We start from the raw sequence: 57,363 nt of genomic DNA, 5'->3' as shown, positions 1-57,363 counted from the left end.
TATTAGGTTGCTGGAATTCAGAGTCTGGCTCTCACAGTGTTTGAAGTCGGAATGGTTTTAAGTTTCTTGTTTTAGGTTTATTGCCTGACGGCCAAAGGTGGGAACTTGGCATTTGTTCTTCTGCCACTAGCTACTGGAACTTGGGATTTGTTGTTCTTGAACCTGAAACTTGAGTTTGAACGCAAATACAGCAAACTGCCGTTTCAAACTGACCGCGATTTTCAACTATATTTTGTCCAAGTTTTTGGAAAGGGTCTCCATGAAATTGGTGATGGGCGATTTGATCATCATGGCCATCATGGCATTGAACTGACCTTCGAAACTCAATCCCACTTCGCTTTCATTTTCCCCTAAGGCGATAATATCTGCGGTCAACGTAAAGGGCAGCTTGTCACTGGCAGCGCCCAGGACCACTTTGTCGTTGGGGTTTTGTTCCTTCAACCTGAGCACGATTTCCGGCATGCCCTTTAGGGCAAATTTGAAGGTCTTTTCATCCAGCACCTCAAACTTGTCAATGTTTTCGGGCATCAGGGTCTCAAAATTTTTGATGTCCGTGAGGAAGTCAAATACGGCCTTATCGCTCTTGGATACTTTCTTTTTGGAGGTTTCTATGTGCATGATGTTCGTTTATTTCCATTCCTGTGGATTGGATCTCCACTCCAGCAGGGTCTTCAATTGTGATTCTTTGATGTAATGGGTCTCGGAGGCCTGTTCCACCAAGTGTTCGTAGTCGGAGAGGGTGTGCAGTTCCACACCTTCCTGCTCAAAATTGGTGGTGGCCACGGGGAAACCGTAGGTAAAGATGGCCAGCATGCCCTTTACTTTGGCATTTTGGTCCTTTAGGGCCTTAACGGCATTAAGACTGCTTTTTCCGGTGCTGATGAGGTCTTCGATGACCACAACGGATTGGCCGGATTCAAATTGGCCTTCAATCTGGTTCTGTCGCCCATGGGATTTGGGTTCGGGCCTCACATAGATGAAGGGAAGTCCCAGTGCCTCTGCCACCAAAATGCCTATGCCTATGGCACCTGTGGCCACACCGGCGATGACATCGGGCTTTCCGTAGAGGTTTTCCACTTGTTTGGCCATTTCCTCTCTCACAAAGTTCCGGATTTCCGGATAGGAGAGCATAATCCTGTTGTCGCAATAAATTGGCGATTTCCACCCAGATGCCCATGTAAAGGGATTTTCGGGTTCCAACTTTATTGCATTAATTTGTAAAAGCAGCTCCGCTGTCTTTTTAGCAATTCCCTTATCTAAAACCATTGCGCAAATGTATGAAGTTTTTGTTAATGAGTCCCCACTGATCTTAACAAACGAGCGCCCAGAAAAGTCCAACGGCAACCTGTTCCCCATGGACGGGAATTCCATTATGGAGGCCATTGAACTGTTGTCCAAGAAGAAATTGAAGAAGGCCTATCTGTACCATCCGGATGGGAACAAAATACTCAAACTTTTTATGCACAAGATCCCCGTGGTGGTGGCAGGGGGCGGTTTTGTGGTGAACCCAAAGGGAAAGGTGCTCTTCATCCATCGAAATGGAAAATGGGACCTGCCGAAGGGAAAGGTGGACAAAGGCGAATCCATTGAAAATGCCGCTATTCGCGAAGTGGAGGAAGAGACCGGGGTGAAGGGCCTGGTGATCGAAAAGTTTCTGCGTACCACCTATCATGTTTTCAAGCGCAACGGGGAATACCAGTTGAAGCAGACCCATTGGTTTTTGATGTCCACCGACTACGACGGGAAATTGGTCGCCGAAAAGGCCGAAGGCATCAAAAAGGTGAAATGGAAAGGCCCTGAAAAAGCCGCGAAGGCCTTGAAAAATTCATACAAAAATATCAAGATATTGTTTGCCGACCCCTTTATTTCCTAGCCAATATTCCAGAGGCCTCACTGCCCTTTGCCACCCTGTAAACGGGGTAGGAGAGATAGGTTTCCTCCAGATGCACGGAACGTTGGAAAATCCAATCCAGTTGTGCATACCAATTGTTCGCAAAATTGAGGTCCAGTTTCTTTTTGGCTTCAAAATTTTGACGCAGAATGGAATCTTTTTGTAGCATATCCAAGGCCACATCTTCAAAAACATAGGGCGAAAAGCCTTCTTTTTGCTGAAGGAAGGTGTCAAAGAAGTTCCAGTTAAAAAAGGAGTCCACGGCATGGGGTTCCAAGGTTTCCAGAAGGTACCGTATGCCCGGTTGACGGGTGGGGACCACAAGATCCCCAGGTTTAAAGGTAATTTTTTTGGTGCTTTTTTCCACCTTGGTATTGTAGTGCAGATAATGGCCTTCGTATGGTGCGTTTCGGGTATCGTATTCCAATATGGAGTAGGTCTCCACGGTGAGCGTAGTGTCCTTGTCCAGTTTGAAATATTGGATCTTGTTGGCATCCAATCTCTCTATGACTTTCTGTTGGCTTTGCCTTATGATGTAGGCATCGGGAACGGAAACTGTATCGGTGGGGTAATATTGGTCCTGATAGACGACCTCTTTGGTGAAAGGTTTTGTCCTGTCATATTTTAACCGTGGAAGTCCGGTCACTTCGCTGGTAAACCGTTCCGCTTCAAAACCTTTAAAATGGAGCGTGGAGCTTTGTGTGGTGTCCACCTGCCAGTTCAGGTAATATTCGGTAAGATCGAGGTTTTTCTCCAAGGTCTCCCTGCGCAGGTTCTTTATGGTTTCATGTTCTTTTTCCACCACGGCGATCAGGCTTTCCATGATCTCGTATGTGCCTTCGACCCTTTGTTTGTAAGGTTTCAGCATGTGGGTCTCCACCATCAGTCCCAAGGTGCTCCAAAGGGTGGTATAACCTGTGGAATATCTAGGGTGGTCTATGAATTGGCTGAACCCGAACTCTGGGGGCATATTGAAAACGTTGACATAGGGCGTGATGTCCCAATCTTTTTCCGCCAACGACTTTTCGATATCGGGCATGAAGGAACTGTACAGGTATTTTCCAAGATCACCTCCCAATTTATTGTGCTGGGTGAACAAATGTGTCAACGTGTATTGATAATCGGCACCATTGCTGACATGGTTGTCAATGAACACATCGGGCTTTACCAAATGGAAGATGTCCGCAAAGGTCTTGGCATTCTTGGAATCCATTTTGATGAAGTCCCTGTTCAGGTCGTAGTTCAGGGCATTTCCCCGAAAGCCGTATTCCAATGGACCATTTTGGTTGGCCCTGGTGGTCGAGTTCCTGTTGAGGGCACCTCCAATGTTGTAGATGGGTATGGTGACCAAGACCGTTTTTTCGGGTGCAGGCACATTTTTGGTGGCCAGGTCCCTATAGAGCATCATTGTGGCATCGATGCCGTCGCTTTCACCGGGATGTATGCCGTTGTTGATGAGGATGATCGTTTTTTCCTTTCTGATGTTCTCAAAATTGAAATCCCCATCCGGATTGAAGGTCACCATGTGCAAAGGTTGGCCGCTATCCGTCTTCCCAATGGTGTGTATGTTGATCTGGGGAAAGTCACGGGCCAGTTTGATGTAAAAATCTATGGTCTCGGCATAGGTGGCGGTCTCTTTCTCCCCAGATGCTTCGTAAACGGTCTGGTAGGAAGTTTGCTTGTCCTCCTTCTTGGTTTCGCAGGATATGAACAGGATCAGGGCTGAAAAAATCAGGGTGTATTTTGAAAAAGTACGTATGTGTTTAAAGACCAGCATAAAAGGGAACAATTATTTGCAGCCCAAAAATAAAGAATATTATGATCACGAGGCCATATCGATGCTGTCCAAATCGCTGGTCTCGATTTTAAAGATAGGTTTGTTCTTGAAATTGAGCGTGTGGGGGCATCTGTCCTTATATTCGTTCCACTTTTGGTAATCCAGCGGATCTATGGAAGATGTGATCATGTTGATGATGATACGTTCCTTGATGTCCAATCCAATCAGTTCTTCCAAAAAGTCCCAACCGTCCATGATGGGCATGTTGATGTCCAAAAAGATCACTTCGGGGATGCATTGGTCGTTCTCGGTCCGTTCCTTGAGGGCGTCAAAGGCTTCCTTACCGTTTTGGAAAATCTGCACATCGTCGCAGATTGCCACAGGTTTAAGCACCTTTTTGATGCCGAACACGGTAATAGGGTCATCGTCCACAATAAAAATACTACTTACTTTCTTCATTGAAATATACATTGAAAGTAGCGCCTTTGTCCACTTCACTGTTTACTGTTATACTTCCGCCCATGGCCTCTATCTGGTTCTTGATGATGTAGAGCCCGATGCCTTTGGCGTCCTTCCTATTATGGAACGTTTTGTACATGCCAAATATTTTATCGCCGTATCGCTCCAGATCTATTCCCAGACCATTGTCCGATATGCTGAAAATTAATGTTTTGTCCCTCTTTTTTGCGTCCATAGTGATGATGGGGCTCCTTTCCGGACTACGATATTTTACGGCATTGGTCACCAAGTTCAGTATAATGCTGTCCAAGTAGGCGGGAACGCTCCACACAACCATATCCTGTGGGATGTTGTTGATGATCTTCACTTTGTTCTTTTCCAAGAAAGCGGAAAGGTTTTGCCGCACTTTGTCAATGCTGTCATTCAGGTTGAGCGGTTTTTTGCTGAGGGTCACATTCGTATTGATGTCCACCACTTGGTTGAGGTTCTCCAAAGTCTCCAACAGACTATCGGATGCCCGGTTGAGCATGTCCAGGATATGGGCCTTTTCCGCTTCGTTCTCTTCTTCCGATAAAAATTTCAGCAACATGGAAAAGTTTGCCGAGTGGGAGCGTAGGTTATGCGATACGATGTGGGCAAAATTGATGAGCTTTTTATTTTGGATGGAGGTGATGTTGATCAAATTCCTCAACTGGTCCTCCTTTTTCTTCATGGCGGTGATGTCCATGCTGATCCCTATAAGACCACTTATTTTCCCTTCCAGATCAAATAGCGGTATCTTGGAGGTGAGGAAATTGGTGATTTCCCCATCTTTCTTGATGCCGATGGTCTCCTTGCCCAGCATGGGTTTCAACGTCCTGATCACCTCAAGGTCCTCCTCCCTTGATATTTTTGCCACTTCCTTGTCTAAAGGTCAAAATCCGTTTTTCCAATGACTTCCTTGGCGCTTTTGCCCAGATAGTCACACTCGGCCTTGTTCACCAGTATCTTTTTGGAATCCAGGTCCTTTACGAACACGTTCAAGGGGAGGTTGTCTATGAGGGCGGTGAGCAACTGTTGGTGCTGCTTTATCTTGCTTTCGTTCATAACCTGTTCGGTGATGTCCTGAATGGTTCCGAACAATTTTATGATTTTCCCATTTTCGCTAATGGGCCTTCCTGCAACGCTCACCCATTTTTCTTCACCGGTTTGGGTGAGGATTGTCAATTTTTTGTTGAAAGGCGTCCCTTCTTGTATAGCACTGTGGAAGAGCATTGCTATTTTGTTTCGACTGTATCCTTGTTTGTAAAAGGCGATGGCATCAGCTACATTGGGATGATAGGATGATGGTACCTTGTGGATTTTTTTGGTTTCCTCGCACCAAAAAAGATGCTCCGTGGCAATGTCGTATTCCCAACAACCCACTTGGGCCACTTCGGATTTGGTCTTTAGGATGTTGTTGATTTTTTCCAGTTCCCTTTCCTTTTCCACCTCACTGGAAATGTCATCGGTCTGGATAATGGACCCCACCACATTTTCCTTTTCATCGAACCAAGGGGCAAAGGTGCTCTCAAACCACCGTGCCGCTGTTCCGCTGCCTGTTTGGTGCCTAATGGAAAATGATTTGTTGCGTGGTAGTTTTTTCGGAAGACCCTCACTTTCCGGATAGAGATGGAAAATATTGGTTTCCGTACTATTTTTGGGATGGATGCCAAAAACATTCAACCAAGAATCGGAGGCATCCACTACCGAGCCATCCATCGCCACAAGGGCCGTGGCTTTGGGTAACTGTTTCAATAAGTAATGCTGCGCAATTCTTTCGACTGCTTTCAAAATTCGGGGGTATTAGGGAAACTTTACGCTATTAAGAAATTTCTGACCAATGTAAGCGTAATGTATCAGCCTGCTCATTTATTGTTGTGAAAGGCCCTAAAAATGTTGTTTTCTTGACAAATGTCAATATTCTGGCGGTTTTTTAGAGGTGACCTCTTCAAAAGAAAGAAAAGTATATGTGCAAAATATCAGAAATTAACCACAACGGTATCAGGAACCAACCCTGTATAGTCACCACCGTTGCGAATTACGTCCCGAACAATGGACGAACTGATGTAAGATTTTCCTGATGAAGTCAACAAAAAGACGGTCTCTATTTCGGAAAGTTTTCGGTTGGTGTGCGCTATAGCCTTTTCAAACTCAAAGTCGGCAGGGTTGCGAAGCCCCCTCAGAATAAAGGTCGCCCCTATTTTTTTACAGAAATCCACGGTCATTCCCTCATAGGTCATCACCTTGATCTTGGGTTCGTCCTTGAAGGCTTCCTCAATGAACTTCGTGCGCTCCTCCAGGGAGAACATATACTTTTTGTCGGCATTGATCCCGATGGCGATCACCAGTTCATCAAAGAGCGTGACGCCCCTCTTTATGATGTCGTAATGCCCTAGGGTAAGGGGGTCAAAAGAACCGGGGAACACTGCACGTCTCATGGTTGAAAGGTTTTATCCAAAAATACGGTTTTCTATCGTAAGGCCTCTTCAATGGCACTGTCAAACAAGGTTTCCAAGGAAATTCCTGCCACGCCGGCCTGTTGGGGCAGCAAGCTCTCTTCAGTAAGTCCCGGTGTGGTGTTGACTTCCAAAAGATGGGGCACATCCCCGATAAAGATGAATTCACTTCGCGTAAAGCCTTTCAATCCCAATGTCCTATAGATGAATTCTGCCATTTTCCTCACATTGGTCTCCTGCGCGGCCGATATGCGGGCTGGCGTGATTTCCTGTGATTTCCCCATATATTTGGCCTCAAAATCAAAAAAATCGTTCTCGGAGACTATTTCGGTAATGGGCAATACGGTCACTTCGCCCTTGTAGGTGATCACGCCCACGGATACTTCGGTACCGTCCAAAAAAGATTCAATGATCACTTGGCTGTCCTCTTTGAAAGCGGCGTCTATGGCACCGGCCAGTTCTTCCATTTGGTACACCTTCGAAATCCCGTAGCTGCTGCCGGACCGATTGGCCTTCACAAAACAAGGGAGTCCCACTTTTTCCACAATGGCCGACTCGTCCACGGGCTGCCCCTTGTTCAGGTAATAGGAAGTGGCGCAGGGCACACCGTAAGGTTTCAGCGTGCTCAGCAAATCCCTTTTGTTGAAGGTAAGGGCCGATTCGTAATGGTTGCAAGAGGTATGGGGAATGCCCAACAGTTCAAAATAGGCCTGCAACAACCCATCTTCGCCGGGCGTGCCATGGATGGCATTGAAAACACAATCGAAATGGATCTTGTTGCCATTGGGTTGGATGCTGAAATCTGCCTTGTCCACAGGAAATTCTTGGTTGGATGCATCAAGATAGATCCATTTTTCCCTACTGATGATGATGCGGTAGGTATTGTATTTTTGGGTATCCAAAAACTTGTGCACCACGTTGCCGCTCTTGATGGAAATGTTGTATTCGCTGGAGTGGCCGCCCATGATAATGGCAATGTTCTTTTTCATCTGCTTTTCAAAATATCGCTTTGCCAAAGTAAAGAAAAAAGGGAAGGCTTTCCTATATTTGTTCCGATAAGGTTTTCCGCATGAAAAATTTTTTGGAGTTCTTGAAAAGTAAAACGTTCCTCATCCAGTTGGGACTGGCCACGGTGGCCACGGTGGTGATTGTTATTGCCACCTTGCAATGGTTGAAAGGCACGACCAACCATGGTGAGTTTGTGGAAGTTCCGGATTTTTCAAAAATGTCGGTCCCGGATATGCGGAAAGCGGTTGAGGAAGCCGGCTTGCGCTATCAGGTGCTCGACTCGTCCGAATACAACCCCGATTATCCAAGATTTTCCATTTTGGACCAGAACCCTCCAGCGGGCAATAAGGTAAAATCCAACAGGAAGATTTATTTTACCGTGAACCCTTCTGGCTACAAAAAAGTGAGCGTTCCCGATATCATCCAAGTCACCCAACGCAACGCAACGGCTATGCTCAGGGCCGTGGGATTGGACGTGGAACGGGTGACCTACATAGACCAACTGGGCAAGGACATGGTCTATAATATGAAGTTCAAAGGGAAATACGTAAAGCCAGGCGACAAGCTGCCCAAGACCTCCAAGATCGAGCTGATCTGCGGGAACGGGACCATACCCGAAAGCGCACGCGTACAGGCAGATTCCCAATAGCCATGGATTTCGAGGACAACCAAGAACTCTCCCAGGACGAACTCTTTGAGCATTATAGGTTCGTGGCCTCCAAAGGGCAGGAACCGCTACGCGTGGACAAATTCTTGATGAACTTTATCGAGTATGCCACCCGAAACAAGATACAACAGGCGGCCAAGCAAGGACATATCTGGGTCAATGGCACTACAGTAAAACAGAACTACAAGGTAAAGGCCGGGGATGAGGTCAAGGTCATGTTCGAGCATCCTCCCTATGAATTTCTGCTGACCCCAGAGAACATTCCATTGGATATTGTCTATGAGGACGATTCCCTTCTGGTGGTGAACAAGCCAGCGGGAATGGTGGTCCATCCGGGCCATGGGAATTACTCTGGGACCCTCATCAATGCATTGGTGTATCATTTTGAAAACTTGCCCAACAACAGCTCGGAAAGACCGGGATTGGTGCACCGAATCGATAAGGACACCTCAGGATTGTTGGTCATCGCCAAGACCGAAGGGGCCATGACCCATTTGGCCCAACAATTTTTTGACAAGAGCAGTGAACGGGAATACGTGGCACTGGTCTGGGGCAATGTGGAAGAAGATGAAGGCACCGTTGAGGGGCACATTGGGCGAAATCCGAAGAACCGTTTGCAGATGATGGTCTATCCCAATGGCGAAGATGGCAAGGAAGCCGTGACCCATTACAAGGTGTTGGAGCGGTTTGGTTATGTTACCCTGATCTCGTGCCGACTGGAAACGGGCAGGACCCACCAGATTCGGGTACACATGAAATATATTGGGCATACGCTTTTCAATGATGAACGCTATGGTGGCGAAAAAATATTGAAGGGGACCACTTTCACCAAGTACAAACAGTTTGTGGAAAACGCCTTCAAGGTATTGCCCAGACAGGCATTGCACGCCAAGACCTTGGGCTTTGAACATCCCGTGACAGGAGAGTTCATGCGGTTCAATTCCGAGTTGCCGGAAGATATGGTGAACTGTATCGAAAAATGGCGCGGATATGCCAAGCACCACGAATCATAGTTTCTTTCAATCTTTAGATTGAAAACACCTTTTGCGTATCTTTCCATGAAACCAAATCCTTCGTTATTTTTACCAAATATTGAGGTAAATGGAATGAGCCATGACCATTCTTGGTGCCATCAAGATGGTTCAGGCAAGTTTTAAAACAATAAAATTAGAACACATGAAAATTGTTGTATCCCCGGCCAAGTCGCTCGATTTTGAAACGGCATTGCCCACATCGAAATATAGCCAGCCACAGTTTTTGGAAGAAGCCCAAAAGTTGAACGGGGTCCTGAAAAAGAAAAAGCCAAAGGCGCTCTCCAAGTTGATGTCCATTTCGGACAATCTGGCCCAACTGAACTGGGAGCGTAACCAAGAGTTCGAGCCCCCTTTTACCCCGGAAAATGCCAGACCGGCCGTGTATGCCTTCAATGGCGATGTGTACCAAGGCCTTGATGCCTACACCATCCCGGAGAAAAAATTGGATCAACTACAGGACACGCTCCGGATCTTGTCCGGTCTCTATGGTATTTTAAAGCCTTTGGACCTGATGCAGCCCTATCGGTTGGAAATGGGGACCCAATTGAAAGTGGGACGCAAAAAAAACCTGCACGAGTTTTGGAAAAAGCAGCTCACCGACCACCTGAACGCCGAGTTGGAAGATGGTGAACTGTTCATCAACCTGGCCAGCAACGAATATTTTGGGGCAGTCGATGAGAAAAAACTGAAGGTGCCCGTGATCACACCCATTTTTAAGGATTGGAAGGACGACAAGCTAAAGGTCATCAGTTTCTTCGCCAAGAAAGCCAGAGGGTCCATGGTGCGCTATATCTTGGACACCGATGCCAAGACCTTGGAGGACATCAAAGGTTTTGATCGTGATGGCTATACGTTCAGCCAGGAGCATACCCAAAAACCCAACGAGCCGGTTTTTGTGCGGTAAATTTTTGCGAAAAACGGCCAGATTCCCTATGTTTTGGAAAAAAGGGGCGTGCTGTTACGTTTATGGGACACATGCCCTAAATTGTGATACATTCAAATTTGCCCCAAAGGTTGCGCCATAATCACGATCTTTGGGGACATCGTTCAACATACAAACACTAACACCGAAAAATCCATGCAGCAGTCCAGACGGTTAGAAGAGTTCAAAAAGTCGGTCACCAACAAGTTCAATATATACAATAGCCTTTTCTTGAGCTTGCCGTATAAGAATATTGAAAATGTGGGGATCCTCATTCCCGTTTTGCTCGATCAGTGCGAAAGGGGACTAAGGGAAGGCAAGGACCCCAAAGAGATTTTGGAGGTTTTTTTCACCAACTTCGCCAACATCAAGGACGAAAGGGAACGTCTGGATTTCATGTTCCGCATCATACAGTATGTGGAGCGCCAAGTGGTACTTTACGACAGTGTGGAGGATTCTGCCTTTCCCCAACTCCAAAAATACAGTAACTCGCTCACCATCAAGGATTATTTTGAATTGGTGAACCGCACCAAGAATTGGGATAAGGTTTCCAAAAAACTGTCCACCTTCAGTGCGCGGATCGTTTTGACGGCGCACCCAACACAATTTTATACCCCCGCTGTTCTGGACATCATCGCCGAGTTGCGTTCGCTCATAGACGAGGACAGGATCTATGACATTGATGTGACCCTTCAGCAGTTGGGACTCACCTCATTGATCAATGCCAAAAAGCCGACCCCTTTGGACGAAGCCAAGAACATCATCTATATCCTCCGAAACACCTACTACAATGCCGTTGGGGAGTTGTACCAATATGTGAAGAGCAACATCAAGGATGAGGATTTTGAGAATTACAATATCATCAAACTGGGTTTTTGGCCCGGTGGTGACCGTGATGGAAATCCTTTTGTGACGGCGGACATTACCCGCAAAGTGGCCGATGAACTGAGGCTCACTTTAATGAAATGTTATTACAATGAGTTGAAGGAACTTCGAAAAAAACTCACCTTCAAGGGAATGCAGGACGACCTTACCGAGCTGAGCGACAAACTCTACAAGGCAATGTTCGACCCGACGGTTCCTATCACCTACGCGGAGATCATTGGGCATCTGGAGGTCATCAGGGAGAAATTAATCGCAGATTACCACGGTCTGTACTTGGACCTTTTGGATAGTTTCACTGACAAGGTGCACATCTTCAAGACCCATTTTGCCACTTTGGATATCCGTCAGGACCATAGCAAACACAAATTGGTGGTGGAAACGGTATTGAAGAAGGAAGGTGCCATCAAGGAGAACTTGGAAGAACTCAAGGAAAAGGATTTGGTAAAATGGTTGCTCCAAAAGAACCTGAAGTTGGATGCTGCGGATTTTGATGACGAAATCGTGAAGGATACCATTGCCAATATCCAACAGCTACGGGAAATACAGAAAACGAACGGGGAAGATGGATGCAATCGGTACATCATCAGTAACTCCGAGGATATTTTTGCGGTATTGTTCGTTTTTGGACTGTTCAGATGGTGTGGTTGGGACGAGAAGGACATTACCTTCGATATTGTTCCCCTTTTTGAGACCATGAAAGGGATGGAAGTGTCCGAAGAAGTCATGCAGACCCTTTTTGACATTCCACAGTATCGAAAGCATCTGGAGAAACGAAACGAAATGCACACCATCATGCTCGGATTTTCCGATGGTACCAAGGATGGGGGCTATTTGAAGGCCAACTGGTCCATATTGAAGACCAAGGAAACACTGAGCAAGGTCTGCAAGAAGAACGGGATCAAGGCTATTTTCTTTGACGGAAGGGGAGGACCACCGGCAAGGGGAGGGGGCAAGACCCACAGGTTCTATGCCGCCCAGACCAAGGATGTGGCCAATCATGAGATCCAATTGACCATACAAGGGCAGACCATAACCAGTACCTATGGTACCAAGGAACAGTTCAAGCACAACTCCGAACAGTTGCTCACCGCTGGGCTCAGCAACAATATCTTTGGGAAGGAGCTTGTCATAACCGCTGCGCAGCGAAAATTGATCGAGGAACTTTCGGATCTGAGCTTTGATAAATACGATGCCCTGAAGCAGCATGAAAAGTTCATTCCGTACTTGGAGCACCGCAGTACCTTGAAATATTACACCAAAGCGAACATTGGCAGTAGGCCGGGCAAGAGGGGCAACAAGGCAAAGCTGACCCTGTCGGACCTTAGGGCCATCTCCTTTGTGGGATCCTGGAGCCAGTTGAAACAGAATGTGCCCGGATATTTTGGTCTAGGGACGGCCATTCAGCAACTCAAGGACGAAGGAAGGCTCAATGAGGTCAAGAAGCTATACAAGGAAGTTCCCTTTTTCAGGGCACTGATGCACAACAGTATGATGTCCTTGGCCAAGACCAACTTCAACCTCACCAGTTACATGAAGGACGATCCTGAATTTGGGGAGTTTTGGCACATTCTCCATCAAGAGTTCCAACTTTCTAAGAAAATGCTCCTCCAGATTTCAGGACTCAAGATCTTGATGGAAGACGAGGAGGTATCCCGGGAATCCGTAAAGATCAGGGAAAAAATAGTGTTGCCGCTGTTGGTGATCCAGCAGAACGCCCTATACCACATCACCCAGGATTCGGAATTCAAGGAACTGTACGAAAAGATAGTGACGCGTTCTCTGTACGGGAACATCAACGCTAGTAGGAATTCGGCGTAGGACAAAAAAGGCTGGTGGATAAACCATTCAAACATACACACCCCTACGAACCTTTTTTATTCCCTGAGGCCACCAAATTGATTGTGGGAACCTTGCCACCACCCCGTTTCACTACGGGTGATCTCATGAAGGAAGATGTCGATTTTTGCTATGGGAGTTGCAATGGCATGCTCTGGCCCATTCTGGATCGCATCTTTGATCTGGGATTGAAGTACGAGACCACATTTGAGGCCATATCACAGCGGGAAACATTCCTCCGGAAGCACAAGATCGGGGTTTGTGATATTGTTGCCAGTGCCGAACGTACCAAAATCGATGCCTCCGATCTGGGGATGCAAAATGTGGAGCTTCGGGATTTGGTCGGGTATCTGAAAAATTATGGGAACATCCATACAGTTCTCTTTATGGGGGGCAACAGCAAGAACGGCCCGGAATATTTCTTTCGGAAACTGTTGAAGGAACATAACCTGAAATTGGATGTGGTGAATGATGAAGTACCACGGATCCATCAATTCGAGTTACCTGTCACTTCGAGCGGAGTCGAGAAGCATCGAACCATCAAAACCATATCCCTGACCGCCCCTTCGGGTGCTGCCAACCGCGCTGTGGGGAGTTTACAGGCCTACAAAGATCTCAAGGCTATAAATCCGGAATTCAATACGTTGGATTTCAGGGTGATGCAGTACAGTGCTTTTTTTGAAAGTGACCAGTAAACTGGAATTTTTGGAACTTTTACGATTCGGTTAAGACAATTTTAAGTCTCTTTCTGCGTATATACTGAAATCACAAAACCTAAAATTCGAGAAAATGAAAGCAATCCATAAAATTATTGGAGTTCTTTTCGCAGTAGCACTTATGGCTTCATGTTCGGCGAACTATCATGCCAACAAAAATGGTGTTCCCCCAGGACAGGCGAAAAAAATCACTGGTGCAAAGAGTGCAAGGGCATATGCCCCTGGCCAGCAAAATAAAAATTAGTTCTTTTACAAGTTCCCATAAAAAGGCCCCTATTTATAGGGGCCTTTTTATCTTTTCAAGTATCTGATGTCAGCTTTTTGGAGTGGATAGAATACCATAGAACATCTTGATGCCATAGGCCAACTGGCCAATCTTTACATTTTCGTTCGGACTGTGTTGGTTGTTGTCGGGGTTGACCATCGGGACGATAAAGGCCGGAATCTTCAGTTCATTGATGAACGGGGCAATGGGCACCGTTCCTCCCATGGTGCGTATCTGTACCACATTGGAACCAAAGGTGTTTTTCAAGGTCTCAACCAAGAATTGGCCATAAGGGTTGTCCAGTTCCGTGCGGAACGCATCGGTGACGCTCCCTTCTTTGGCGGTGACTATTTTGTCAAACTGCATGCGTTCTTCTTTGGAGGGTTCGTGGTCCAATACTTTGAAACCTTGTTGGGCAATATGGTCCTTCACCAATTTTTTCAAGCGGTTTCCATCGCTTTCCACTACCAGACGAAGGTCCAGTTCGGCCGTGGCGCTCTCGGGAACAATGGTCCTGGCCTTTTCCCCAATCCATCCTGAGCCAAGCCCACGGATGTTCAAGGAGGGATATTGCAAAGCTTCTTGGTAAAAACCGCCCACTTTTTCCGCTGACTGGAATTGCAACTTTTCGGCAATCTCTTCATCGCTGTCCGGAACACTTTTCAATATTTCCTTGGTGGAATCGTCAAGGGTAATGCCATCATAATAACCAGGAATGGTCACTTTGCCATCGGTATCCTTCATGCTGGCCAGCAATTGGGCCAATTGGAAGCCGGGATTAGGGGCATAGTTTCCATAATGCCCACTGTGCTGTGGTTTGATGGGGCCATAAGTGGTCAGGGAAAGCGTGGTGATGCCCCTACAACCATAAACGATGGTCGGTGCGCCAGTGGCATGCACGGGGCCGTCCACGATCATCAGAAAATCGGCTTCCAACAGTTCACGGTACTGTTTCACGGCCTTGGGCAAAGGTTTGCTGCTCTTTTCCTCTTCGCTATCCAAAATCACCTTTACATTGAACGGGATTTCTTTTCCATCTTTCTTTAACAGGTCGAAGGTGTTCAACAAGGTCACGATGGGAGATTTGTCATCCGAAGTGGAGCGGCCGAACAAACGCCAATCGTAATTGATATCGTCCCCCAGTTCATCAAAGGAAACAGTTTTGAAACCATCCCCTTCGGGCATTTTCAGCACCATTTTGTAGGGGTCCGGCTGGTCCCATTTGCTAGGATCCACCGATTGCCCATCCAAGTGCATATAGATCAAGACCGTGGGTTTTTCGTTGTCCACCGGGGTGGCCGCAAAGAACAGGGGCAGGTTTTCCGTCTCCAAAACGGCCGTATTGAAATTGCGTTCACCGAACTTGCGTTTCAGCCACATGATATTTCTATCGATATCGTCCGGCTTTAGGGCGTCATTCGGGATGGCGATGAATTCTTGGAGCTCTTGTATGGTGTTGGCCACTTGGGATTTTATGGCCACATCGTCTTGGGCAAAAAGGGAAAACGTCAGGAACAGGGAAACTGCGGAAATTGTTTTTTTCATGAAATCGATCAGGGTTGATTTTCAGACCTGAAATTTAACGAATTTGACCCACAAAAGCATCGATTCCATCCACCCCATATTGTGTTAAATGTTTGATGAAGGCCGAACCGATGATGGCTCCCTTGGCTTTTGACGTTGTTTGTTGAAAAGTCTGTGCATTGCTGATCCCAAACCCGACAATCTGTGGATTTTTCAGGTTCATTGCTGCAATACGTTCAAAATAAGCAGATTGCTCCTTTCCAAAACCCTCCTTGGCCCCTGTGGTACTGGCAGAACTCACCATATAAATAAAGCCTTCGGAAGCATCATCAATGGCCTTGATGCGGGCATCACTGGTCTGGGGAGTGATCAAAAACACATTGATCAAGCCGTGTTTTTTGAAGATGGTTTCATATTCCTCCTGATACACATCAAGGGGTAGATCCGGAAGAATGAGCCCATCAATGCCAATGTCCTCACATTTTTGGCAAAACGCTTCCACGCCATATTGCAAAACAGGATTGAAATAGCCCATCAAGATCAAGGGAATGGAAACCGTTTTACGGATATCTTTCAATTGCTCAAACAGCAGGGTGGTGGTCATCCCATTTTTAAGGGCGGCCGTGGAGCTTTCCTGGATGGTAGGTCCATCAGCCAAGGGATCACTGAACGGCAATCCGATCTCGATGAGGTCCACCCCACTTTTTTCCAAATCTTGGATGATTTTTACCGTGTCGTTCAATGAAGGGTAACCGGCTGTAAAATATATGGAGAGGATTTTTTTGTCCTCCTGAAGTTTTTGTTTGATTCTGTTCATCATGATATGTTGTGTCTAATCCCCCTTTGAAGGGGGTACGGGGGATGTGAAAACACCCCTGAAGTCCCCTCAAGGGGACAGTTATAAATTAAAATAATCAATATAATTCTGAAGATCCTTGTCCCCTCGACCAGAAAGGTTCACTACCACCACGTCATCTTCTTTAAACTTCCGGCCCTTAAAAATGGCCAAAGCATGGGAGGATTCGATGGCAGGAATGATGCCTTCCAATTTGCAAAGGTCCAATCCGGCTTTCATGGCCTCATCATCGGTGATGGAAATGAATTCGCCCCGACCCGAAGTGTACAAATGCGCATGTAAGGGTCCCACACCAGGGTAATCCAACCCAGCGGAAATGGAGTAGGGTTCCGTAATCTGTCCGTCGGGGGTCTGCATCAACAAGGTTTTGCTTCCATGAATGATCCCTACCTTGCCCAAAGCGGAAGTTGCGGCACTTTCCCCGGAATGGATACCTTTTCCTGCTGCTTCCACAGCAATAATCCCCACTTCGGGAGTGTTCAGAAAATGATGGAAAGCCCCAGCAGCGTTACTGCCGCCACCTACGCAGGCTACGACAAAATCTGGATTTTCGCGACCTTCTTTTTCCAATAACTGGGATTTTACTTCTTCTGAAATGACCGATTGAAATCGGGCCACCATATCAGGGTAGGGGTGTGGACCAACTACCGAACCGATAATGTAATGCGTGTCCACAGGGTTGTTGATCCAATCACGGATGGCCTCGTTAGTGGCATCCTTAAGGGTTTTACTGCCCGAAGTGGCGGGTCGAACCTCTGCACCCAACATTTTCATACGGGCCACATTGGGCGCTTGGCGGGCAATGTCGATTTCGCCCATATACACCACGCACTCAATTCCCATCAGGGCACAAACGGTGGCCGTGGCCACACCATGCTGACCGGCACCGGTCTCTGCAATGATGCGGTGTTTACCCAATCGTTTGGCCATCAAAATCTGACCAATCGTATTGTTGACCTTGTGCGCCCCGGTGTGGCAAAGATCTTCACGTTTGAGGTAAATTTTGGTGTTGTACTTTTTGGATAGGCGTTCGGCAAAATACAAAGGTGTGGGTCGGCCCACATAATCTTTCAGCAATTGATGGAATTCTTCCTGAAAGGAAGGTTCCGCCATGATCTGGAGGTAATTCTGCCGAAGCTCCTCACAATTGGGATACAGCATTTCGGGGATGAAAGCCCCTCCAAATTCCCCGTAATAGCCTCGTTCATCAGCGTGATAACTCATCATCAGTTGTCAGTTTTAAGTTGTAAATCGTCAGTGAGTTCATTGATAAATGTTTTCAATGACGTTATATTTTTTAGCCCCGGTTCAATCTCGAATTTGCTGTTCACATCTAGAGCGAAGCAATATCGTGAAGCCGGACTGTTCATAAATTCCTTTAGTTTCTCCACGGAATCCAATCCAATTCCCCCGCTTAAAAAAAAGGGTTTGGTGGATGGATAGTGTTCCAAAACGGACCAATCGAAAGTGTACCCATTACCTCCGGGCAATTTTCCTTTGGTGTCAAACAGGAAATAATCACAAACATTTTCAAAATCCTTCAAGACCGAAAAATCAAAATCATCTTTGATGAAAAACACTTTGATGATTTCCAAAGTTGTCAGGTCGAGCGTCCCGAAAGCTTTCGTGAAGACCTCATCACGCGGAACAACTTTCTTTTTTCTCGACTGCGCTCGAAATGACAGAAAGTTGTCCTTTAATGTTTTGCAGAATTCAGGACTTTCCTTGCCGTGAAGTTGCACGGCATCCAATCCGTATTGGTTCACTTTTTCCAACACTTCATCCAAAGGAGCATCCACAAATACGCCCACTTTTTTGATGGATTTTGGCAATTGAGGCATTGCTCCCTCAAAATAGCGTGAAGAAGGTTCCCAAAAGATAAAGCCCAAATAATCGGGTTGCAGTTGGGCAACCTCGACAGGGTTATGGTGCATGCCGCAAACTTTTAGTTTCATAGCTTCTATTTTGTCAGGTCGAGTGTTTTGAAACTTGTTTCAAAATGTATCGAGACCGATTGCTTCTCGATACAATTTACCTTCGGTAGACCACTCGAAATGACCCTATTTATTCAGTTCATCAATAAATGTTTTTGCACTGGCACCAGGATCATCCGTCTTCATGAAATTCTCCCCGATCAAAAATCCTTGGTACCCAAATTCCTTCAACTCCTGAATGGCCCCAATGGTACTGATGCCACTTTCGGACACTTTTACAAAATCATCAGGAATCTGTTCCGAAAGAGATTTACTGGTATCCAAACTCACCTCGAAGGTTTTCAAATTTCTGTTGTTCACCCCCAACATATCCAGACTGGGCATGATGGATTTCTGGAGTTCCTCTTCGTTGTGGACTTCCAACAACACATCCAAGCCCAAGCTTTTGGCCAATTCGGAAAGCGTCTTGATTTCCTCGCGGGACAAAATGGCGGCAATCAACAAAATCACATCGGCCCCATAGGCTTTGGCCTCCACAATCTGGTATTCATCTATGATGAATTCTTTTCGCAATAGCGGGATGTTCACGGCCGCCCGCGCCAGAACCAAATCGTCCAACGAGCCACCGAAATATTTTCCGTCCGTCAAAACGGACATACCACAAACGCCAGCATCTGCATAGCCCTTGGCCACATCCTGCACGTTCAAGTTTTGGTTGATGACCGATTTGGACGGAGATCGTCTCTTGTGTTCGGCAATGATGCCCGTATTGCTTTTTCGCAAAAGTGCCGCCAAGGAAGCCGAAGTATGTTCCATCATCACCGAAGCTTCCAGTTGGGAAATGGTGATCAAGGATTTTTTCAAATCGACCTCTTTGCGTTTATCGGCTACTATTTTGTCTAGTATGTTCATTTTTTAATCATTGTCCGAAGCCGGAAGTCCGAAGTCGGAAGTTCATTGTTGTCATTGGATGTTTTTTCGAAAGGCGACCATCATATTCATTAGATTGAATGCTTCTTCATATAGGGTATCAAAGCTTTCGGTTGGGATATATTTTCTTCTTTTGGCTTTATGTAAACAGGTGACAACTTCGGCCAAGGACCGAATGGCGTAACCAATGAATTTTTTAAATTCGGGATTGGTCTGTCCTGTTGAACCCTCGGAAATATTTAATGCAATGGAGTCAACTGCTCTTCTTAGTTGAGAACTGAGATTATATATTTCCTCTTTTGGAAAAAGTTGTGTTATTTCATTGATGACTTCGCCATAATCCATGGCTTTTTGCCAAACAATGATTTTTTCGAACTTAAATTTTGATTCTATCATAGACAGTTGAATGATATTCATTTTTGTTAATCAACCCCTGATTCGAGTTCAAACTCCCGACTCCCGACTTCCGACTTCTGACTCCCGACCTATTGGGACAAAGATTGTAACTTCTTCAACGCCTCCAATCCTTTTCCACTCAAAAGGGATTCCTTGGCCTTTTCAAAACCTTCTTTTGGGGTGATGCCCTTCACAGTGGCAATGGCAATGCCTGCATTGGCACAGACGACATTGTTTTGGGCCTCGGTACCTTTTCCATGCAATACATCCAAGAATATTTGGGCCGACTCCGAAATGTCCTCACCACCTGTTATTTCAGCCTGTGAAATCTTGGAAACGCCAAAATCAGCTGGGGTCAACATGGCCTCGGAGTTGTTAGAAATGGTCTTGGTGTCGCCCGTCAACGAGATTTCATCATAACCGTCCAAGGCGTGCAAAACCGTGAATTTTTTGTCAGTATTTTGATATAGGTAGCCATACATTCGGGCCAATTCCAAATTGAACACGCCCACCATCTGATTTTTGGGAAAAGCAGGATTTACCATCGGCCCCAACATATTGAAAAAGGTCTTTACAGCCAGTTCCCTTCGGATGGGCCCCACATTCTTCATGGCAGGGTGGAAGAGGGGGGCGTGCAACACACAAATACCTGCTTCGTCGATTGACTTTTTCAGAAAATCAGCATCATTACTGAATTTGATGCCCAAAAATTCCATCACATTGCTGCTACCACATTTGGAGGAAACCCCATAGTTGCCGTGTTTGGTCACGGGAATTCCTGCCCCGGCCGTTACAAATGATGCCAAAGTGGAAATGTTGAAGGTGTCCTTACCATCTCCTCCGGTGCCACATAGGTCAATGGGATTGTAATCGGATAGGTCCACCGCCAAGCAAAGGTCCAAAAGGGCATCACGAAAACCTTCGAGTTCTTCAATGGTGACACTCCGCATCATGTACACGGTAAGGAATGCGGCTATTTGCGAGGGGTTGTAATCGCCTTTTGCAATGTTCACCAATACCTGTTTGGCCTCTTCCTTGGGCAGTATTTCGTGATTGATCAGTTTGTTTAATGTCTCTTTCATTTCTGTGTTTTGTCTTTTCACATGGATGCTGAGCGGAGTCGAAGCATGATGTGGAATCATTTTATTCAAATTGTATGTTTGGATTCCTGCTTTCCCATCGACTACGCTCAGGGTACCGCAGGAATTACATATTGCTAGCTATCCAGCCAATTTTTAAGCATTTGTTTTCCCTCAGGTGTCAAGACAGATTCCGGGTGGAATTGTACTGCAGTGACATCATATTCTTTATGACGAAGCGACATGATCTGTCCGTTTTCATCCACTGAGGTAATTTCCAATACTTCGGGCACATTAGTATCCACCACCCAAGAGTGATATCTTCCCACCTGAAGATTTTTGGGCAATCCCTTGAAAATGGGGTCGTCCTTGGTCACGGTGATGGTAGTGGCCACTCCATGGTACACCTTGTCGAGGTTTATCAAAGTTCCGCCAAAAACTTCGCCAATGGCCTGAAGTCCCAGGCAGACGCCAAAAATGCGTTTGGTGGGAGCATATTTTTTGATGATGTCCTTCAACAGTCCGGCTTCATCGGGAATGCCCGGCCCAGGGGACAAAACAATATATTCAAACGGCTCCACTTCGTCCAAAGTGAGCTGGTCGTTCCGTTTTACAGTGACCTCACAATCCAAATCTTCCAGATAGTGCACCAAATTATAGGTGAAGCTATCGTAATTGTCTATCATTAAAATCTTTCTTCCCATGGTCAGATCGTTTCGGCAATTTCAAGGGCCTTGTTCAAAGCGCCCAGTTTGTTATAGGTTTCCTGTAGTTCGTCCTCGGCCTTGGATGCGGCCACCAATCCGGCCCCTGCCTGATAGTGCAGTTCGTGGTTTTTGCTCAAAAAGGTCCGGATCATGATGGCGTGGTTAAAGTTGCCCTCAAAATCCATGAACCCGATGGCACCACCATAATAGGATCGGCTGGTTTTTTCATATTTTTCTATGAGTTGCATGGCCATATGTTTGGGTGCACCGCTCAAGGTTCCGGCAGGGAAGGTGTCAGCCACCACTTTCATGGTACTGATGTCCTTCTTTTTTTGCCCGGTCACTTTGGACACCAAATGGATCACATGCGAGAAGTATTGCACTTCTCGGTAGGTTTCCACGTTCACGGTGTTGCCATTTCGGCTGAGGTCGTTTCGGGCCAGATCTACCAACATCACGTGTTCGCTGTTTTCCTTATCGTCCTGGGCCAGTTTTTTGGCAAGTTCGGCATCCTTTTCATCATTCCCGGTACGTTTGTAGGTGCCGGCAATCGGATGGATCTCCGCTTTGCCTTCCTTTACGACCAATTGCGCCTCGGGCGAGCTTCCAAAAATCTTGAAGTTACCGTAATCAAAATAGAACAGGTAAGGGGAGGGGTTGATGGAACGTAGCGCACGGTACACATTGAATTCATCCCCTTTGAACTTTTGGGTGAACCTTCGGGAAAGCACCAATTGGAACACATCGCCACGCTGACAGTGCTTTTTGGCGAGTTCCACATGCTCCATATACTCTTCGTCCTTCAAATTGGATTTGGGTTCCCCTTCCTTATTGAAATTATAGGAAGAAAAAGTGCGGACATTGAAAAGTTGTTCTATCTCGTCCACATTGCTCTCCGAACCGTAGCAGTGTGCGAACAGATAGGCCTCGTTCTTGAAATGGTTGATGGCAATGATGTTCTGGTACACCGCATAATAGATGTCGGGGATGTTGACGGAATCCTCTTTTTTTGAAATCTCCACATCCTCAAAATATCGGACCGCATCGTAGGCCATATAACCAAACAGGCCATTGTAGATAAACTTAAAGCCGTTTTGACTTACCGAAAATCGCTTGGCGAAGTTGTGGATGACCTCGGTCACATCGGTATTGGAATCAATGGCTGTTTCTTCTTTTTTGCCATCAGGGAATTGTTGCGTGATGGTCTCTTGCTCCACTTTGATGTAGGCAATGGGATTGCAGCAGATGTATGAGAAGCTGTTGTCGTTGGCATGGTAGTCGCTACTTTCCAGCAAAATGCTGTTCGGGAACTTGTCCCTGATCTTGAGATAGACACTCACCGGGGTAATGGTATCGGCCAAGATTTTTTTGTAATGTGTTTCTAAATTGTATTTCATAGGGTCCAAAAAAAGAAAAAGGCCTGTCGTGATGACAAGCCTCTTGTATGGTTATAATGGGGACTTAGCTCACGACGTTTTCCGTAAGTTCATCCACCACCAGTTATTTGCTATGTTGTTTTTCATTGCCTCAAATATAGGAATGAATTTTTAACGGGCAAACATTGTTTTGTGTAAAATCAAAATCCCGCCCAAGAATTTCCTGGACGGGATTTTCACACACTAAACCGGAGCTGATTACATCTGTAGATCAACTACCAAATCAAATTCGTCATAGATCAGTTTGTCCTTTGCGGTACCAATGATCCCAGAACCGTACTTCACATTGTAGTTGGTTCGGTCCACTTTCAAAGAAGCAGTGGCTTTGTCCCCATACACGGAAACATCAAAGGTCACGGGTTTGGTAATGCCTTTGATGGTAAGGTCACCAGTGACCGCATACGAGTTTTTACCGTTTGACTTCACTTTGGTGAACACCAATTTTGCAGTTGGGTGGGCTTCAATTCCGAAGAAATCATCAGAGCCCAAGTGACCGTCCAATTTGTTTTTGTAGTCACCTTCCAAGTCGGTAGTGTTGATGCTGGTCATGTCCACTACAAATTCACCACCTACCAATTTTTCGCCGTCAAACTGCAAAGCTCCTGATTGGAGGGAAATGGTGCCTGTGTGCGACCCACCTACTTTGTAGCCCTTCCAGGTTACGGTGCTTTCGGAAGTCTTCACTTCTTTGGTTTCTTTTTCGATTGGATTTGCAACTGCAGATGCTCCAAAAATGGTGATCAAGGTCAAACTTAAGATTGTCTTTTTCATGATTGTTTTAAAATTTCTGTTTTTAATAGTTATGGATTTATATAAGGGTAAATAATTCTTCTTTCGATTTTCTCACTTTGGGGAGATGTTGGGTGGCATCTTTCTCGGAGCGGTACCCAATGGCCAGTACCACCGCGGCATTAAGGTTCTTCTCTTCCAGCCCCAAGATCTCATTGTACTTTTCGGGCTCAAATCCTTCCATGGGGCAGGTGTCTATTTTCAGTTCGGCAGCGGCCTGCATCAGGTTGCCAAAGGCAATGTACGCTTGCTTGGCGGTCCAAGTGTCCTTGGCATCAAGGGGAAGCGAAACCAATTTTGACTTCATGAAATCCGAGTATCCCTTAAGGTTTTCGGCAGGGATGTTTCTGGTGGAGCTGGTGTTTTCAATGAAATCATCCACCAGTTCCTCTCCAAAATCTTTGGCATTGGCAAAGACGATGATGTGGGATGCATCTGTGATCTGCGACTGCCCCCATGAGGCAGGCCTCAATTTTTCTTTGGTCTCTTGGTCCGAAATCACAAAAATGTGATAAGGTTGCAATCCGTAGGAAGAAGCACTCAAACGGGTCGCTTCCAAAAGGGTTTCCAAATCTTGGTCCGACACTTTTTTGGTGGCGTCGAATTTTTTGGTGGCATAACGCCAGGTTCTATGTTCTAATACGCTGTTCATTATATTTAAAATTTATCCAATAGGTGATTTAATTGTTCCAATTCCTCTTTGCTGAAATTTTTCACAAGATCGTTCTCCGCTTCAGCAACGGCTTTGTCCATTTTTGAAAGAGACTCCAGACCCGATGCGGTGATCACGATCTCTACCTTTCGCCTGTTCGATGGGCAAACCGATCGGTCCACAAAACCTTTAGCCAAAAGTTTGTCCACCAAGCGGGTCGTGTTGCTCATTTTGGCCACCATCCGCTCGTTCAGAGTGGAAAGATTGGCGGGTTTGCCCTGTTGGCCCCTCAAGATCCGAAGCACATTGAACTGCTGCATGGAAATCTCAAAAGGTTTCAACGCATTGGCAAAGGCTTCGTTGTTCTTGTTTTGGACCAAAGCCATGTGGATGATGGTCCTGGTTTCCAAGGGCAACTTTTGGTTTGTCTTTATGATTTCCTCCACATTCATGTACAAACAATATTTGTATATACAAATATATGTCGATCTTTTGGTTTGTACCTTACTTTTAACAGATAAATTTTTGTTAAAAGGAATTGAAGGGATGGCCCATTGGTTAATTTTATAGTTGTAAATGACAGTAAATGAATAGGTTATTGGTTTTATTTTTGATGGTGACCCTGATGGTGGGATGTGGGGATGGTAAAAAGCCAAAAGATGTGGCTGACAACCAAGAAGTTGCCGTGGAATCCCAAAATGAAGAAAAGGTCGCCTTTGCCGTCTATGATTTTGAAGGGCTGGAGCCGTTGCTCCATAAAGAAGATGATCAGACCTACATCATCAATTTTTGGGCCACTTGGTGCAAACCTTGCTTGGAGGAACTTCCCCATTTTGAGCGCATCAGGGAGGAGCAAAAGGAAAATAAAGTCAAAGTGATACTCGTAAGCCTTGATATGCCGCATATGTGGAAATCGCGATTGGAGCCTTATGTAAAAAATAAAAGGATACGATCGGAAGTGGTGATCTTGGACGACCCCAAACAAAATGAGTGGATTCCCAAAGTGGACAAAGAGTGGGGCGGTGGCATTCCCGCTACCTTAATATATAATAAGGAGAAACGACAATTTTTTGAAAAGGGCTTTACGTATGAGGAGCTCAACGAAGCATTGAACAAATTCACCAAATAAAGACGACTATGAAAACAAAACGGATATTCGGATTTTTCGCATTGCTGCTCATTTTTGGAGCATCGTTTGCCATGGGAATAAGTGCTGCCAAAGACCACATTGTGGACGATGGTTATGGAATAGGCGATATTGCCGCGGATTTTACACTGAAAAATGTGGATGGCAAGATGGTATCTTTGTCCGACTATGCCAATGCCAAGGGCTTTTTGGTCATTTTTACCTGTAATACCTGCCCGTATGCGAAGGCCTATGAAGATCGTATCATCGCATTGGACAAGAAATACAAGTCACAAGGTGTGCCTGTGATTGCCATCAACCCCAATACGAAATCAGGGGATGGTTTTGCCGAAATGCAGGAAAGGGCCAGGGAAAAAGGATTTGCCTACCCCTATCTTCACGATGAGGGACAAAAAGTATATCCACAATACGGGGCCACCAAAACCCCTCATGTATTCTTGTTGGAAAAGACACAGAAAGGAAATGTGGTGCGCTACATCGGTGCCATCGATGACAATTACCAAGATGCATCGCAGGTGGATGAAAAGTTTGTGGAAAACGCGGTGGATGCGATGTTGGCCGGAAAAGAAATAGATCCCAGCTCCACAAAAGCCATCGGATGGGGTATCAAGTAAAGGGACGGTTCAAAATAAAACACCTGAAAATCCGGAGTAACGCTTCGGATTTTTATTTTTGCAAGAGATAAAAACAGCATACTATGTCAGATCTATCACAAGAGGAATGGGCGGAGCAGCTCGAAAATGATGATAACGCCTTCATATTGGATGTGCGTACCCCCGAGGAAGTGGAAGAAGGGTATATCCCCGGAGCCACCAACATCGATATCTATTTGGGGCAGAAGTTTCTGGATGAACTGGAAAAACTGGACAAGTCCAAAAACTATTATGTGTATTGTAGATCGGGCAACCGAAGTGGGCAGGCCTGTGCCATCATGAACAGTATAGGAATAGAAAATGCATACAACCTGGAAGGCGGCTTTATGAACTGGGAAGGCGAAGTGGCAGAGTAGACCTCCATTCATCCCAAATCGATGCGAGAAGACCTACTACATTTTATTTGGAGGCACAACAAGCTTCCAAAGAATGGGCTATGCGCTGGGAACAACGGGAATGTGGCCATCAAGGCCGCAGGAACCCAAAATCCCTATGCAGGTCCCGACTTTTTCAATGCCCAAGTGGAGATCAATGGCCAGCTTTGGGCAGGCAATGTGGAAATGCACATCAAATCATCCGATTGGTATGCACACCACCATGAAACAGATGAAAATTATGACAGCGTCATCCTCCATGTGGTTTGGGAAGATGACGTTGCCGTTTTTAGGAAGGACGGTTCCCAGATTCCCGCCTTGGAGCTGGGCCGATATGTGCCGGAGCAACTTCTGGTGGCTTACAGGGAGCTTATGGAAAACTCCAAGCCCGGCTTCATCAATTGTGAAAAGGATTTTGGGACCATCGATCCTTTTTTGGTCGAAAGTTGGTTGCACCGATTGTACATCGAACGGTTGGAACACAAATCCGAACTTATACTCGACCTGTTGAAAAAGTCGAACAACGATTGGGAAGCGGTCCTCTTTATGATGTTGGCCAAGAATTTTGGATCCAAGGTGAACGGTCCCTTCTTTTTGGAACGGGCACAACAATTGGATTTTTCCATTGTCAGAAAGACCGGCAACGAACCTTTTCAAATGGAAAGCTTGCTGTTCGGACATTTTGGGCTTCTGGATGAGAAGGATTGTACGGATGCATATTACCTACAGCTCCAAAAGGAGTACAATTACCTCTCCAGAAAATACGATTTGCCCATTCGAACAGGGAAACCTGAATTTTTTGGTCTCCGGCCGCCCAATTTTCCCACCCTTCGGGTTTCGCAATTGGCCCACCTGTACCATGGTAGGCAGGGCCTATTCTCAGAACTGATGACCAGCCTTTCCTTGAAGGATGTCCATCGCATTTTTGATGTGGGGGCCAGCCCGTATTGGCATGACCATTTTACCTTTGGGAAGACATCCCGGAAAAGTGCAAAGAAACTTTCGAAAAAATTCATCGACCTTTTGGTCATCAATACCCTTGTGCCGCTCAAGTTCTGCTATGGCAAGCAATTGGGGAAAGATTGGAACGAAGAACTGCTCATCTTGGTGGCAGAAGTGGAAAAAGAAAGCAACTCCATCATTGGAAATTTTGAAAGACTGGGGGCAAAGGCCAAGAATGCTTTGGAAACCCAGGCCCAATTGGAACTGTACACAAATTATTGCGCCAAGAATAAATGTCTGCAGTGCAGTTTGGGCACCCAATTATTGAACAGAAATACCTAATTTTGAGCATGTCTTTGTTCTATAACACCCTCTATTATTTCCAGAAACGGGGCTTCGAGGTCTGTAGGCGCATAGCCGAGCGATTGGGCATCCGTGCCAGGGTGGTGCGTACCAGTTTCATCTATCTGACCTTTGTGACCTTGGGCTTTGGTTTTGCACTCTATCTTTTCATCGCCTTTTGGCTCCGCATCAAGGATTTGGTCTATACAAAAAGAACTTCTGTTTTTGATCTCTAACCATTTTGAGAACCATCGTATTACCTATTCTAACCAAGATTCCGGCATCATTTGTGCTTACAAGGGCAAGGAAATAATATCTGGTTTTTGATGTTAATACAAAATTTTCCAGATAGCATAGTTAAAAAAACATAAAATTTGATAGCGTTAAATTTTTTTTGGATATTGCTGCCTTTACCATACCAAAAACTAACTAATACCAACATATGAAGTATTTTCTTACTCTAATGTCTTTTTTCGCCCTGTCCATGGGCTTTTCACAGGAGTTGACCGTTGAGGGCAAGACCTACAATGTCTCCAAAAACATCAATGATGGGGCCATAGAACTTGAAGTGAGCGGAGGGGTTGAGCCTTATACCTATAAATGGAGCAACCAAAGTACACCGCTGACCTCGAAAAGGGCTCAAGGCCTTGTGGAAGGGATACCATATAGTGTTGTGGTGACCGACGCGGCCGGAAATTCCGTGACAAAGGAATTTGAGATCAAGTCAGAGTCGATCACCGAAATTTTTAATGGAACCATGACCCCGGCAGTAAGCGCTTTGGGGTCTGTTCTTTTTTGGGACCCTTTTGCGGCCATCGGAATCTATGATCCTGTGGCCTATGCAGATGTCAAGTTGATCGGGGTGCCCGATTGGAGCAACGAGACCCAGGACAAGTTTGTGATGAAGGAATGGCTCAAGGCCGATGGACAAAATGTTACCGTTGGGGATGACATTGCCATCATCACCAGTAACAAGAACGGGGACATCACCATCAAGGCCACCGCCAAGGGAAAACTCCATCACAAAGTGAAGGAAGGAAAGGTGATATACAATTCCGAGAACCAGGAACATGTCATCGAGCAAGGGGCGCATTATTTTGCGGAAGTGGAGTATGAGCAGCCTATTGCCATGATCCATCCCAATGGAGATCCCATTATAAAAGGTATCCCGTTTATCGTGATATGGTTGGTACTTGGAGCGTTGTTCTTCACCATCCGTATGGGTTTTATCAACATTCGTGGGTTTAGGCACTCCATTGATTTGGCCAAAGGAAAATATGATGACCCGGATGCACCTGGGCAAGTGACCCACTTCCAAGCTTTGGCCACTGCCGTTTCCGGTACCGTGGGCCTTGGAAACATCGCAGGAGTTGCCGTGGCAGTATCCCTAGGAGGTGCAGGGGCCACTTTCTGGATGATCGTTTGTGGATTGTTGGGTATGTCCTCCAAGTTTGTGGAGTGTACCCTCGGGGTCAAATACCGTGACATATTGCCTGATGGCCGTGTGTTCGGTGGCCCGATGAATTATTTGCGCTACGGTCTTGAAAAAAGAAACATGAAAGGCTTTGGAAAGGTGTTGGCAGGTGTTTTTGCCGTGCTGGCCATCGGTGCCTCTTTTGGAGGAGGGAACATGTTCCAGGCCAACCAATCCTTTGAGCAATTGGCAGGGCAGTTCCCCGTTTTGGCGGGCAACGGATTCTGGTTTGGTGTCATTACCGCAATTTTGGTCGGAGTGGTCATCATCGGTGGGATCAGTAGCATTGCCAAGGTAACGGGCAAGATAGTGCCCATCATGGCATCGATATACATTGTGGCGGCCCTTGCCGTCATCATCATGAACATACAGAATATTGGTCCGGCATTTTCCGCCATAGTTGATGGAGCGTTCAGTCCTTCGGCGTTGAAAGGTGGAATTCTGGGCGTATTGGTCATCGGTTTCCAAAGAGCAGCCTTTTCCAATGAGGCAGGGGTCGGTTCCGCAGCCATTGCCCACAGTACGGCCAAAACGAACAATCCGCCATCCGAAGGTTTTGTGGCCTTGTTGGAGCCTTTCATAGACACGGTGGTCGTGTGTACACTGACTGCATTGGTATTGATCTTTACCGGAATGCACGAAGTGGAAGGCATGGCAGGGGCCCAGTTGACATCTGACGCCTTCGGAAGCCAGATTTCTTGGTTCCCTTACATATTGGCCTTGGCAGTGTTTCTTTTTGCCTTCTCCACCATGATTTCATGGTCCTACTATGGAATGAGGGCTTGGACGTATCTGTTCGGCAAGAGCAAACGTTCCGAAATGATCTATAAAATGTTGTTCTTGGTGTTTGTGGTCGTGGGAGCTTCCGTAAGTTTGGGGGCCGTATTGGATTTTTCCGATATGATGATCTTGGCCATGTCCTTCCCGAACATCATAGGATTGTATATCATGTCCGGTGAGGTAAGAAAAGATCTGGACAGCTATGTACAAAAATTGAAATCCAACCAGCTTTTCAAAAAATTGAAGAGCTAAGCATTGGCTTGAAATAATCATGAGACTATCCCACTTTAAGTTCAACAAACAGGAACGGAGTGGGATTTTCTTTTTATTGCTTCTTGTGGCACTGCTACAGGGAGTTTATTTTTTTGTTAAGTCAAAACCTTTTGGTGGTAGCCCAAAATTTAACGAGGATGTCTTGGCCTTGGCCCAATTGGACAGTTTGAGAAATGTTGTTCTAAGCGATTCTTTGAGACTGCTTCCTTTCAACCCCAACTATATTAGTGATTACAAGGGATATGTTCTTGGGTTGTCCACGGACGAACTGGACCGATTGTTTGCTTTCCGGAAGCAGGGAAAATATGTGAATTCCGCAGCGGATTTTCAAGAAGTGACCCAAATATCCGATTCTCTTCTGGAAACCATCTCCCCCTATTTCAAATTCCCCGAATGGCGACAAAGGGAAACTGTAAAACCTCCCCAGATGGAGAAGGTAGTTGCGCCAAAGGACCTGAACCTTGCCACCAAGGAAGAATTGATGCAGGTGAACGGCATCGGGGAAAAGCTATCGGACAGGATCATCAATTTTAGGGAGAGGCTCGGCGGATTTTTGGTGAACGAGCAGTTGTATGATGTGTACGGGTTAGAGCCGGAAGTCGTAAAAAGGGCATTGGCCAGCTTTCAGGTGTTGGACCCGCCAACTGTGACCAAGGTCAACATCAACACGGCTTCGGCGGAGGAACTTTCAGCTTTGCTGTACATCAATCGTGACCTGGCAAGGGAAATTGTATCATATAGGGAAGGCAATGGAGCCTTTTCAACTTTGGACGAATTAAGAAACGTTAAGACGTTTCCAAAGGAAAGGATTGATAGAATTAAGCTATATTTGACCCTATAAAAAAATTGCACGAATGGTTACGGAAACTATATCCATGATGAACTTTGATTATTCAGAGACCCAAAAAATGGTAGCTGAATCTGCACGGGATTTTGCCCAGCAATACATTCTTCCCCATGTGATGGAATGGGACGAGGCACAGACCTTTCCCGTGGAAGTCTTCAAAAAGGCCGGGGAGTTTGGCTTTATGGGAATTTTGGTGCCAGAGGAACTGGGAGGTTCCGGATTGGGCTATCATGAATATATTGCCATTTTGGAGGAAATTTCCAAGGTGGACCCCTCCATTGGACTTTCCGTGGCGGCACACAATTCGCTCTGCACCAACCATATCCTGTCTTTTGGCAACGAGGAGCAAAAACACCGTTGGATACCAAAATTGGCCAGTGCCGAATGGATTGGTGCCTGGGGGCTTACCGAACACAATACAGGGTCGGATGCAGGTGGAATGAACACAACGGCCGTGAAGGACGGAGACCATTGGGTGCTGAACGGAGCCAAGAACTTTATTACCCACGGTAAGAGCGGAGATATCGCCGTAGTGATCGCCAGAACAGGGGAGAAGGGGGACAGTCACGGGATGACGGCCTTTGTGATAGAAAAAGGCACTCCTGGTTTTACGAGTGGTAAAAAAGAAGACAAACTGGGCATGAGGGCCAGTGAAACGGCGGAACTTATCTTTTCCGATTGTAGGGTTCCCGATGCCAACCGTTTGGGCGAAGTGGGCGATGGCTTTGTACAGTCCATGAAAGTGTTGGACGGTGGCCGCATTTCCATAGGAGCTTTGTCGTTGGGCATTGCCAAAGGGGCCTACGAGGCCGCTTTGAAATATTCCAAGGAACGGGTACAGTTCGGAAAACCGATATGTGAGTTCCAGGGCATTTCCTTCAAGTTGGCGGATATGGCCACGGAAATAGAGGCTTCGGAACTGCTCTTGCACAAAGCGGCTTTCCTCAAGAACGAGGGCAGGCCCATGACCAAATGGAGTGCCATGTCCAAGATGTATGCTTCGGAAGTCTGTGTGAAAGCGGCCAATGAGGCTGTCCAGATCCATGGCGGGTATGGCTACACGAAAGACTTTCCGGTGGAAAAGTTTTACCGAGATGCAAAGCTGTGCACCATAGGTGAGGGAACCACCGAAATCCAAAAACTGGTGATCTCAAGAAATATTCTCAAGTAATTTGCACGGGAGAAATTAATAAATGTATATTTGCACTCCAAAATTCTAAAAGAAAGGAGGTTGTAGCCCATGTTGATAATACCAGTTAAAGAAGGAGAGAACATCGATAGAGCCCTGAAGCGTTTCAAGCGAAAGTTTGACAAAACGGGAACCATGCGCCAGTTGAGAAGCAGGCAGCAGTTCACCAAGCCTTCTGTAGAGCGTAGAGCTCAAATTCAGAAAGCGCAGTATATTCAAGGTCTTAGGGACCAAGAAGAAGTATAGGGTTCAACTGAACAATATATACCATCCCGTTCCATTTTGGAACGGGATTTTTTTGTTTTATATCTAGGGCCAATCGGATTTCGCTATTTTTGGAGTATGTCCGTACCGGCTTTCATATCGTATCTCAAACTGGAGAAGAACTACTCGCCACACACCACAAAGGCCTACGAGCGGGATATTGCTGAATTTTCCACCTTTTGTGAGGAACACCACGATACATCTTCCATAACCGATATAGGATACCCGCTGATCCGTAACTGGATCGTTTCCCTGTCCAATGGAGGAATGTCCAATAGGAGCATCAACAGAAAAATATCTTCCCTGCAGGCCTATTACAAATTTTTGATGAAGGTTGGGCAGGTCACCGTTTCACCTTTGGTGAAGCACCGGGCGCTCAAGACCGAGAAGAAGGTGGAAGTGCCCTTCTCGGAGCGTGAAATGGACACCATCCTTTCCGAAATACCCTTCCCGGATGACTTTGAGGGCACACGGGACAAACTCATCATAGAACTGTTATATACATCCGGGATGCGAAGGACGGAAATGGTGAACCTCAAAGTGAACGATGTGGACCTGAACAGGGGCACCCTAAAAGTACTAGGCAAAAGGAACAAGGAGCGCATCCTTCCGCTTTTGCCCTCTACGGTGGAGCTCATAAAGGGCTATTTGGGACGCCGTACCGAGGTGGAAAATGGCATGGGTTCCCCTTACTTTTTTTTAACAGAAAACGGTCTTAAAATTTACGAAACACTTGTTTATCGCATTATAAATAAGTATTTTAGTTTAGTGTCCCCCAAGGTGAAAAAGAGTCCGCACATACTGCGGCATACCTTTGCAACACACTTGCTGAACCGGGGGGCGGATTTGAATTCGGTCAAGGAATTATTGGGCCATTCAAGTTTGGCATCCACGCAGGTGTACACACACAATAGCATTGCCGAACTGAAGAAAGTTCATCAAAAGGCCCATCCCAGAAACAAGAAATAGACCTTTCTTGTATTGTTTAACACCGCTGCCGCTGGCAGTACTAAAAACTAAGTCCTATGAAGGTAAATGCACAATCGGTAAATTTTGTAGCTGATGGTAAGCTCATCGACTTTATCCAGAAAAGAATGGATAAGATGGAATTGTTCTATGACAGGGTCATTGATTCAGATGTCTTTTTGAAAGTGGACAACACTAGTGCGAAAGAGAACAAGATAGTGGAAATCATGGTTTCCGTGCCCAGGGATAAATTTATGGTGAAAAAACAGTGCAAGTCCTTTGAGGAAGCAGTGGATTCCGCCTGTAGTTCATTGGAAAGACAGTTGGTCAAACGAAAGGAGAAATTGAGGGCGAAGGCCTGATCAAAATTTTTGAAATTTTATTTTGATTAAAAGAAAATATCTCTACATTTGCAGTCCGTTAGAAATAGCGGACTTTTTTTGTGACCGAAAGAGGTACAAAATGCCGATATAGCTCAGTTGGCTAGAGCACGTGATTTGTAATCTCGGGGTCGTGGGTTCGAATCCCTCTATCGGCTCGTAAGTTACTGAAAATAAGGCGGGGAGATACTCAAGCGGCCAACGAGGACAGACTGTAAATCTGTTGGTTTTCACCTTCGCAGGTTCGAATCCTGCTCTCCCCACAGAAATTGTTCCAGCAACAATTGGTGAAAGGGGCGTTTTTTTGAAATATTGAAAATTTTGGGGATTGCCCCAAAAAAATGCGGGAGTAGCTCAGTTGGTAGAGCGTCAGCCTTCCAAGCTGAATGTCGCCGGTTCGAACCCGGTCTCCCGCTCTAGATTTGAAACTTTGGTTTCAAGAAGAAGGTTGAAGTTTTTGCGAGCTTGCTTGTGACTTTAAACTCTAAACCTGATTAACCCATAGGCCGGTGTAGCTCAGGGGTAGAGCGTTTCCTTGGTAAGGAAGAGGTCAGGGGTTCAAATCCCCTCATTGGCTCAAAACGATTTGTACACTAATATAAACTAAGAATTAAATTATTTTAAAATGGCAAAGGAAACTTTCGATCGTTCCAAACCCCACTTAAATATTGGTACCATTGGACACGTGGATCACGGTAAAACTACATTGACTGCCGCTATTACAACTGTATTGGCGAACGCAGGTCTTTCTGAGATGAGAAGCTTTGACTCCATCGACAATGCGCCAGAGGAGAAAGAAAGAGGTATTACTATCAATACTTCACACGTTGAGTATCAAACTGCTAACCGTCACTACGCCCACGTTGACTGTCCTGGTCACGCGGATTACGTAAAGAACATGGTTACCGGTGCTGCTCAGATGGACGGTGCCATCTTGGTTGTTGCTGCAACCGATGGTCCTATGCCACAAACCCGTGAGCACATCCTTTTGGGTCGTCAGGTAGGTATTCCACGTATCGTTGTTTTCTTGAACAAAGTTGACATGGTGGATGATGAGGAGCTTTTGGAGCTTGTTGAGATGGAAGTAAGGGAATTGCTTTCTTTCTACGAGTACGATGGTGACAACGGCCCTGTTATCGCTGGTTCTGCACTTGGTGCTTTGAACGGTGAGCAAAAATGGGTTGACACTGTAATGCAGTTGATGGATGCTGTTGACAGCTGGATCGAACTTCCTGAAAGGGATGTTGACAAGCCTTTCTTGATGCCTATCGAAGACGTGTTCACTATCACAGGTCGTGGTACTGTTGCAACAGGTCGTATCGAAACTGGTGTTGCCAACACAGGTGACCCTGTAGAGATCATCGGTATGGGAGCTGAGAAATTGACTTCCACTATCACTGGTGTTGAGATGTTCCGTAAGATTTTGGACAGAGGTGAAGCTGGTGACAACGTTGGTCTTCTTTTGAGAGGTATCGAAAAATCCGATATCAAAAGAGGTATGGTAATCTGTAAGCCAGGTTCCGTTAAGCCACACGCCAAATTCAAAGCTGAGGTCTATATCCTTAAGAAAGAAGAAGGTGGTCGCCACACTCCATTCCACAACAACTACCGTCCTCAGTTCTACGTTCGTACAACTGACGTAACAGGAAACATCAACCTTCCTGATGGAGTTGAAATGGTTATGCCAGGTGACAACTTGACAATCACTGTTGATTTGATCCAGCCTATCGCGTTGAACGTGGGTCTGCGTTTCGCTATCCGTGAGGGTGGTAGAACAGTAGGTGCTGGTCAGGTTACTGAGATCCTAGATTAATCATATATAAAAATATTGCACTAAAGGGTGTCCTGAGTTATCGGGATACCTTTCAGTGTAAATATAAACGGGTGTAGCTCAGTTGGTAGAGCACTGGTCTCCAAAACCAGGTGTCGGGAGTTCGAGTCTCTCCTCCCGTGCAAAAAAAACAAAAAGTGCTGTGAGGCGAGAAGTTTATCCCGAGCGGAGTCGAGGGAAGTCTCTCCTCCCGTGCAAAGGTAAAAGCATGATGACGGGATTGAAATCTCTCTGAAGTCTGTGCTGAGCACAGCCGAAACATGCAAGTTAATTCAAAGAAGATTATGATCACTTACATAAAAGAATCTTTCGAAGAGCTAAAGAACAATGTTACTTGGTTGGAAAAAGGTAAGGCCTCCAACCTGATGGTCATCGTGGCAGTTTTTTCAATCTTGTTCGCATTGGCCACTTGGGGAGTGGACTCCCTGTTCAGTAAGTTGATCAGATTGTATTTTGAAAAATTAATAGGATAACGATCGGTATGTCTGAGGTTCTGGAGAAAAAATGGTATGTGGTAAGAGCGGTCAGTGGTCAGGAAAACAAGATCAAGGGCTATATTGAAACAGAGGTGGAGCGAAATGGTTTTGGCGATTACCTTGAAGAAGTTCTTGTGCCTACCGAAAAAGTCGTACAGATCAGAAACGGAAAGAAGATCAACAAGGAAAGGGTTTACTTTCCAGGTTATATCATGATAAAGGCCAATTTAGGTGGTGAAATGGTGCACATTATCCGTTCCATTACCAACGTGATCGGCTTTTTGGGAGAAACCAAAGGAGGTGATCCCGTGCCTTTGCGAAAATCAGAGGTGAACCGTATGTTGGGGAAAGTGGACGAGTTGGCCGTCAATACGGACAACGTATCTATTCCATTTGTGTTGGGTGAAACGGTGAAGGTTATTGATGGACCTTTCAATGGATTCAATGGAACTGTTGAAAAAATCAATGAAGAAAAGCGTAAGCTGGAAGTGATGGTGAAGATTTTCGGAAGAAAGACACCATTGGAGCTCAGCTATATGCAAGTAGAAAAAGTATAACAAGAGCTGTTACATAGATAAAGCTGTGTTGCTTCCAATTGACACAACTTTAAATTTAATTAGAAACAATGGCAAAAGAAGTAAGTAAGGTAGTTAAATTACAAGTTAGGGGAGGTGCTGCGAACCCATCGCCACCGGTTGGACCCGCCTTAGGTGCTGCTGGTGTTAACATCATGGAGTTCTGCAAGCAGTTCAATGCTCGTACGCAGGACAAACAGGGCAAGGTATTGCCTGTTGTTATCACCGTCTACATGGACAAATCTTTCGAGTTTGTCGTAAAAACACCACCTGCGGCAGTTCAATTGATGGAAGCAGCTAAGATTAAAAAAGGATCGGGCGAACCTAACAGGGTCAAGAACGGTACCGTATCATGGGACCAAGTGAAGACCATTGCAGAGGACAAAATGGCGGATTTGAACGCATTCACCATCGAATCTGCAATGAGCATGGTAGCAGGTACTGCCAGATCAATGGGCCTCAAAGTATCGGGTACCTAACCTTTTTAAAATCTCAAAGCAATTTATAAATGGCAAGATTGACGAAAAAGCAAAAAGAAGCCCAGGCCAAAATAGAGAAGAACAAACTCTATTCATTGGAAGAGGCATCAGCTTTGGTAAAAGAAATAACCAATGTAAAATTTGACGCTTCCATTGATATTGCAGTTCGTTTGGGTGTAGATCCACGAAAAGCAAACCAAATGGTGCGTGGCGTGGTTACCCTTCCCCACGGGACTGGTAAGGACGTAAAAGTTTTGGCATTGGTGACCCCGGACAAAGAAGCGGAAGCTAAAGAAGCTGGCGCTGATTTTGTAGGGTTGGACGATTATTTGGATAAGATCAAAGGCGGTTGGACCGATGTGGATGTGATCATCACCATGCCAAGCGTTATGGGTAAATTGGGTCCATTGGGTCGCGTATTGGGACCTAGGGGATTGATGCCCAATCCAAAAACAGGAACTGTGACCATGGAGGTTGGTAAGGCCGTTTCCGAAGTGAAGGCCGGTAAAATCGACTTCAAAGTAGATAAGACCGGAATTGTACATGCTGCAATCGGTAAGGCATCTTTCCCAGCGGACAAGATCGCTGGCAACGCCAAGGAATTGATCGATACTTTGGTGAAATTGAAGCCTTCCGCAGCAAAAGGAGTGTACATGAAGAGCATCTACTTGTCCAGCACCATGAGTCCCAGTGTTCAATTGGATCCAAAAGCAGTAGTTTAATTAGCTGGTAGTTCAATATTTTAACTATGACAAGAGAAGAAAAAGCAATCGTAATAGAAGATTTGACTGCACAGTTGGCCGAGAGCGCTAATATCTATTTGGCGGATATCTCCGGATTGGACGCTGTTGCCACTTCCAACCTAAGAAGGGCATGTTTCAAGGCGAACATTAAACTTGCGGTGGTCAAGAACACCTTGCTTGCAAAAGCAATGGAAGCCTCTGATAAGGAATTTGGTGAACTTCCCACCGTGTTGAAAGGCAATACATCTTTGATGTTGTCCGAAACAGGGAACGCACCTGCGAAACTTATCAAGGACTTTAGGAAAAAATCAGATAAACCTTTGTTGAAAGGAGCTTTTATAGCTGAGGCGATCTACGTTGGAGACGAGAACCTTGAGGCACTTGTGAACATCAAGTCCAAAGAAGAGGTCATCGGGGATATCATCGGATTGTTGCAGTCTCCTGCCAAGAACGTTATCTCTGGACTTAAGTCCGGTGGTGGCAAACTGGCTGGAATCCTCAAGACATTATCTGAGAAATAATTCGCGCACAATAAACTAAGTATATTTTTAAAATTTTATTAAACGATAGAAAAATGGCAGATTTAAAAGATTTTGCAGAACAGTTGGTAAACCTTACAGTAAAAGAGGTAAATGAATTGGCCGACATCCTTAAGAACGAATACGGTATCGAGCCTGCTGCTGCTGCAGTAGCTGTTGCTGCTGGCGGTGCCGCTGGTGGTGATGCTGAGGCCGCTGAGGAAAAAACCGAATTTGATGTGATCCTTAAGGCAGCCGGTGCCTCTAAATTGGCAGTGGTTAAATTGGTCAAAGAATTGACTGGTCTTGGATTGAAAGAAGCTAAGGACATCGTTGACAGCGCACCTAAAGCTGTTAAGGAAGGAATTTCTAAAGACGAAGCCGAAGGCATCAAAAAATCATTGGAAGAAGCAGGAGCAGAAGTTGAGCTTAAATAATAGCTTTTCCCATATAAGTTTGGTTAAGGTCTTTCCATTTTTTGGTTAGACCTTAGCCTATTTTAATAAGGAGTGTATAAAGCCGTACACCGACCCCACATAGTATTCACGTTCAAAATTTGTCCATAGATGTTCACAAACACTATTGAAAGAGTTAATTTCGCATCCGCTAAGAACATACCGGAATACCCGGATTTCTTGGACATTCAGATAAAATCGTTTCAGGATTTCTTCCAATTAGAAACTAAATCTGACGAAAGAGGGAACGAAGGTCTCTACAACACCTTCATGGAGAATTTTCCAATCACCGATACCAGAAACCAGTTTGTGCTTGAGTTTTTGGATTACTTCATAGATCCACCCCGCTATTCCATCCAAGAATGTATAGAGCGTGGACTTACCTATAGCGTACCCCTAAAGGCGCGTTTAAAATTATATTGTACCGATCCTGAGCACGAGGATTTTGAGACCATCGTGCAGGATGTGTACTTGGGCACCATCCCCTACATGACCCCCAGTGGAACGTTTGTGATCAACGGGGCCGAAAGAGTAGTGGTTTCCCAGTTGCACCGATCTCCAGGGGTTTTCTTCGGACAGTCGTTCCACGCCAACGGAACCAAACTGTACTCCGCAAGGGTAATTCCGTTCAAGGGGTCTTGGATCGAGTTCGCTACCGATATCAACGGCGTGATGTATGCCTATATCGATCGAAAGAAAAAATTACCTGTGACCACCCTTTTCCGTGCCATTGGCTTCGAAAGGGACAAGGACATCCTTGAAATCTTCGACCTCTCGGAAGAAGTAAAAGTTTCCAAGGCTGGATTGAAGAAGGTATTGGGCCGTAAACTGGCCGCTAGGGTGCTGAACACATGGCATGAGGATTTCGTGGACGAAGATACTGGAGAAGTAGTGTCCATCGAGCGTAACGAGATCATCCTAGATCGTGATACCATTTTGGAAAAAGAGCATATCGATGAGATCATTGATGCCGATGTGAAGACCATTCTGCTTCACAAGGAGAACAATGCGCAGTCCGATTATGCCATCATCCACAATACATTGCAAAAAGACCCTACCAACTCTGAAAAAGAAGCGGTAGAGCACATCTATAGACAATTGCGTAATGCCGAGCCGCCCGATGAGGAGACCGCTCGTGGTATTATCGAGAAATTGTTCTTCTCCGATCAGCGTTACTCCTTGGGAGAGGTTGGTCGTTACCGAATGAACAAGAAATTGGGCTTGGACATCGGTATGGACAAAGAAGTCCTTACCAAAGAAGATATCATCACGATCATCAAGTATTTGATCGAGTTGATCAACTCCAAGGCTGAGATTGATGATATCGACCACTTGTCCAACCGTCGTGTTCGTACCGTTGGAGAGCAATTGTCCCAACAGTTTGGTGTAGGTTTGGCCCGTATGGCCCGTACCATCCGTGAGCGTATGAACGTTCGTGACAACGAAGTGTTCACCCCGATCGATTTGATCAATGCGAAGACCTTGTCATCCGTGATCAACTCTTTCTTCGGGACCAACCAGTTGTCCCAGTTCATGGACCAGACCAACCCGTTGGCAGAGATTACACACAAGAGAAGATTGTCAGCCCTAGGACCAGGTGGTCTTTCCCGTGAAAGAGCCGGATTCGAGGTGCGTGACGTTCACTATACCCACTACGGAAGATTGTGTCCGATCGAGACACCTGAAGGACCGAACATTGGTTTGATCTCCTCACTTTCCGTATTTGCAAAAGTGAACAGCATGGGCTTCTTGGAAACCCCATACCGTAAAGTTGTTGATGGTAAGGTCGATGTGAAAGAACACATCTACCTGAGTGCAGAGGAAGAAGAAGGTATGAAGATCGCCCAAGCCAATATTCCATTGAAAGACGATGGAACCATTGACAGGGAGAAGGTCATCGCCCGTGATGAAGGGGATTTCCCAGTGGTAGACCCAGTGGAGATCAACTACACCGACGTTGCCCCGAACCAGATTGCATCCATCTCCGCATCCTTGATCCCATTCTTGGAGCATGATGATGCGAACCGTGCCTTGATGGGATCCAACATGATGCGCCAGGCCGTACCATTGTTGCGTCCAGAATCCCCAATCGTGGGTACCGGTCTTGAAAGACAGGTGGCTACCGATTCCAGGGTATTGATCAATGCAGAGGGAGATGGTGTTGTGGAATATGTGGATGCACAGAAGATCACCATCAAATATGACAGAACCGAGGAAGAGCGCTTGGTAAGCTTCGAAGAAGACTCCAAGACCTACGAATTGGTGAAATTCAGAAAGACCAACCAAGGTACCAGCATCAACTTGAAACCCATCGTAAGAAAAGGGGACAAGGTGAAAAAAGGACAGGTACTTTGTGAAGGATATGCTACCGAAAAAGGGGAATTGGCCTTGGGTAGGAACATGAAGGTTGCCTTCATGCCTTGGAAAGGGTACAACTTCGAGGATGCGATCGTGATCTCTGAAAAAGTGGTTCGCGAGGATATCTTTACTTCGGTGCATATCGATGAGTATGCGTTGGAAGTAAGGGATACCAAATTGGGAGCAGAGGAATTGACCAATGACATCCCCAACGTATCCGAAGAGGCCACTAGGGATTTGGACGAGTACGGTATGATCCGTATCGGTGCCGAAGTAAAACCTGGTGATATCTTGATCGGTAAGATCACTCCAAAAGGAGAATCCGATCCTACACCAGAGGAAAAACTGTTGCGTGCCATTTTTGGTGACAAGGCAGGAGATGTGAAGGATGCTTCCTTGAAGGCATCACCATCTTTGAGAGGTGTGGTCATCGACAAGAAACTCTTCTCACGTTCCATCAAGGACAAGAGAAAACGTTCCGAGGATAAAGAAGCGATCTCTAGGTTGGAAATGGACTACGAAGTGAAGTTCCAACAACTGAAAGATGTGCTGATCGAGAAATTGTTCGGTCTGGTCAATGGAAAGACATCGCAAGGTGTCATCAACGATTTGGGTGAAGAAGTACTTCCAAAAGGAAAGAAATACACCATCAAGATGTTGAACGCCGTTGACGATTTCGCCCACTTGGTAGGAGGCAGCTGGACAACCGATGAGGATACCAATGCTTTGGTGGCCGATCTGTTGCACAACTACAAGATCAAGTTGAACGACATCCAAGGAAACCTGAGAAGGGACAAGTTCACCATCTCCGTAGGGGATGAGCTTCCAGCAGGTATCATGAAGTTGGCCAAAGTGTATATCGCCAAGAAACGTAAGTTGAAAGTAGGTGATAAAATGGCAGGACGTCACGGTAACAAAGGTATCGTTGCCCGTATCGTTCGTCAAGAGGACATGCCTTTCTTGGAAGACGGAACCCCTGTGGACATTGTGTTGAACCCACTGGGTGTACCTTCAAGGATGAACATTGGTCAGATCTATGAGACCGTTTTAGGTTGGGCAGGACAGAAATTAGGCCAAAAATATGGCACCCCGATTTTTGACGGAGCTACCTTGGACGATATCAACGAGCTTACCGACAAGGCAGGTATTCCAAGATTTGGACACACCTATCTCTATGACGGTGGAACCGGTCAGCGTTTTGACCAACCAGCTACTGTTGGTGTGATCTACATGCTGAAATTGGGCCACATGGTGGACGATAAGATGCACGCACGTTCCATCGGACCATACTCATTGATCACACAACAACCATTGGGTGGTAAGGCCCAGTTTGGTGGTCAGCGTTTTGGAGAGATGGAGGTATGGGCATTGGAAGCCTACGGCGCTTCATCTACCCTTAGGGAAATCCTGACCGTGAAGTCGGATGACGTTATCGGTAGGGCCAAGACCTATGAATCCATCGTAAAAGGTGAGACTATGCCAGAACCCGGCTTGCCGGAATCTTTCAACGTATTGATGCACGAACTTAAAGGTTTGGGCTTGGATATCAGATTGGAAGAATAGAACACTATACATTAATTATATCATCACCATATTGTTATGGCTAGAATAAAAGACAATAACGCACCAAAAAGGTTTAACAAGATCTCCATCGGATTGGCCTCACCAGAGTCCATCTTGGCCGAGTCCCGTGGCGAAGTGTTGAAGCCTGAAACCATAAACTATAGAACGCACAAGCCCGAGCGTGATGGATTGTTCTGTGAGCGTATTTTCGGTCCCGTAAAGGATTACGAATGTGCCTGCGGAAAGTATAAGCGTATCCGTTACCGTGGAATCGTTTGTGATCGTTGTGGTGTAGAGGTAACAGAAAAGAAAGTACGTAGAGATCGTGTGGGTCACATCAATCTTGTTGTACCCGTAGCACACATCTGGTACTTCCGTTCATTGCCGAACAAGATAGGATACCTTTTGGGATTGCCATCCAAAAAGTTGGACATGATCATCTATTATGAAAGGTATGTGGTCATCCAGCCCGGTATTGCCAAAGGTCCAGAAGGAGAGGAGATTCAAAAATTGGATTTCTTGACCGAAGAGGAATATTTGAACATTTTGGAGTCGCTTCCAACCGAGAACCAGTACTTGGAAGAGACCGACCCCAACAAGTTCATCGCCAAAATGGGTGCCGAGTGTTTGATCGACCTATTGGCCCGAATCGATTTGGAACAATTGTCGTACGAACTTCGTCACAAGGCCAATACCGAGACCTCAAAGCAGCGTAAGACCGAGGCATTGAAGCGTCTTCAGGTAGTGGAGGCATTGCGTGAATCACAGGACAACCGTGAGAACAATCCAGAGTGGATGATCATGAAAGTGATCCCTGTGATCCCACCGGAATTGCGTCCGTTGGTGCCGTTGGATGGTGGTCGTTTCGCCACTTCCGATTTGAACGATTTGTACAGACGGGTTATCATCCGTAACAACCGTTTGAAGCGTTTGATGGAGATCAAGGCACCAGAGGTGATCTTGAGGAACGAAAAACGTATGCTTCAGGAAGCTGTGGATTCCCTTTTCGATAACACCAGAAAAGCCTCTGCGGTAAAAACAGAATCAAACAGGCCATTGAAGTCCCTTTCGGATTCCTTGAAAGGAAAACAAGGTCGTTTCCGTCAAAACCTTTTGGGTAAACGTGTGGATTACTCCGCTCGTTCCGTGATCGTCGTTGGACCGGAAATGAAATTGTACGAATGTGGTCTTCCAAAAGACATGGCAGCCGAGCTTTACAAACCGTTCATCATCCGTAAGTTGATTGAGAGAGGTATCGTAAAGACCGTTAAATCTGCCAAGAAGATCATTGATAAAAAGGAGCCCGTGGTTTGGGACATCCTTGAAAATGTCCTAAAAGGACACCCTGTATTGTTGAACCGGGCCCCCACATTGCACCGATTGGGTATCCAAGCGTTCCAGCCTAAACTGATTGAAGGTAAGGCGATTCGTTTGCACCCATTGGCCTGTACCGCATTCAACGCGGATTTTGATGGGGACCAGATGGCAGTTCACTTGCCATTGGGGCCAGAGGCCATTTTGGAAGCACAGCTGTTGATGTTGGCTTCCCAGAACATCCTTAACCCAGCGAACGGTTCTCCGATCACCGTACCTTCCCAGGACATGGTTTTGGGTCTGTACTACATGACCAAAGAGAAAAGATCTACTCCAGAGGAGCCTGTAATGGGAGAAGGGCTTACCTTCTATTCTTCCGAGGAAGTGGAAATTGCCTTCAATGAAAGAAAGGTCGCCCTTAATGCCATCATCAAGGTAAGGACCAAGGATTTCAATGAATCAGGGGAGTTGGTGAACAAGATCATCGAGACCACTGTGGGACGTGTATTGTTCAACACTGTGGTGCCTGAACAAGCAGGATACATCAACACGGTTCTGAACAAGAAATCCTTGAGGAACATTATCGGGGACATCCTTGCGGTGACCGATGTACCTACCACAGCTGAATTCTTAGACAAGATCAAGACCATGGGATATGAGTTTGCCTTTAAAGGAGGTCTATCCTTCAGTTTGGGAGATATCATCATTCCAAAGGAAAAACACGAAATGATCGCCGAGGCCAACGAACAAGTGGATGGCATCATGATGAACTATAACATGGGTCTGATCACCTTCAATGAGCGATACAACCAGGTCATTGATGTTTGGACCTCTACCAACGCCATGTTGACCGAATTAGCCATGAAGCGTATCCGTGAGGACAAGCAAGGCTTCAACTCCGTGTATATGATGTTGGATTCTGGTGCGAGGGGCTCCAAGGAGCAGATCCGCCAGTTGACCGGTATGCGTGGTTTGATGGCCAAGCCTAAAAAATCGACTGCCGGTGGTGGGGAGATCATTGAAAACCCGATCCTTTCCAACTTTAAGGAAGGATTGTCCATCTTGGAATACTTTATCTCTACCCACGGTGCGCGTAAAGGTCTTGCGGATACCGCTTTGAAAACTGCGGATGCTGGATACCTGACCCGTCGTTTGGTGGATGTTTCCCAAGACGTGATCATCAATACCGAGGATTGTGGAACATTGAGGGGAATCGAGGTGGAAGCCCTGAAGAAGAACGAAGAAGTGGTGGAGACCCTTGGTGAACGAATCTTGGGTAGGGTATCACTACACGATGTATATAACCCATTGACTGAAGAGCTTATCCTTAAAGCAGGTCAGGAAATTTCCGAAGCCGATGTGAAGAAGGTGGAAGCTGCCCCAATTGAAAAGGTGGAGGTAAGATCACCATTGACCTGTGAGGCGGCCCAAGGAATCTGTGCAAAATGCTACGGAAGAAACTTGGCCACCAACAAAATGGTACAGCGAGGCGAAGCCGTTGGTGTGGTTGCAGCGCAGTCCATCGGGGAACCTGGAACACAGTTGACACTGCGTACCTTCCACGTTGGGGGTATTGCAGGGAACATTTCCGAGGACAGCAAGCTGGAGGCCAAATTTGATGGTATTGCAGAAATCGAAGACCTTAGGGTTGTCGAAGGTGTGGACAATGGCGGAGGCAAGAGTGACATCGTGATCTCTAGGACATCCGAGATCAAGATCATAGATGCCAAGACAGGTATCACCCTGAGCACCAATAACATTCCTTATGGTTCACAATTGTTTATCAAGAACGGTGAAAAGATTACCAGAGGAACCGTTATCTGCCAGTGGGATCCCTATAACGGTGTCATCGTGTCCGAATTCACAGGGCAGATTGCCTATGAGAATATTGAGCAAGGTATGACGTACCAAGTGGAAATCGATGAACAGACCGGTTTCCAAGAAAAGGTAATTTCAGAATCCAGAAACAAGAGGTTGATTCCGACCCTATTGATCAAAGACGGTAAGGGAGAGACCATCCGTTCCTACAACTTGCCTGTTGGTTCCCACTTGATGGTGGACAACGGTGAGAAGATCAAAGAAGGTAAGATTTTGGTGAAGATTCCACGTAAATCTGCCAAGGCAGGGGATATCACCGGAGGTCTTCCAAGGGTGACCGAGCTTTTCGAAGCCCGTAACCCATCCAACCCAGCAGTCGTTACAGAGATTGATGGTGTGGTTTCCTTTGGTAAGATCAAACGTGGTAACCGTGAGATTATCATCGAGTCCAAGGCCGGAGAGGTGAAGAAGTACTTGGTCAAACTTTCCAACCAGATCTTGGTTCAGGAGAACGACTACGTACGCGCCGGTATGGCATTGTCCGATGGATCGATCACCCCAGAGGATATCTTGGCCATCAAAGGACCATCCGCAGTTCAGCAATACTTGGTGAACGAGGTACAGGAGGTATACCGTTTGCAAGGTGTGAAGATCAACGACAAGCACTTCGAAGTTGTGGTGCGTCAGATGATGCGCAAGGTCCAGATCCAAGATTCAGGGGATACCACTTTCTTGGAGAACCAGTTGGTGCACAAGGACGACTTCATCAATGAGAACGATGAGATCTTTGGCAAGAAAGTAGTCGAGGATGCCGGTGATTCCGAAAGGTTGAAGCCTGGTCAGATCGTAACGGCCCGCCAATTGAGGGATGAAAACTCCATCTTGAAAAGAGAGGACAAGACCTTGGTCACCGCAAGGGATGCCGTGGCGGCTACTGCTACCCCCATCCTTCAAGGTATCACAAGGGCCTCGTTGCAGACCAAGTCGTTCATTTCTGCAGCATCGTTCCAGGAAACCACTAAAGTATTGAACGAAGCCGCCGTAAACGGTAAAGTGGACACCTTGGAAGGATTGAAGGAGAATGTGATCGTCGGACATAAGATTCCTGCCGGTACCGGTATGAGGGATTATGACAGCATCATCGTAGGTTCCAAAGAGGAATATGATGAGATCATGGCCCGAAAAGAGGAATTCAAGTTCTAAATAACAAAAACCCTGGCCCAATGGTCAGGGTTTTCTTTTTTTATAAAGAAATCAATAAGCCAATGGCAGAAGAAAAGCAGAAACAGATCAATATAGAATTGGACGAGAAGACCGCTGAGGGAACTTATTCCAACTTGGCCATCATCAACCACTCCGTATCGGAGTTTGTGGTGGACTTTATCAGCATGATGCCCGGTGCACCTAAGGCAAAGGTGAAGAGCCGCATCATCCTAACACCCCAGCACGCCAAGAAATTTTTGAAGGCACTGAACGACAACGTTGCCCGGTTTGAAAAGACCCACGGACCCATCAAGGATTATGAGCAACCCGCCATTCCCTTGAACTTCGGACCTACGGGAGAAGCATAAAAAAAGCCCCAAACAAAGTTTGGGGCTTTTTAGTTGTATCTATTTCAACCAACCTTTTTGGATCCCCTTCTTGGAAAAGAAAATCAGATAGATTCCAAAAATGATGACCATGATGGGCATGGTATAGGAGGAGGGACCAAATGCCTCCACGGCATTGTTGATGAAAAGCCAATGCCCAAACTGAACTACCGCCGCCAACAATGATAGGATAAAAAGGGGACGGGCCCATTTCTTACGGAGCAAAAGACCAATGGAAGCCAAGGTGCCGGAGAATACGGCAATTGCAAAAGCAGCTGTGGCCCACGCCGGAATACCTTCAAAAACCTCTCGCTGGGCTTGGTCCAGGCTTTCCAAAATAAGTTGTTTGTTGAAAGCTTGGTTCAGATAGTTAAAAACACCTATCAAGTTCCACAAAAGAGCGATGACGCTCACCACCCAGAACCATGTAGGTGGTTTTACCGTTGTTGTAGTCATATCTTTTTATGTATTGGTTATGTACCACAATGTACAAAAAAAGATGAATGGTGGATTCAATGGACTCATATCCAATGGAATAATCCCATGGTCACAACCACAATGCCTTCTTCGGGATTCAGCTTCTATTCAAATTCCGAGGTAAAGTGTAGTTTTACCGAAGGATATTTCTGCTGGGTCATTTGTAGGGAAAATGGAGAGTCTGCCAAAAAGACCAGTTGTCCACGCTTGTCCGTCGCCAAAAACTTTTGTTTAACCCGTTTGAACTCGGCAAACTCTTCATTGTTCTTGTCTGTGGGTTCCACCCAGCAAGCTTTGTGAACAGGGAAATTTTCATAGGTACACTTGGCCCCGTATTCATGCTCCAAGCGGTATTGGATCACTTCATATTGAAGAGCGCCCACAGTACCTATCACTTTTCTTCCGTTCAGTTCCAAGGTGAACAACTGGGCCACACCCTCGTCCATCAACTGGTCGATGCCCTTGTACAACTGCTTGGCCTTCATGGGGTCGGCATTGTTGATATACCTGAAATGTTCCGGGGAGAAGCTGGGAATGCCCTTATAGTGCAACTGCTCACCACTGGTCAACGTATCCCCAATCTTGAAGTTGCCCGTATCGTGCAGCCCGACAATGTCACCGGGATAGGAAATGTCCACGATTTCCTTTTTTTCGGCAAAAAAGGCATTGGGGCTGGAGAATTTCAATTTTTTGTCATGGCGTACATGGAGATAGGGAGTGTTCCGTTCAAAAGTACCGGAAACCACTTTGATAAAGGCCAATCGGTCCCGATGCTTGGGATCCATGTTGGCATGGATCTTAAACACAAAACCGGAAAAATCCTTTTCGTTGGCCTTGACCAAACGCTCCTCGGCCATCTTTGCCCGAGGTGGTGGGGCAATCTCCACAAAGCAGTCCAGTAGCTCACGAACCCCAAAGTTGTTCAGGGCAGAGCCGAAAAAGACAGGTTGTTGTTGCCCCTTCAAATAGGTCTCGGTATCAAAGGGAGGGTACACGCCGCTCACCAGTTCCAGATTGTCCCGGAGGTTTTCTGCGGCCTTTGTGCCGATGATCTTTTCCAGTTCAGGGCTGTCCAAGTCATCAAAAGCAATGGTCTCCTCGATATTTTTTTTGCTGCTACCGCTAAAAAGGTTGATGTTCTTCTCGTAGATATTGTAGATTCCCTTGAAATCATAGCCCATCCCGATGGGAAAACTCAATGGGGTGACGGACAGTCCCAATTTTTGCTCCACTTCGTCCAGAAGGTCAAAGGCATCCTTTCCTTCACGGTCCAACTTGTTGATGAAGACGATCATAGGGATGTTCCGCATACGGCATACCTCTACCAACTTCTCCGTTTGTTCCTCCACACCCTTCGCCACATCGATGACGACGATCACGCTGTCAACAGCGGTCAGCGTCCTAAACGTGTCCTCGGCAAAATCCTTGTGTCCGGGAGTATCCAAAATGTTGATTTTCTTGTCCTTATAGATAAAGGCCAATACGGAAGTGGCCACGGAAATTCCCCTTTGGCGCTCTATTTCCATAAAGTCACTGGTGGCCGATTTTTTGATCTTGTTGCTTTTTACGGCACCGGCCTCTTGGATGGCACCACCGAACAAGAGCAATTTTTCGGTAAGAGTCGTTTTTCCCGCATCAGGGTGGGAGATGATCCCAAATGTCCTTCGTCTATTTATTTCCTTTTCAAAATCCATCAACAAAAATTTCGGCAAAAATAGGGGAATTATATGTTTCAGTACTCATTTTGTAAGAGATATCCCATTGTTGATATCATTGGAAAAAAATGCTGGTAGAAAGACCGGTAGGATTGAAAAGAAAAGTAATTTCGGCCTGTTTTTTAACATCTGTCCTTTGGGCTTGTGTCGTACATTCTGTTGATGAAAACAGCAATGGGTCATAAATGGGTATATAATAATGAGGAATGCGCCTTTTATCGAGAAAAATAGGAGGTGAACCTCAAATGATATAATTATGTGACCAATTTGTATGTTGACGTGTCGAAAGGGACTAGAATACAAAAAATAAGAAAACCCCAATTTTCTTACAATTACGAGAACAACTACAGGCCATGGTGATTAGTTGACCAAAACTTAATCATTTATGGAGATTATTACTTTTGAGCGGGCTCTACTAAACAGAGTGGTCCGCGGTATTTTATTCATAACCATTTGTTTGATTGCCGAATCCACTTCGGCACATGGCAAACTGCCAATAGGTGTGCCTGCCGACCACCGTACAGATGTTCATCAAAATGATTCTGAACACATCAAGGCCATTGTTTCTCCTAATGGGGAAAATAGCTTTGATGGCTTTTTGAACGTTTTTGATTATAGGGCCATCAATACCATGGTTTACTCAACGGACTGTGATGGTGATGGGGTTAGCTGTGAGCAGGAAGCCAAGGATGGGACTGATCCCAATGACCCCTGTGATTTTATATTGGAACATCAGGACTGTTCCCCTTCCGATAAATGGAAAAAGGACGATTGTGATGGAGACGGCGTGACCAACGGAAAAGAGAAAGAAGACGGGACCGACCCATTGGATCCCTGTGATTTTATATTGGCGCACCAAAACTGTTCCGCATCGGACCAGTGGAAAAAGGATGACTGTGATGGAGACGGCGTGACCAACGGAAAAGAGAAAGAAGACGGGACCGACCCATTGGATCCCTGTGACTTTATATTGGCGCACCAAAACTGCTCTCCATCGGACCAATGGAAAAAAGATGACTGTGATGGCGATGGTGTGAGCAATGGCCAGGAGAAAGAGGATGGTACCGATCCGTTGGACCCCTGTGATTTTGTATTGGAGCACCAAGATTGTTCCCCTTCTGATGAATGGAAGAAGGATGACTGCGATGGAGATGGCGTGAGCAATGGTCAGGAGAAAGAGGATGGTACCGACCCGTTGGATCCTTGTGATTTTGTGTTGGAGCACCAAGATTGTGAGCCTTCCTATAAATGGAAGAAAGAGGATTGTGATGGTGATGGTGTGACCAATGGGGATGAAAAAGAGGATGGCACCGATCCGTTGGATCCCTGTGACTATAAACCGGAAAGTGTGACCTTGCCACAAAGTGGCGACTACCTCACTGCGGATTGTGATGGTGACGGTGTTACCAATGAAGATGAAAAAGAGGATGGAACGGACCCCCAGGACCCCTGTAGTTTTGTGTTGGGCAGTCAAACCGTGGAGCCATCATCCACTTGGAACACATCGGACTGTGATGGTGATGGTGTGACCAACGAAGATGAAAAGGAGGATGGCACCGATCCGTTGGATCCCTGTGATTACAACCCGGATAGCATTACATTGACGCCTTCTGTCGATTGGAACGCCTTGGATTGTGATGACGATGGCAATCCAAATGGAACCGACCCAGACCCATTGGTGGCAACCGCTAGGGATGATTCAGGTTCGACCCCATCACTTACCGAAGTGGCCCTAAATATTTTGGAAAACGACGATTATCTTCCAAACAATGATGGAAATAATCTAGGTGTGACCAGTTTGTCCAGAATAGGAGGAAATGCCATAGGCACGGTTTCTTTTGATGCCGAAACGGGTTTCATGACCTATACCCCGGTAGCATCTGAATCCAACACCACGGTCACTATTATCTATGAAGTTTGCAATGTGCTACCAGACCCAAACGTCTGTGCTTCAGCAACAGTTTATATCCAAGTTGGAGCAAATACCATCGATGCCGTGGACGATTCCTATACCGCGGATGGCGAAAGCGGAGGAGTGATCCCGGGCAGCAATGTATTGTCCAACGACACCTTGAACGGGGAGTCGATCGACCTTTCTGATGTGATCCTGACATCGACACCAACCGATGTGTTGACCATCAATGAGGATGGCAGCGTGAGCGTGCAACCTGGCACTGCCGATGGCACGTACACCATCAACTACACCATCTGCGAAGCGGCCAATGTGGACAATTGTGATACGGCTACGGTGACAGTTGAGGTGAGCTCAGGTATGAGCAACGTCATCGATGCTGTGGACGATTCCTATACCGCGGATGGCGAAACCGGTGGGGTTATCCCGGGCAGCAATGTATTGTCCAACGACACCTTGAACGGGGAGTCGATAGACCTTTCGGATGTGATCTTGACCTCGACACCAACCGATGTGTTGACCATCAATGAGGATGGCAGCGTGAGCGTGGAACCTGGCACGGCCGATGGCACGTACACCATCAACTACACCATCTGCGAAGTGGCCAATGTGGACAATTGTGACACGGCCACGGTGACCGTTGAGGTGAGTTCTGGTATGGTCAACGTCATCGATGCAGTGGACGATTCCTATACTGCGGATGGCGAAACCGGAGGAGTGATCCCGGGGAGCAATGTATTGTCCAACGACACCTTGAACGGGGAGTCGATCGATCTTTCGGATGTGATCCTGACCTCCACACCAACCGATGTGTTGACCATCAATGAAGATGGTAGCGTGAGCGTGGAACCGGGTACTGCCGAGGGTACCTACACCATTAGCTACACCATCTGCGAAGCGGCCAATCCCGGTAACTGCGACACGGCAATTGTGACGGTGGAGGTTGAAAATGATGGTACAGATGATGAAAAAATTGAAGTGAACCAAATGCTGACACCCAACGGGGATCTCAAGAATGATTTCCTTTTCATTAGGGGGGTCAACTTTATCAAATCCAGTTCGATCAAAATATTTAATCGCTGGGGCACCTTGGTATATGAAGGAAAAGATTATGACAACGTCAGAAATGTGTTTGATGGTCGTTCCAGGGGAAGATCATCCATTGGGGTCAACAGTTATCTTCCTGCCGGGGTGTATTTTTACATCTTTAATTATGAAACGGCCGAAGGAAGTTTTACGGATTCCGAATACATATATATAAGCAGGTAACCATAGAGAGAATGATAAAAAAGAGTTTTTTAATTCCGTTTTTGTTCATTGGAATAACATTTCAGGGCCTCATGGCCCAACAAGATGCGCAGTACACGCAATATATGTACAATACCATGAGCGTGAACCCTGCTTATGCCGGATCTAGGGGACAGTTGAGCTTTGCTGGACTGTACCGCTCGCAATGGGTGGGTCTGGACGGAGCCCCTGAAACGTTCACATTGAACCTTCACTCCCCGATCAGGAACAGCAGGGTGGGATACGGTATATCCATCGTAAACGATAACATAGGGGATGGCGTGGTGCAGGAAACGTATTTGGATGCGGCCGTATCCTATACCATACCAGTGTCCATGGACGCCAAGTTGTCCTTTGGGTTGAAGCTGGGCGGCAACATGCTCAGTCTGGACTTCAACGGTCTGAGGAATTTTGACCAAGAAGTCGTGAGCCAGGACAATATCGATAACAGGTTTACACCTAATTTCGGTCTGGGGGTGTACTACCATACAGACAGGTTTTATGCAGGTCTGTCCGCACCAAATGTCTTGGAATCCGAATATTTCGATAATGATAATTCAGATGGGTCCGTCAACTTTCAATCTGCGGAGCGAATCAATTTCTATTTGATCACGGGTTATGTCTTCGATATCGGACCCGATTTGCAGTTCAAACCCGCCTTGTTGACCAAGGCTGTTGGTGGGGCACCTTTGCAAGTGGATCTTTCCGCCAGCTTTCTGTTTGCTGAGAAGTTCAGCTTTGGTGCTGCCTATCGATGGGATGCCGCTTTGAGCGGTCTGGTAGGTTTCCAGTTGACGGAGCAGCTTATGGTAGGCCTGGCCTACGATAGGGAGACCACCGAACTGGGTGGAGCCCAGTTCAATGATGGGTCGTTTGAGATATTCCTCAGATTGGAGCTGTTGAAGAGATTCCAAAGAACCGTGTCACCAAGATTCTTTTAATACAAGTTAAGCATGCTAAAAAGAACACTCATACTTCTCATTGTATTTTCAGGATGTGTTGTCAAGATGTCTGGACAGGATACCATTCAGGGCAAGCAGCTCGAAAGGGTCATGGAAAGGGCGGATCAGCGATACAAGGAATATTCTTTCAGTCCGGCAATAGACATTTACAAAAAAGTATTGGATAGGGGCTATGTGTCTTCGGACCTGTTGAAGCGTTTGGGAAATTCATACTACTTCAATGCCAAATACGAAGAGGCAGCTACCATATATAAAAGACTCGAGGAGACCTATCCCGATGAAATGGAAGTGGGGGACATCTTCAGGTACGCGCAAAGTTTGAAAACATTGGGCAATTACGATGAAGCCTCCCGTTTGATGGCAGAGTTCAAGCAGATGACATCCGTGGATCTCGACATTGATGAGGACTATATGTCCAAAATCGAGAAGAATTCGGGAAGATATACCATCAAACCGTTCGACTATAACAGTAAATACTCCGATTTTGCCGCTTCCTACTACGAAAAAGGGCTCATTTTTGCCTCGGACAGGGATACTGGAAATTTGGCCAGATATAGGCACACCTGGAACTCCAGGGACTTTTTGGACCTCTACAAGGTGGATGTGGACAGTGTGTCCAGTGGTAGGGCCGTGAAGCTGGAAGGGGAGGTGAACACTCGCCTCCATGAATCCACATCTGTGGTGAGCAGGGACGGCATGACCATGTATTTCACCCGAAACAACTTTATGGATGGTAGAAAGGGCAAGGATGAAGAAGGCATCATTCGGTTGAAGATCTATAGCGCGGAAAACATCGATGGGGTATGGGCCAATATCATGGAACTGCCGTTCAACAGTGATTCCTATTCCGTGGCACACCCTATGCTGAGCCCGGATGGAAAAAGACTGTATTTTGTTTCCGATATGCCCGGAAGTTTGGGCGAGTCTGACATATTCATGACAGAGATCATAGGTGACGGAACCTATGGACCCATTGTCAACTTGGGCAAAAATATCAATACCATGGGCCGGGAGACCTTTCCGTTCATCACCAAGGATGGGGTGTTGTATTTTTCTTCGGATGGTCACCAAGGTTTGGGTGGATTGGACGTATTTGCAACAAAAATCGCTTTTGATGAGTACGACCAACCGGTAGTGAACGTAGGAAGACCCATCAACAGCCCCAATGACGATTTCTCCTTTATCTACAATATAGAGGAGAAGACAGGCTATTTCTCCTCCAATAGGGAAGGTGGCATGGGGGATGACGATATCTACCACTTTGTGGAGAATGATCCCTTGGTGTTGGATTGTATCCAGGAAGTGACAGGAACGGTGAGGGACCGGATTTCCAATGAAGTGTTGGCCGGCGCCACCGTGGTGGTCATCGATGAGGAGAATAGGGAAGTCTCTTCTACCATAACCGATTCAAACGGAAACTATATCCTCCAATTGGACTGTTCCAAGGGCAATTTTGTGAGGGCCTCTAGGGATGGCTATGTGCCGGCGGAGGAGTACCTGAACAAATCCAACGGTAAGCCGCGTATCATTGATTTTTATTTGGAACGCGATGTGATCACGGGAGGTTTTGGGGACGATTTGGCCAAGTTGCTACAGTTGAGCACGATTTATTTCGATCTCAATAAATACAACATCCGTCCAGATGCGGAGATTGAGATACAGAAAGTGATTGTGGCCATGGAAAAATATCCCAGCTTGAAGATCAAGGTGAACTCACATACCGATAGCCGTGGAAACGATGCCTATAACCTTTGGTTGTCACAAAGAAGAGCAGAATCTACGGTCAATTATATGATTTCCAAAGGAATATCGGCCGATAGACTACAAGGCGAAGGATTTGGGGAGACCCGATTGGTGAACGAATGTTTCAATGGTGTGCCCTGTTCCAACGATCAGCACCAGTTGAACCGAAGATCGGAGTTCATCATCTTTGAATAATTTTAAGCCTAATTGACAGGCAATAGACATGCGAATGAGTCTTTTTTTAAGGCTTGTTCGCATGTTTTTTTGTGGGCAATGACAGGATATTGACGGTAAGGATGTTCGTTTCTTGCTTCTTAAAATCAGATATAAGCTACTTTTTTAATTAGCTTTACAAGTCTCCATAGTTCGTCTGGAATACATTTCTTTTTATTAAGGCCACCATTTTTCGGAGGGTCTATGTAATCTTTTTCGCATAAGTACAGCTCTCCCGTAACCGCCATCTCTACTGCTTTCATCGATAAACGGTTTTTCAAAATCCTGTTTTTTGGGTTGAAACCTCAAGATTCAAGGGCTATACAGTTGGATATGTGTCGTACACAACAAATATTTTCCGCCCCTGAAAGTAGGGGTAATTTTGTATTGTGCTATAAAATGCATCGCGTTGAATAAAAGAAAAGCGAGACCGAGATACACTACTGAAGCAACAAAAACAAAAAGACATTACCGACCTTCAACTAATAATAACCTCATGAAAAAGAGCATCTTTGCCCTATTCTTCCTTCTATTTACCGGAATTGCCTTTTCGCAGACCACAGTTATGCTACAGGACCAATGCAATTGCGAGGTCTTGAAAGGGACAGCTGTGTCCAGTCCAGGAGCGACCACTCCATCAGGTGCCGATACGGGAGATATCTATGTAAATACCAATACAGGGACCATCTACTTTTGGGATGGCAATTCGTGGGAACTTACCTCAACCGATAACAATACGGTCAATGACAGAATAGAGGTCATAGGAACAGATTTAGTCATCACTGACTCAGACAATAATACAATTTCAATTCCTTTGTCAGAAGTGGCTGCAGGCGGAGCCGTAGGCCCGCAAGGTCCACAGGGCGACCCCGGTGACAAGGGAGAGACGGGAGATAAAGGTTTGACCGGTGACAAGGGCCCACAGGGCGACCCCGGCATCCAAGGTCCACAAGGCCCACAGGGCGACCCAGGTATCCAAGGGCCACAGGGTCCACAGGGAGACCCAGGTATCCAAGGTCCACAGGGCGACCCCGGTGACAAGGGAGAGACAGGGGATAAAGGTTTGACCGGAGACAAGGGCCCACAGGGCGACCCCGGTATCCAAGGCCCGCAAGGCCCACAGGGCGACCCCGGTGACAAGGGAGAGACAGGTGACAAGGGATTGACCGGAGACAAGGGCCCACAGGGAGACCCAGGTATCCAAGGTCCGCAAGGCCCACAGGGCGACCCCGGTGACAAGGGAGAGACAGGTGACAAGGGAGAGACAGGTGACAAGGGATTGACCGGAGACAAGGGTCCACAGGGAGACCCAGGTATCCAAGGCCCGCAAGGTCCACAGGGCGACTCCGGTGACAAGGGAGAGACGGGGGATAAAGGTTTGACCGGTGACAAGGGCCCACAGGGCGACCCCGGTATCCAAGGCCCGCAAGGCCCACAGGGCGACCCCGGTGACAAGGGAGAGAC

The 57,363-nt window shown here is 46.3% G+C and carries 54 protein-coding genes, 5 tRNA genes and 1 pseudogene; 37 read left to right on the top strand and 23 right to left on the bottom strand.

Annotated features, from left to right (window positions below; genetic code table 11):
- Positions 1 to 225: 225 nt before the first annotated feature.
- Together SD450_RS08850 and pyrE are read right to left on the bottom strand one after the other, a co-directional pair.
- Entirely contained in the window at positions 226 to 618 is a 393-nt protein-coding gene (locus tag SD450_RS08850) for an SRPBCC family protein (RefSeq protein WP_318344207.1), read from the bottom strand.
- A gap of 9 nt (positions 619 to 627) precedes the next feature.
- Positions 628 to 1,266: an orotate phosphoribosyltransferase gene (pyrE, locus tag SD450_RS08845; protein WP_072879547.1), complete on the bottom strand. Its 639-nt coding sequence runs from the start codon at positions 1,264 to 1,266 to the stop codon at positions 628 to 630.
- A 7-nt stretch (positions 1,267 to 1,273) separates the two neighbouring features.
- Between pyrE and SD450_RS08840 the strand changes: the two genes are divergently transcribed.
- Positions 1,274 to 1,873, top strand: coding sequence for an NUDIX hydrolase (locus SD450_RS08840; RefSeq protein WP_318344206.1), 600 nt, complete (start codon positions 1,274 to 1,276; stop codon positions 1,871 to 1,873).
- On the opposite strand, the gene SD450_RS08835 is transcribed toward SD450_RS08840, so the two are convergent.
- The 6 genes from SD450_RS08835 to SD450_RS08810 form a co-directional block, all read right to left on the bottom strand.
- Entirely contained in the window at positions 1,863 to 3,668 is a 1,806-nt protein-coding gene (locus tag SD450_RS08835; protein WP_318344205.1) for a M14 family metallopeptidase, read from the bottom strand. The two genes, SD450_RS08840 and SD450_RS08835, sit on opposite strands and share 11 nt — an antisense overlap.
- Positions 3,669 to 3,713: 45 nt before the next feature.
- Positions 3,714 to 4,127, bottom strand: coding sequence for a response regulator (locus SD450_RS08830; RefSeq protein WP_318344204.1), 414 nt, complete (start codon positions 4,125 to 4,127; stop codon positions 3,714 to 3,716).
- The gene (locus tag SD450_RS08825; RefSeq protein ID WP_318344203.1) at positions 4,111 to 5,025 is read right to left on the bottom strand and encodes a sensor histidine kinase; all 915 of its coding nucleotides are present in this window, start codon (positions 5,023 to 5,025) and stop codon (positions 4,111 to 4,113) included. The genes SD450_RS08830 and SD450_RS08825 overlap by 17 nt, the downstream gene beginning before the upstream one ends.
- An 8-nt stretch (positions 5,026 to 5,033) precedes the next feature.
- Positions 5,034 to 5,939, bottom strand: a complete 906-nt coding sequence (locus SD450_RS08820; protein WP_318344202.1) for a PAS domain S-box protein — start codon at positions 5,937 to 5,939, stop codon at positions 5,034 to 5,036.
- 188 nt (positions 5,940 to 6,127) lie between these two features.
- Entirely contained in the window at positions 6,128 to 6,586 is a 459-nt protein-coding gene (gene coaD / locus SD450_RS08815; RefSeq protein ID WP_151891056.1) for a pantetheine-phosphate adenylyltransferase, read from the bottom strand.
- Between the two features lie 32 nt (positions 6,587 to 6,618).
- Positions 6,619 to 7,593 (bottom strand): D-alanine--D-alanine ligase, encoded by a 975-nt coding sequence (locus tag SD450_RS08810; RefSeq protein ID WP_318344201.1) that lies wholly within the window; start codon positions 7,591 to 7,593, stop codon positions 6,619 to 6,621.
- A gap of 80 nt (positions 7,594 to 7,673) precedes the next feature.
- Between SD450_RS08810 and SD450_RS08805 the strand changes: the two genes are divergently transcribed.
- From SD450_RS08805 to SD450_RS08780, 6 genes are all read left to right on the top strand, one after another.
- Entirely contained in the window at positions 7,674 to 8,261 is a 588-nt protein-coding gene (locus tag SD450_RS08805) for a PASTA domain-containing protein (protein ID WP_318344200.1), read from the top strand.
- A 2-nt stretch (positions 8,262 to 8,263) separates the two neighbouring features.
- Positions 8,264 to 9,292 carry an RluA family pseudouridine synthase gene (locus SD450_RS08800; RefSeq protein ID WP_318344199.1) on the top strand — a complete coding sequence of 343 codons (1,029 nt, stop codon included), beginning with the start codon at positions 8,264 to 8,266 and terminating at the stop codon, positions 9,290 to 9,292.
- Between the two features lie 163 nt (positions 9,293 to 9,455).
- Entirely contained in the window at positions 9,456 to 10,217 is a 762-nt protein-coding gene (gene yaaA / locus SD450_RS08795; protein ID WP_318344198.1) for a peroxide stress protein YaaA, read from the top strand.
- A gap of 174 nt (positions 10,218 to 10,391) precedes the next feature.
- The gene (locus tag SD450_RS08790; RefSeq protein ID WP_318344197.1) at positions 10,392 to 12,938 is read left to right on the top strand and encodes a phosphoenolpyruvate carboxylase; all 2,547 of its coding nucleotides are present in this window, start codon (positions 10,392 to 10,394) and stop codon (positions 12,936 to 12,938) included.
- 11 nt (positions 12,939 to 12,949) lie between these two features.
- Positions 12,950 to 13,651 (top strand): uracil-DNA glycosylase family protein, encoded by a 702-nt coding sequence (locus tag SD450_RS08785; protein WP_318344316.1) that lies wholly within the window; start codon positions 12,950 to 12,952, stop codon positions 13,649 to 13,651.
- Between the two features lie 94 nt (positions 13,652 to 13,745).
- On the top strand, positions 13,746 to 13,916 hold the full coding sequence (locus SD450_RS08780; RefSeq protein WP_318344196.1) for a hypothetical protein: 171 nt from the start codon (positions 13,746 to 13,748) through the stop codon (positions 13,914 to 13,916).
- Between the two features lie 69 nt (positions 13,917 to 13,985).
- Here SD450_RS08780 and SD450_RS08775 read toward each other — a convergent pair whose 3' ends face one another.
- The 12 genes from SD450_RS08775 to SD450_RS08720 all read right to left on the bottom strand — a co-directional run bounded on the left by SD450_RS08775 (position 13,986) and on the right by SD450_RS08720 (position 24,692).
- Complete coding sequence (locus tag SD450_RS08775) at positions 13,986 to 15,482, bottom strand: M20/M25/M40 family metallo-hydrolase (RefSeq protein ID WP_318344195.1); 1,497 nt, start codon at positions 15,480 to 15,482, stop codon at positions 13,986 to 13,988.
- Between the two features lie 34 nt (positions 15,483 to 15,516).
- Positions 15,517 to 16,278 (bottom strand): tryptophan synthase subunit alpha, encoded by a 762-nt coding sequence (trpA, locus tag SD450_RS08770; protein WP_318344194.1) that lies wholly within the window; start codon positions 16,276 to 16,278, stop codon positions 15,517 to 15,519.
- Between the two features lie 81 nt (positions 16,279 to 16,359).
- Positions 16,360 to 17,541, bottom strand: a complete 1,182-nt coding sequence (trpB, locus tag SD450_RS08765) for a tryptophan synthase subunit beta (protein ID WP_318344315.1) — start codon at positions 17,539 to 17,541, stop codon at positions 16,360 to 16,362.
- Between the two features lie 2 nt (positions 17,542 to 17,543).
- Positions 17,544 to 18,272: a phosphoribosylanthranilate isomerase gene (locus SD450_RS08760; protein WP_318344193.1), complete on the bottom strand. Its 729-nt coding sequence runs from the start codon at positions 18,270 to 18,272 to the stop codon at positions 17,544 to 17,546.
- A 105-nt stretch (positions 18,273 to 18,377) separates the two neighbouring features.
- Positions 18,378 to 19,163, bottom strand: a complete 786-nt coding sequence (trpC, locus tag SD450_RS08755; protein ID WP_318344192.1) for an indole-3-glycerol phosphate synthase TrpC — start codon at positions 19,161 to 19,163, stop codon at positions 18,378 to 18,380.
- 51 nt (positions 19,164 to 19,214) lie between these two features.
- Entirely contained in the window at positions 19,215 to 19,577 is a 363-nt protein-coding gene (locus tag SD450_RS08750; RefSeq protein WP_318344191.1) for a four helix bundle protein, read from the bottom strand.
- An 89-nt stretch (positions 19,578 to 19,666) separates the two neighbouring features.
- Complete coding sequence (gene trpD, locus SD450_RS08745) at positions 19,667 to 20,659, bottom strand: anthranilate phosphoribosyltransferase (protein WP_318344190.1); 993 nt, start codon at positions 20,657 to 20,659, stop codon at positions 19,667 to 19,669.
- A gap of 134 nt (positions 20,660 to 20,793) precedes the next feature.
- Positions 20,794 to 21,360: an anthranilate synthase component II gene (locus SD450_RS08740; RefSeq protein WP_318344189.1), complete on the bottom strand. Its 567-nt coding sequence runs from the start codon at positions 21,358 to 21,360 to the stop codon at positions 20,794 to 20,796.
- Between the two features lie 2 nt (positions 21,361 to 21,362).
- Complete coding sequence (locus SD450_RS08735) at positions 21,363 to 22,760, bottom strand: anthranilate synthase component I family protein (protein ID WP_318344188.1); 1,398 nt, start codon at positions 22,758 to 22,760, stop codon at positions 21,363 to 21,365.
- A gap of 237 nt (positions 22,761 to 22,997) precedes the next feature.
- A complete protein-coding gene (locus SD450_RS08730; RefSeq protein WP_318344187.1) occupies positions 22,998 to 23,570 on the bottom strand; it encodes a YceI family protein in 573 nt (190 codons plus the stop codon).
- 37 nt (positions 23,571 to 23,607) lie between these two features.
- Positions 23,608 to 24,240, bottom strand: coding sequence for an NAD(P)H-dependent oxidoreductase (locus SD450_RS08725; RefSeq protein ID WP_318344186.1), 633 nt, complete (start codon positions 24,238 to 24,240; stop codon positions 23,608 to 23,610).
- 5 nt (positions 24,241 to 24,245) lie between these two features.
- On the bottom strand, positions 24,246 to 24,692 hold the full coding sequence (locus SD450_RS08720; RefSeq protein WP_318344185.1) for a MarR family winged helix-turn-helix transcriptional regulator: 447 nt from the start codon (positions 24,690 to 24,692) through the stop codon (positions 24,246 to 24,248).
- 134 nt (positions 24,693 to 24,826) lie between these two features.
- Between SD450_RS08720 and SD450_RS08715 the strand changes: the two genes are divergently transcribed.
- The 26 genes from SD450_RS08715 to SD450_RS08590 all read left to right on the top strand — a co-directional run bounded on the left by SD450_RS08715 (position 24,827) and on the right by SD450_RS08590 (position 47,572).
- Positions 24,827 to 25,369: a TlpA disulfide reductase family protein gene (locus SD450_RS08715; protein WP_318344184.1), complete on the top strand. Its 543-nt coding sequence runs from the start codon at positions 24,827 to 24,829 to the stop codon at positions 25,367 to 25,369.
- Positions 25,370 to 25,377: 8 nt separating this feature from the next.
- Positions 25,378 to 26,001 (top strand): thioredoxin family protein, encoded by a 624-nt coding sequence (locus tag SD450_RS08710; RefSeq protein ID WP_318344183.1) that lies wholly within the window; start codon positions 25,378 to 25,380, stop codon positions 25,999 to 26,001.
- 83 nt (positions 26,002 to 26,084) lie between these two features.
- On the top strand, positions 26,085 to 26,396 hold the full coding sequence (locus SD450_RS08705) for a rhodanese-like domain-containing protein (RefSeq protein ID WP_318344182.1): 312 nt from the start codon (positions 26,085 to 26,087) through the stop codon (positions 26,394 to 26,396).
- 21 nt (positions 26,397 to 26,417) lie between these two features.
- Entirely contained in the window at positions 26,418 to 27,698 is a 1,281-nt protein-coding gene (locus tag SD450_RS08700) for a DUF2851 family protein (protein WP_318344181.1), read from the top strand.
- Between the two features lie 8 nt (positions 27,699 to 27,706).
- Positions 27,707 to 27,934: a PspC domain-containing protein gene (locus SD450_RS08695; protein WP_108424160.1), complete on the top strand. Its 228-nt coding sequence runs from the start codon at positions 27,707 to 27,709 to the stop codon at positions 27,932 to 27,934.
- 206 nt (positions 27,935 to 28,140) lie between these two features.
- A complete protein-coding gene (locus SD450_RS08690) occupies positions 28,141 to 30,204 on the top strand; it encodes an amino acid carrier protein (RefSeq protein WP_318344180.1) in 2,064 nt (687 codons plus the stop codon).
- 19 nt (positions 30,205 to 30,223) lie between these two features.
- Complete coding sequence (locus SD450_RS08685) at positions 30,224 to 31,066, top strand: ComEA family DNA-binding protein (RefSeq protein ID WP_318344179.1); 843 nt, start codon at positions 30,224 to 30,226, stop codon at positions 31,064 to 31,066.
- A 37-nt stretch (positions 31,067 to 31,103) separates the two neighbouring features.
- Positions 31,104 to 32,243, top strand: a complete 1,140-nt coding sequence (locus tag SD450_RS08680) for an acyl-CoA dehydrogenase family protein (protein ID WP_318344314.1) — start codon at positions 31,104 to 31,106, stop codon at positions 32,241 to 32,243.
- A gap of 69 nt (positions 32,244 to 32,312) precedes the next feature.
- Complete coding sequence (gene rpsU / locus SD450_RS08675; RefSeq protein ID WP_072879609.1) at positions 32,313 to 32,507, top strand: 30S ribosomal protein S21; 195 nt, start codon at positions 32,313 to 32,315, stop codon at positions 32,505 to 32,507.
- 96 nt (positions 32,508 to 32,603) lie between these two features.
- Complete coding sequence (locus SD450_RS08670) at positions 32,604 to 33,494, top strand: tyrosine-type recombinase/integrase (RefSeq protein ID WP_318344178.1); 891 nt, start codon at positions 32,604 to 32,606, stop codon at positions 33,492 to 33,494.
- 56 nt (positions 33,495 to 33,550) lie between these two features.
- Positions 33,551 to 33,853, top strand: a complete 303-nt coding sequence (hpf, locus tag SD450_RS08665) for a ribosome hibernation-promoting factor, HPF/YfiA family (protein WP_318344177.1) — start codon at positions 33,551 to 33,553, stop codon at positions 33,851 to 33,853.
- A gap of 102 nt (positions 33,854 to 33,955) precedes the next feature.
- A tRNA-Thr gene (locus SD450_RS08660) sits at positions 33,956 to 34,029 on the top strand.
- A 22-nt stretch (positions 34,030 to 34,051) separates the two neighbouring features.
- Positions 34,052 to 34,134 (top strand) — tRNA-Tyr (locus SD450_RS08655).
- Positions 34,135 to 34,214: 80 nt separating this feature from the next.
- Positions 34,215 to 34,287, top strand: a tRNA-Gly gene (locus SD450_RS08650).
- An 89-nt stretch (positions 34,288 to 34,376) separates the two neighbouring features.
- Positions 34,377 to 34,448, top strand: a tRNA-Thr gene (locus SD450_RS08645).
- Between the two features lie 48 nt (positions 34,449 to 34,496).
- Complete coding sequence (gene tuf, locus SD450_RS08640) at positions 34,497 to 35,684, top strand: elongation factor Tu (RefSeq protein WP_072879615.1); 1,188 nt, start codon at positions 34,497 to 34,499, stop codon at positions 35,682 to 35,684.
- A gap of 67 nt (positions 35,685 to 35,751) precedes the next feature.
- Positions 35,752 to 35,824, top strand: a tRNA-Trp gene (locus SD450_RS08635).
- 162 nt (positions 35,825 to 35,986) lie between these two features.
- The gene (secE, locus tag SD450_RS08630) at positions 35,987 to 36,175 is read left to right on the top strand and encodes a preprotein translocase subunit SecE (RefSeq protein WP_151891081.1); all 189 of its coding nucleotides are present in this window, start codon (positions 35,987 to 35,989) and stop codon (positions 36,173 to 36,175) included.
- Positions 36,176 to 36,183: 8 nt separating this feature from the next.
- Complete coding sequence (gene nusG / locus SD450_RS08625; protein ID WP_108424154.1) at positions 36,184 to 36,735, top strand: transcription termination/antitermination protein NusG; 552 nt, start codon at positions 36,184 to 36,186, stop codon at positions 36,733 to 36,735.
- Positions 36,736 to 36,803: 68 nt separating this feature from the next.
- Positions 36,804 to 37,232, top strand: coding sequence for a 50S ribosomal protein L11 (rplK, locus tag SD450_RS08620; protein WP_318344176.1), 429 nt, complete (start codon positions 36,804 to 36,806; stop codon positions 37,230 to 37,232).
- Positions 37,233 to 37,261: 29 nt separating this feature from the next.
- Complete coding sequence (gene rplA / locus SD450_RS08615; protein WP_318344175.1) at positions 37,262 to 37,954, top strand: 50S ribosomal protein L1; 693 nt, start codon at positions 37,262 to 37,264, stop codon at positions 37,952 to 37,954.
- A 26-nt stretch (positions 37,955 to 37,980) separates the two neighbouring features.
- Positions 37,981 to 38,496, top strand: a complete 516-nt coding sequence (gene rplJ, locus SD450_RS08610) for a 50S ribosomal protein L10 (RefSeq protein ID WP_072879626.1) — start codon at positions 37,981 to 37,983, stop codon at positions 38,494 to 38,496.
- 53 nt (positions 38,497 to 38,549) lie between these two features.
- Positions 38,550 to 38,930 carry a 50S ribosomal protein L7/L12 gene (rplL, locus tag SD450_RS08605; protein ID WP_072879628.1) on the top strand — a complete coding sequence of 127 codons (381 nt, stop codon included), beginning with the start codon at positions 38,550 to 38,552 and terminating at the stop codon, positions 38,928 to 38,930.
- A gap of 129 nt (positions 38,931 to 39,059) precedes the next feature.
- Complete coding sequence (rpoB, locus tag SD450_RS08600; RefSeq protein ID WP_318344174.1) at positions 39,060 to 42,869, top strand: DNA-directed RNA polymerase subunit beta; 3,810 nt, start codon at positions 39,060 to 39,062, stop codon at positions 42,867 to 42,869.
- Positions 42,870 to 42,905: 36 nt separating this feature from the next.
- Positions 42,906 to 47,204: a DNA-directed RNA polymerase subunit beta' gene (gene rpoC / locus SD450_RS08595; RefSeq protein ID WP_318344173.1), complete on the top strand. Its 4,299-nt coding sequence runs from the start codon at positions 42,906 to 42,908 to the stop codon at positions 47,202 to 47,204.
- Between the two features lie 62 nt (positions 47,205 to 47,266).
- The gene (locus SD450_RS08590; protein ID WP_072879634.1) at positions 47,267 to 47,572 is read left to right on the top strand and encodes a DUF3467 domain-containing protein; all 306 of its coding nucleotides are present in this window, start codon (positions 47,267 to 47,269) and stop codon (positions 47,570 to 47,572) included.
- 39 nt (positions 47,573 to 47,611) lie between these two features.
- On the opposite strand, the gene SD450_RS08585 is transcribed toward SD450_RS08590, so the two are convergent.
- Positions 47,612 to 48,046: a hypothetical protein gene (locus SD450_RS08585; protein WP_318344172.1), complete on the bottom strand. Its 435-nt coding sequence runs from the start codon at positions 48,044 to 48,046 to the stop codon at positions 47,612 to 47,614.
- A 125-nt stretch (positions 48,047 to 48,171) separates the two neighbouring features.
- Positions 48,172 to 49,761 (bottom strand): peptide chain release factor 3, encoded by a 1,590-nt coding sequence (locus SD450_RS08580; RefSeq protein WP_318344171.1) that lies wholly within the window; start codon positions 49,759 to 49,761, stop codon positions 48,172 to 48,174.
- Positions 49,762 to 50,167: 406 nt separating this feature from the next.
- On the opposite strand from SD450_RS08580, the gene SD450_RS08575 reads away from it, so the two are divergent.
- The 3 genes from SD450_RS08575 to SD450_RS08565 are packed head-to-tail and all read left to right on the top strand — an operon-like array spanning position 50,168 to position 55,881.
- A complete protein-coding gene (locus SD450_RS08575) occupies positions 50,168 to 52,963 on the top strand; it encodes a T9SS type B sorting domain-containing protein (RefSeq protein ID WP_318344170.1) in 2,796 nt (931 codons plus the stop codon).
- An 11-nt stretch (positions 52,964 to 52,974) separates the two neighbouring features.
- Positions 52,975 to 53,922, top strand: coding sequence for a PorP/SprF family type IX secretion system membrane protein (locus SD450_RS08570; RefSeq protein ID WP_318344169.1), 948 nt, complete (start codon positions 52,975 to 52,977; stop codon positions 53,920 to 53,922).
- Positions 53,923 to 53,934: 12 nt separating this feature from the next.
- A complete protein-coding gene (locus SD450_RS08565; protein ID WP_318344168.1) occupies positions 53,935 to 55,881 on the top strand; it encodes an OmpA family protein in 1,947 nt (648 codons plus the stop codon).
- 125 nt (positions 55,882 to 56,006) lie between these two features.
- Here the strand turns inward: SD450_RS08565 and SD450_RS08560 are convergent, their stop codons facing one another.
- Positions 56,007 to 56,162 carry a hypothetical protein gene (locus SD450_RS08560; RefSeq protein ID WP_318344167.1) on the bottom strand — a complete coding sequence of 52 codons (156 nt, stop codon included), beginning with the start codon at positions 56,160 to 56,162 and terminating at the stop codon, positions 56,007 to 56,009.
- 233 nt (positions 56,163 to 56,395) lie between these two features.
- Between SD450_RS08560 and SD450_RS08555 the strand changes: the two are divergent.
- Positions 56,396 to 57,363, top strand: a pseudogene (locus SD450_RS08555) (hypothetical protein); the annotation flags it as partial.

It is taken from the genome of Flagellimonas baculiformis (assembly GCF_033441575.1).
GTDB classification, from domain to species: Bacteria; Bacteroidota; Bacteroidia; order Flavobacteriales; family Flavobacteriaceae; genus Flagellimonas; species Flagellimonas baculiformis.
This window is presented reverse-complemented; position numbering and strand designations above follow the sequence as displayed.

What these genes read in the sequence shown, in the direction of transcription:
- SD450_RS08735 (WP_318344188.1), bottom strand. Translation starts at nt 22,760, where the DNA reads ATGAAATACAATTTAGAAACACATTACAAAAAAATCTTGGCCGATACC.
- SD450_RS08740 (WP_318344189.1), bottom strand. Translation starts at nt 21,360, where the DNA reads ATGGGAAGAAAGATTTTAATGATAGACAATTACGATAGCTTCACCTAT.
- secE (WP_151891081.1), top strand. Translation starts at nt 35,987, where the DNA reads ATGATCACTTACATAAAAGAATCTTTCGAAGAGCTAAAGAACAATGTT.
- SD450_RS08685 (WP_318344179.1), top strand. Translation starts at nt 30,224, where the DNA reads ATGAGACTATCCCACTTTAAGTTCAACAAACAGGAACGGAGTGGGATT.
- SD450_RS08715 (WP_318344184.1), top strand. Translation starts at nt 24,827, where the DNA reads ATGAATAGGTTATTGGTTTTATTTTTGATGGTGACCCTGATGGTGGGA.
- SD450_RS08790 (WP_318344197.1), top strand. Translation starts at nt 10,392, where the DNA reads ATGCAGCAGTCCAGACGGTTAGAAGAGTTCAAAAAGTCGGTCACCAAC.
- SD450_RS08580 (WP_318344171.1), bottom strand. Translation starts at nt 49,761, where the DNA reads ATGGATTTTGAAAAGGAAATAAATAGACGAAGGACATTTGGGATCATC.
- SD450_RS08760 (WP_318344193.1), bottom strand. Translation starts at nt 18,272, where the DNA reads ATGAAACTAAAAGTTTGCGGCATGCACCATAACCCTGTCGAGGTTGCC.
- hpf (WP_318344177.1), top strand. Translation starts at nt 33,551, where the DNA reads ATGAAGGTAAATGCACAATCGGTAAATTTTGTAGCTGATGGTAAGCTC.
- SD450_RS08575 (WP_318344170.1), top strand. Translation starts at nt 50,168, where the DNA reads ATGGAGATTATTACTTTTGAGCGGGCTCTACTAAACAGAGTGGTCCGC.
- rplA (WP_318344175.1), top strand. Translation starts at nt 37,262, where the DNA reads ATGGCAAGATTGACGAAAAAGCAAAAAGAAGCCCAGGCCAAAATAGAG.
- SD450_RS08585 (WP_318344172.1), bottom strand. Translation starts at nt 48,046, where the DNA reads ATGACTACAACAACGGTAAAACCACCTACATGGTTCTGGGTGGTGAGC.
- SD450_RS08705 (WP_318344182.1), top strand. Translation starts at nt 26,085, where the DNA reads ATGTCAGATCTATCACAAGAGGAATGGGCGGAGCAGCTCGAAAATGAT.
- pyrE (WP_072879547.1), bottom strand. Translation starts at nt 1,266, where the DNA reads ATGGTTTTAGATAAGGGAATTGCTAAAAAGACAGCGGAGCTGCTTTTA.
- SD450_RS08710 (WP_318344183.1), top strand. Translation starts at nt 25,378, where the DNA reads ATGAAAACAAAACGGATATTCGGATTTTTCGCATTGCTGCTCATTTTT.
- SD450_RS08805 (WP_318344200.1), top strand. Translation starts at nt 7,674, where the DNA reads ATGAAAAATTTTTTGGAGTTCTTGAAAAGTAAAACGTTCCTCATCCAG.
- trpB (WP_318344315.1), bottom strand. Translation starts at nt 17,541, where the DNA reads ATGAGTTATCACGCTGATGAACGAGGCTATTACGGGGAATTTGGAGGG.
- trpD (WP_318344190.1), bottom strand. Translation starts at nt 20,659, where the DNA reads ATGAAAGAGACATTAAACAAACTGATCAATCACGAAATACTGCCCAAG.
- SD450_RS08590 (WP_072879634.1), top strand. Translation starts at nt 47,267, where the DNA reads ATGGCAGAAGAAAAGCAGAAACAGATCAATATAGAATTGGACGAGAAG.
- SD450_RS08720 (WP_318344185.1), bottom strand. Translation starts at nt 24,692, where the DNA reads ATGAATGTGGAGGAAATCATAAAGACAAACCAAAAGTTGCCCTTGGAA.
- SD450_RS08810 (WP_318344201.1), bottom strand. Translation starts at nt 7,593, where the DNA reads ATGAAAAAGAACATTGCCATTATCATGGGCGGCCACTCCAGCGAATAC.
- SD450_RS08570 (WP_318344169.1), top strand. Translation starts at nt 52,975, where the DNA reads ATGATAAAAAAGAGTTTTTTAATTCCGTTTTTGTTCATTGGAATAACA.
- trpC (WP_318344192.1), bottom strand. Translation starts at nt 19,163, where the DNA reads ATGAACATACTAGACAAAATAGTAGCCGATAAACGCAAAGAGGTCGAT.
- trpA (WP_318344194.1), bottom strand. Translation starts at nt 16,278, where the DNA reads ATGAACAGAATCAAACAAAAACTTCAGGAGGACAAAAAAATCCTCTCC.
- rplK (WP_318344176.1), top strand. Translation starts at nt 36,804, where the DNA reads ATGGCAAAAGAAGTAAGTAAGGTAGTTAAATTACAAGTTAGGGGAGGT.
- nusG (WP_108424154.1), top strand. Translation starts at nt 36,184, where the DNA reads ATGTCTGAGGTTCTGGAGAAAAAATGGTATGTGGTAAGAGCGGTCAGT.
- SD450_RS08690 (WP_318344180.1), top strand. Translation starts at nt 28,141, where the DNA reads ATGAAGTATTTTCTTACTCTAATGTCTTTTTTCGCCCTGTCCATGGGC.
- SD450_RS08830 (WP_318344204.1), bottom strand. Translation starts at nt 4,127, where the DNA reads ATGAAGAAAGTAAGTAGTATTTTTATTGTGGACGATGACCCTATTACC.
- SD450_RS08680 (WP_318344314.1), top strand. Translation starts at nt 31,104, where the DNA reads ATGAACTTTGATTATTCAGAGACCCAAAAAATGGTAGCTGAATCTGCA.
- rpoB (WP_318344174.1), top strand. Translation starts at nt 39,060, where the DNA reads ATGTTCACAAACACTATTGAAAGAGTTAATTTCGCATCCGCTAAGAAC.
- rpoC (WP_318344173.1), top strand. Translation starts at nt 42,906, where the DNA reads ATGGCTAGAATAAAAGACAATAACGCACCAAAAAGGTTTAACAAGATC.
- yaaA (WP_318344198.1), top strand. Translation starts at nt 9,456, where the DNA reads ATGAAAATTGTTGTATCCCCGGCCAAGTCGCTCGATTTTGAAACGGCA.
- SD450_RS08725 (WP_318344186.1), bottom strand. Translation starts at nt 24,240, where the DNA reads ATGAACAGCGTATTAGAACATAGAACCTGGCGTTATGCCACCAAAAAA.
- rpsU (WP_072879609.1), top strand. Translation starts at nt 32,313, where the DNA reads ATGTTGATAATACCAGTTAAAGAAGGAGAGAACATCGATAGAGCCCTG.
- SD450_RS08700 (WP_318344181.1), top strand. Translation starts at nt 26,418, where the DNA reads ATGCGAGAAGACCTACTACATTTTATTTGGAGGCACAACAAGCTTCCA.
- SD450_RS08730 (WP_318344187.1), bottom strand. Translation starts at nt 23,570, where the DNA reads ATGAAAAAGACAATCTTAAGTTTGACCTTGATCACCATTTTTGGAGCA.
- SD450_RS08560 (WP_318344167.1), bottom strand. Translation starts at nt 56,162, where the DNA reads ATGAAAGCAGTAGAGATGGCGGTTACGGGAGAGCTGTACTTATGCGAA.
- SD450_RS08695 (WP_108424160.1), top strand. Translation starts at nt 27,707, where the DNA reads ATGTCTTTGTTCTATAACACCCTCTATTATTTCCAGAAACGGGGCTTC.
- SD450_RS08800 (WP_318344199.1), top strand. Translation starts at nt 8,264, where the DNA reads ATGGATTTCGAGGACAACCAAGAACTCTCCCAGGACGAACTCTTTGAG.
- rplJ (WP_072879626.1), top strand. Translation starts at nt 37,981, where the DNA reads ATGACAAGAGAAGAAAAAGCAATCGTAATAGAAGATTTGACTGCACAG.
- SD450_RS08835 (WP_318344205.1), bottom strand. Translation starts at nt 3,668, where the DNA reads ATGCTGGTCTTTAAACACATACGTACTTTTTCAAAATACACCCTGATT.
- SD450_RS08565 (WP_318344168.1), top strand. Translation starts at nt 53,935, where the DNA reads ATGCTAAAAAGAACACTCATACTTCTCATTGTATTTTCAGGATGTGTT.
- SD450_RS08780 (WP_318344196.1), top strand. Translation starts at nt 13,746, where the DNA reads ATGAAAGCAATCCATAAAATTATTGGAGTTCTTTTCGCAGTAGCACTT.
- SD450_RS08750 (WP_318344191.1), bottom strand. Translation starts at nt 19,577, where the DNA reads ATGATAGAATCAAAATTTAAGTTCGAAAAAATCATTGTTTGGCAAAAA.
- SD450_RS08670 (WP_318344178.1), top strand. Translation starts at nt 32,604, where the DNA reads ATGTCCGTACCGGCTTTCATATCGTATCTCAAACTGGAGAAGAACTAC.
- coaD (WP_151891056.1), bottom strand. Translation starts at nt 6,586, where the DNA reads ATGAGACGTGCAGTGTTCCCCGGTTCTTTTGACCCCCTTACCCTAGGG.
- rplL (WP_072879628.1), top strand. Translation starts at nt 38,550, where the DNA reads ATGGCAGATTTAAAAGATTTTGCAGAACAGTTGGTAAACCTTACAGTA.
- tuf (WP_072879615.1), top strand. Translation starts at nt 34,497, where the DNA reads ATGGCAAAGGAAACTTTCGATCGTTCCAAACCCCACTTAAATATTGGT.
- SD450_RS08850 (WP_318344207.1), bottom strand. Translation starts at nt 618, where the DNA reads ATGCACATAGAAACCTCCAAAAAGAAAGTATCCAAGAGCGATAAGGCC.
- SD450_RS08840 (WP_318344206.1), top strand. Translation starts at nt 1,274, where the DNA reads ATGTATGAAGTTTTTGTTAATGAGTCCCCACTGATCTTAACAAACGAG.
- SD450_RS08775 (WP_318344195.1), bottom strand. Translation starts at nt 15,482, where the DNA reads ATGAAAAAAACAATTTCCGCAGTTTCCCTGTTCCTGACGTTTTCCCTT.